Raw genomic sequence first — 57,671 nt, 5'->3', positions numbered from 1 at the left:
ATATCTTTTCTGATTTATGCTGTACCATAGCCCCTGTATAAACTCTGTTTCGCAAAATTACATTGATCGTAGGATATGCCCAGCCCTTTGCACCCACTTTTTCTAATGCATTGGCATATTTCAATCCCTGCACCTTTCTCTTATACTCTGACGGTGTCAGAATTCCTTCCTGATTCAGTTTCTTTGCAATACTATCCCTGGAATATCCTTCCAGACTCATATAAAAGATTCTCCGTACCACTTTAGCTGCTTCTTCATCTACAAGAAAATGATGCTTATCTGCCGGATCTTTTACATATCCATATGGGGCAAACCCAGACATAAACTGTCCCCGTTTCTTCTGGGCGGTCAATGCACCTCTGATTTTCTTAGATATATCACGACTATACATATCATTAAACAGCGTCTTAAACTGTGCCAGTTCTTCATTACTGTGATGAACAGAATCCACGCCATCCAAAATTGCAATATAACGCACACCCAAAGATGGAAAAACACGCTCGATATAATTACTGGTTTCAATATGTTCACGCCCAAGCCGGGAAATATCTTTCGTAATAACGCCTTGAATTTTCCCTTTGTAGATATCCTCCATCATCCGCTGAAATTCCGGTCTATTCGCAAAATAAAGCCCCGAATAACCGTCATCAATATAAATATCTGCGATTTCCAGATCCTCTGATTTACTCACATACTCCCGAATCAGTTTCATCTGATTTTCAATACTCTCACTAACTTTATTCTCTCCATCATCCTTCGACAGACGACAATATACACCCATCTGATACATCATATCACCCCATCTTTCTCAAGTATTCTATCTGGTGAACTCTCTACTGAAGCAAACTTAAAATATATATCTATTTTCTGCTCTGGATATACATAAATTTTATCAACTAACTCCACAAGCACTTCTCTGGTAAGCTGCTTTACCGTTATTTTCCTGCGATTAAAATGCCCTAACCACATCTTTGTCTCATTTACAGCTGATTGTTGACTTTGCGCCTCATGGTTCAGTTCTGATAATTCTTTTTGATATTTCTGATTCTCTGTTTCATACATCTGTTTTAATTCCAGATATTCCTCTTTGGAAAGTACTTCATCCATAAACTGTTCATATGCTCGTTTCCGGTATTCCAGATTTCTTTCTATTTTTGCCTGCAATTTTGCAATTTTACCATCCAGTTCCGGCTGTTTCTGTCTGATCTGAGTTTCCAGATTCTTCATATCCATCTTCATCTGTTTCAATTGCTGGTTGATTGCAAATACAACCAGTTCATCCAGCTTTTCAAATGTAATATGATTCAACTCACAGTAATTCTGCCCCTGCTTCTGGTGAAAACCACACATATATCCGTCATAGTCCTTATGAGATGCCAGATAACGTTTTCGCATGGCTGTTTTACATTTCCCACAAAAGAGCAGTCCCACATATTTATGTGGTTCGTTGTTTTTATCAAAATAGGGAACTCGGCGCCCCTTTCTTATTTGCTGAACCATGTCAAACTCTTCTTTAGAAATGATTGCCTCATGTGCATCCGGCACCAGCTCCATTTCTTCCAGGGGAATTGCCTTTTTGTATTTCAGCTTATAAGACGGTCTTTCATGTTTCCGAATCACAACCGCCCCAGTATAGACTGAATTCTTTAAAATTCCACTTACAGTAGACGATGTCCACAGACCTTTTCCCGAATCCCATACATAATTGGTTTTTAAAACTTCCTTTTTATATTTTGCGGGACAAGGGATTTCATCTTCATTCAAAGTCCTGCAAATAACCGTACAGCCAAATCCATTTTGATACATTCTGTAAATTCTTCGAACAACCTCGGCTGCATAAGGATCAACTTCCAGATGATTATGAATTGTTTTACTTTTCACATATCCAAAGGGGGGCTGTTTCGGAGTATATTCGCCCATACTTCTTTTGGTCTGAATGGTCATTTTAATCTTTCTGGACGTATCTCTCAGATACATATCATTCAGCAAAGTTTTGATTTCTAACATCTCATCGTAAGTTCCAATAACAGAATCATAATTGTCCAAAATAGAAACAACCCGAATCTGTTTCTCTGGAAAATATTTGCCCAGATAATAGTTCGTATCAATATGTTCTCTTCCAAGTCGTGATACATCCTTAAAAATCACCATATTGATAACACCAAGCTCGATATCTGCCAGCATCCGCCGAAATTCAGTTCTTTCAAAATTACTTCCGGAAGCCCCGTCATCTACATAAACTTGTTTCTCCGCAATATCATTCTGCTCTGCAATATAATCTCTTGCCATCTGAATCTGAGAGTGAATACTATTGCTGTATTCACCCTCTTTGTTTTGCTCTTCAATGGAAATTCGGCAATAAATTCCTGCCTGATACATTTTATCCCTCTTTTCATTGGTCTTGTATAGTCATTGTCTTTAATTGTCTTTATCTTACAACAAGAACTATAGAAAATCAACCTGCAATTTTTCGTTCCGTTAGATTCTGAATACACTGAGTCAATGTCTTTTCTCCATTAAAATGCACTCGAATCTGATATCCTGCATGTTCATAGCTTACATTCTCTTTTTGAGTTTCTTTTTTTGTATCCAGAACTTCTACAGAATCAAATAACGTATTCATGCTATATGCCTCCTTCAGCATACAGTTCTCTCTACATCCTATGCCGGCAGGATTGTACAAAAGTTCTGTATGAATTGAATTCGGCTTTCGAAAGCCTGATTACATTCTAAAATTCTTCTGCATAAATCACATTGAATGAAAATTGACCGCAGATTGAGCCTTTTTATTCATTTTCTTCATATATAGCACCACTTCCTATTGTTCAGAACATTTGTTCGTGCTATAATAAGGGAAATTTAGCACAACATATAAAACTTGAAAACCACAGGAGGGATTTCTATTGGAACGATGTGATTTTTCTTCCATCAGCACATGCTTAAAAAATCAAATCAGCGAAAGCAATCAGATGAACCAACCTGATTTTTTATACGAATTATTTGAAGATTTTATGAATGATCCAATAAATGAAGATTTTTCTATGGATAATGGTCTAATTTGCCGCTGGATAACCGGACAGGCAAAAATCAGTCCAAAAATATCTTCTTATTATGCCAAACCCAGTAATCAGAAAAAGCTGGCAGAAACCATTCAGCGGAACTTGCTTCCCTTAATGGCAGACTGCAACATGGTTATACAAGACATTTATACGTTATTCATGCAGGACGATACTATTTCAGATACAAAAAAACAGGAAATTGCCTCTCTATATAAGCCTTCCGATTCAAGACTGTTGTTTTTGGCAAAAGTGCTTTCTTTTGGTATGGAACGTCAATTTGTCAAACGTGATACAAGAAACCAAAAACTAATTGCAGGAGGTGCTCTTTCCCCGATTGTACTGGATTACATTATGGACAGTGAAGTCCCAAAACCATGTCGCCATTTTCTCGGAAGAGAAGAAGAACTGGAAGAACTACACACTATGTTTGAAGAGAACCGCCATATATTTCTTTACGGAATTGCAGGGATTGGAAAAAGCGAACTCGCTAAAGTCTATGCAAAGCAATACAGAAAACAGTACACCAATATTCTCTACACGGAATATACCGGTGATCTGCATCAAGATATCACAGACATGGACTTTATTGATGATCCACCAGAAATTAGTGAACAGGAGCGTTTTCAAAGACATAACCGTTTCTTACGTTCTCTGAAATCAGATACACTGCTCATCATAGATAATTTTAATGTTACATCCACGCAGGACAGTTGTCTGTCCGTGGTATTAAAATACCGTTGTCGGGTTTTATTTACAACCAGAAGCCGACTGACTGAATACTGTAGTTTGCAGCTAAAAGAAATAAAAGATATGTCCTCTCTTTTCCAGTTGACATCAATTTTTTATTCAGATGCAGAGGAACACCGACCAGTAGTAGAGAAAATCATAGAAACTGTGCACAACCATACTCTTGCTATCGAACTGGCAGCCAAACTTCTGGAAAATGGGATTTTAACTCCAAATCAATTACTAACAAAGCTTCAGGAGGAAAAAGCATCTCTTCATAACGAAGATAAGATTAAAATAATCAAAGACGGGCAAAGCAGTAAAGCCACTTATTACAACCATATCCATACCCTATTTTCGTTATACTCTTTATCTCAGAAACAGCAAGATATTATGTGTAACATGTGTTTTCTTCCTTCGTCCGGCATTTCTGCACGTATATTTGCAAAATGGCTGGAACTGCCTACTTTAAATGATGTAAATGATCTGATTGAGACAGGCTTCGTTCAAGAAAATATCCGACATAGCATTTCTCTGCATCCATTGATTCAGGAAATCGCTGTTTCAGAAAACAGACCTTCCATTACAACCTGTCGCACCTTATTGGCTTCTCTTCAAAAAATATGTTTAATGCACGGTGTAGAAATCAGCTATTATAAGAAATTATTTCAGACAGTAGAAAACATCATGCAGCTAATCGAAAAAGATGATATTTCTCAATACCTATTATTTTTAGAAAACATCTTTCCATATATGGAGAAATATCACTATCAAAAAGGCATGGCAGAAATCATTCAAGAATTAAAACAACTTATAAAAACAGATAATCATGGGACTGCTTCTGACCGTGCACTATTACTGGACTATCAGGCAGCTATGGAAGCCAAGACGCAGAAAGCCATCCAATTAGAAAAAGAAGCGCTTTCTCAAATAAAAGAAATCACAAAAGATAATGCCCACCTTGTATCCAACCTTCATGCAAACCTCGGAGGACTTTATCGGATGCAATGTCAAATAGAACCGGCAAGAGAACACATGGAAACGGGCATCTCGCTATTAGAAGAATACGGACTTCTTTATACCAATGACAGCATTCCGCAGATTAGTAATTACGCTACCCTATTAGCAGAAATACAAGAATCAGAATGTGCCATATCCTCTCTACAGAAATTAGCACGAATTATCAAAGAATACAATTCCGACCACTGCCTGGATTATGCCCAAGTACAGGAATCTCTAGGAAATATATGCCTGATAACAGCTAATATCTCACAGGCGAAAACACACTTCAAAAAAGCCCTGAAGATTTATGAGAATATCTGGTCAGACGAACCGGAATTGATAGAAGCAAAGTATCAGGAAATTCAGGAATTATATCCACAAGTTGGATTTTCTATTGGGAAAAGACTATCAGATTTTTAGCAAAATAAACATAATTTTACGGCGGACAAAATTGCCCGCCGTTGTTTTTCCAAGTCTTATCAAAATCCATCTTTATGCTATATGTTTTCCATTCATTAAATTCCGCAAGACGTTCTTTAATTTTATCATGGGTAATTCTTACTGTGTCACTTCTGCTTTAATGATTATAAGCTATTTTTCAGTATATTCAACACCTCATCATGATTCAGCACCTTATATCCACCCTCCATGATAAGTGTTCCGTTTGCGATTCCCTGCAACATTTCTTCTGTTGCTCCCAACTCATGGAGATTCATTGTAAGTCCCAGTTCTTTCATCCAAACTTCCATACAGGAAAGTCCTTCTATGGCAATCTGTTCATCAGATTTTCCGGCAGGATCGACCTCCCACACATTCACAGCAAAACGACAAAACTTGCTAAGTCCATAAGGCATAATATACTGATAGTAAGGAACAGCTCCTTTCCGTACACAAGCTTCGAGAGAATGATTTCCTCTGCCCGGTGGCGTACGCTGTTCATAGACTGTACCCAACAGAGCCGATTCCTGCACTTCAAGTCCTCGGTAATGTTTTCAGTTTCCTGCATCTGACTGACAATAGTATCAAGCCGTGACTGTGTCTGTTTGTCTAAATCAGCAAGATATGTCCACAGTTTTCCAAACAGAAGCAATTCATTGTACTGGCCGGGACAATGCTCTTGCAGATATTCCTTGTGCATCCGTCCCCACCGTCCGATAGGGCATTTTTCCTCTGGTAGCTGTAAGTCTGGTATGTAGTAGTCACCGATCAAAACATAGTCCAGACCATTACTGTCATCGTGAATACGTTTTTTCAAATTCATTATAGCGATCTCCTGTATCCGGTTGATACGAATCCAGTTGATTGTGTCCCTGTTCATCTGTTATTCAAGGCAACTGAACTCGTCACCATGAATTATGGCATATCACCCCGCGACCTCACATTTATGCGATAAATTTGTATCATGATTTGACTCTGCACTGCGTTTTTCTGCGACAAATGCTTTTTTCACTGATGTGAACAGCATAAATAGTGCAATCAATATAGCAAGATAATCTGATACTGCCTGTGTATAACTGATTCCATTAAGACCAAATACCTGATTCAGAATAAACAGAAGAGGAATAAAGAATAAGCCTTGCCTGCACAGAGAAAGTATCGTTGCCGGAAGTGGACGGTCAAGTGCCTGCATACTGTTGATAGACAGGAACATAAGCCCCAAAACAGGCCCCGGCAAAGAAGTCGCAATTAACATGGGAACACCGTATTGAACAACTTCAGAATCATCTATAAAGATGCCCATAATTTGTTTACTGAATACAATATATGCAATTGTCAGTATGCTCCCACATATAACGGTTAAAATGCCGCTGAATTTCAAAATTCCCATAAATCGTTTGCGATTTCCTGCTCCGTAGCAGTAGCCAAGCAAAGGCTGAATACCATTTGATATTCCCATATGGACGAAAACAATAAAAAGATAAACCTTTGTTACAATCCCCATAGCAGCCACGGCGGTATCTCCATATGGGACAAGTGCATTATTTAACAGTATTGTTGCAATACTCATTAGTGCAGAACTGATTCCTGCTGGAACACCAACTGATAATACACGCACAGCAATTTGACCGCATCTCTTGAAATATCTAAAATTCAAAGACATAGACTGGCTTCTCCTTGTTAAAAAGTAAAGGTAATACACGCAGCCAAATACATTCCCTAAAACTGTAGCAATTGCAGCTCCCGCTGTTCCCATATGAAATACCAAAATGAAAATAGGGTCTAAAATAATATTGACAATCGTTCCAATCATTCCACCAATCATGGATGCTTTAGAGGCACCCTCACCTCTTACTGCATGCCCAAAGGTATTTGCAAGCAGAATGAAAGGCGCACCAACTGCAATATAAAACAAATACTCTTTTGAATATTGATAGGTTTCACTTCGGCTTCCCAGTATCATAAGAAGCGGCTCCATAAACAAAATAATAACAATACCAGCAATAACTCCCAAAATCAAAGAGCCATAAAAGCAGAACGCAGACGCATTTTTTGCCTTTTCACATTCTCCCTTGCCCAAAAGAATGGATATGACGGCACTTCCGCCAATTCCCAGCAATTGGGCGATTGCCATATACATGACAAATACAGCATTCGTAAGAGATACGGCAGCAACCTGCAAAGGGTCATGAGTCTGCCCGATAAAAAAGGTATCTGCCATATTGTAAATGACTAAAACTAATGAAGAAATGACAGTTGGAACAGCCATTTGAAAAACTGATTTTGAAATGGGGGCATTTTGAAATAAATCTTCTTTACTATTCATAGATGTTAATTCCTCCTATTATTTATAATACAAATATGTTTGCAAGCAAACTATTTGAAGAAAAAAGTGCATTTCATTACATATTAGCAAGAATCCGCAAATAAATGGTTTTGAAGATTTTCACTTCTTCTTCGGTAAGGAACGCAGTAAGCTCCCTTTCAATTTCTTCTCTTATGTGATAGCACATTTTTTGAAGTTCTAAACCATACGGCTCTAACTCAATTTGCTTCAGACGGCTATCACTGGCATAATTTGTCCGTTTAATTAACTTTTTCTTTTCCATCAAAGTCAACATTTTGGATGCAGTAGCCCGATTGATAGAAAATTCCGCTTCTATATCTTTCTGAAATACAGTTGTTTGGCTTAATTCCATGTGGAACAGATAATCTACTACCCACATATTCATCAAGGAACATTCCTGAAATTCTTTCCGATTATACAAAGCGTGGATTTTTCGTTGAATGTGATTGTCTAATTTTTTATTAAGAAAGCTAATGTCTGTATTTTGAATGTAACTATCCTGCATAATTCACTCCTCCGAAATTTGTTTGCTTGCAAACCATTTTATAATTTTAAGCAATGTTTGTCAAGTCATAAATTCCTATTATGTATGCAGCGTTTTTCATTTATGACGGCGTAGACAGTGCAGGGGATAACAATGATTTTACGCCAAAAATACCAGAAAAAAGTGAAAGCAATCAAACAGACGCAGGCATAGTAGGAAAACATCTGACAAAGCTGTCCTAGCCTATGATTTGTAAAAAGTGTTAAATTATTTCTTACGCAAGAAAAATTACTTCCACATTACTAGTCTTTCTCTATTATATTATCGATATAAAAGCTCCTACTTAAATACTTACAGACTGTTCTTCAAAATCTCCAACACCTCATCATGATTCAACACCTTATATCCACCTTCCATGATGATGGTTCCATTTGCAATGCCATCCAGCATTTCTTCTGTCACTCCCAACTCATGGAGATTTATTGTAAGTCCCAGTTCTTTCATCCAAACTTCCATACAGGAAAGTCCTTCTATGGCAATCTGTTCATCAGATTTTCCGGCAGGATCGACCTCCCACACATTCACAGCAAAACGGCAAAACTTGCTAAGTCCATAAGGCATAATATAATGATAGTAGGGAAGTGACACCGCAGAAAGCGTCATTCCGTGAGTTGCATCTGTATATGCTCCTACTGCCTGACCAAGCATATGAACCATCCAGTCGGTACTTTTTCCTCTGGAGACAAGCGTATTCAGCGCCCAAGTTGCAGCCCACATGATATTCGACCTTGCCTCATAGTCCTCTGGATTCTGAATGGCAATTCTCGAACTGTGAATTACCGATTTCATCAGTGCCTCGCTGATATAATCGCTGGTATTGTCGTCCTCCCCAGAGAAATACTGCTCACAGATATGATTGAAGATATCATAAATGCCGGCCACCATCTGCTCTTTCGGCAATGTGAAAGTGAATTTCGGATTCAGGATTGCAAACTTCGGCATCACAGCATCTCCAAACACATGACCAATTTTCATCTTTTGATCATGATTCGTAATTACCGCACCTCCATTCATTTCGCTTCCGGTTCCCACCATAGTCAATACACAGCCAACAGGGACAATCTCACAATCCGGCTCCTCAAAGCGGATATAATATTTCTCCCACGGATCTTCATCACAGTGAACAGACACGGAAACCGCTTTTGCATAGTCGCAGCAAGAGCCGCCGCCTACAGCCAGCAGAAAATCTACGTGATTTTCTCTGGCAATCTGAACACCCTCCCTTAATTTTTCTATTGTAGGATTTGGCATCACGCCTCCATCTTCAATGACTACCTTTCCGTTATCTTTCAGCAATTTCATAACCTGATTGTAAATTCCATTTTTCTTAATAGAACCACCGCCATAAATCAACTGAACGATTTTTCCATATTTGGGAAGCTCCTCGTTCAAAAAACAAAGAGAATCCTCTCCAAAGTAAAGTTTTGTCGGATTTGAATACGAAAAATTTCCTAACATAATGTTTTTCCTCCTTAGTCCTGATAGATTTCTTTCGCCATGCGGAATGCTGCCCATGCCTTCGGCCAGCCAGCATAAAAGGCAGCGTGTGTCAAAATTTCTGCCATTTCTTCTTTTGTAACACCGTTCTTTTTTGCTTCTCCTATATGAAAGGCAAGAGAACTGTCCAGAACACCACTTGCCATAAGTGCTGTTACTGTGACAATGCTTCTGTCTCTTGCAGGCAGCTTATCTTCTCGTGACCACACTTCTCCAAACAGCACGTCATCATTCAGTTCCGCAAATTTTGGTGCAAAATCACCCAGGGCATCTCTGCCCGCTGTTACCTTTTTCATAATCTGTCTCCTTATTTTAGCTTACTGTATTCTTCTTCCTTCACCGGCTCCATCCATTCATTGGAACTTCCTTCTGCCGGAACTTCTACCGCCAAATGAGAAAACCAGCTATCAGGAGCAGCACCATGCCAATGCTTCACTTCCGGCGCAATATTGATGACATCACCGGGTTTCATCTCCTGAGCCGTTTTTCCCCACTCCTGATAATATCCACGTCCGGCAGTGCAGAGCAAAATCTGTCCGCCTTTGTGATGAATATGCCAGTTATTCCGGCATCCTGGCTCAAAGGTTACATTTGCAATTCCAACTCTTTCCGTTGTCAGCATGGACAGGTAACTCTGTCCAACAAAATATTGTGCATACGCATCATTTTTCTCACCCAATGGGAATATCTGTTTAAATCCTTTTTCTGTCATGAATTACTCTCCCTTCAAGAATTAAAATAGTCTAAAATCTCTTGCATCCTTGCAACCTGATCCACATGGAACGGGCAGCGTTTGTTACAATGCCCGCATCCAACACAGGCATCAGCCTTGACTGTAAGATTTTCATAATGACTTTTTGCCAATACATCGCCAGTTCTGGAAAGATCATAGTATTTGTTGATCAGCCCCACATCCAGCCCCATAGGACAAGGCTGACAATGATTGCAATAGACACATTTCCCCGATGCATCCTGTGGTGCAAAAGAGCCAATGACTGAATAATCTCTTTCTTCCGGTGCGGCATCTAAGAATCCAAGAATCCTCTTAAGATCATCCATATTACGAACACCGGGAAGCACAGTCAGAACACCCGGTTTATCCAAAGCATACTGAATACACTGATACTCCGTCAGCGCTTTCCCAAACGGCGAGGTTTCCGCTTTTAACAGCTGCCCTCCGCTAAATGCTTTCATCACGGAAATCCCTACCCCCTCTGCTTCGCAGCGGCGATACAGATTCATTCTTTCTGCCACACTGCCAACTGCATAACTGTCTTTCGCATAATTTGGTTCGGTGCCGCCCGCATAGTCATAAGCAGGATTGATACTAAACATCAGCATATCCAAAACCCCCATATCAAGCACTTCGTTCACAAGCAGCGGCGTATGGGAAGAAAGACCGATGTGCCTAATCACGCCAGCCTTTTTCAGTTCTTCCATATAGTGAATGATTCCACTTCTTTCCACTTCATGCAGATCCGCTGATTCATCAATGCAATGAAGGAAGCCAAAGTCAATATAATCGGTTTGCAGCGCTTTTAGCTGCCAGTCAATAGAACGTTTGATGGTATCCAGGTTCGTTGTCCAGCCATACATTCCTGTTTCATAATTTGCTCCAAAATGAATCTGGAAATATGCTTTATCTCGCATCCCTTTTATAGCCCGCCCATAGGCGGCAAAGGGTTTTGCTTCCGACGAAGCCATATCAAAATAGTTAATTCCATTTTCCATAGCGACAGTTATTATTTTTTCGATTTCTTTTTCACTTGATGCCTGAATGGAACTGGTACCGATTCCAAGAACGCTGATCTGTTCCGTTCCCCTCGGCAGTTTTCGGTATTGCATAAATAGTTCCTCCTTTTAATAGCCGATTTCATCCAACCAATTTTGTATTGTTTTCTGCGACTGTGATATATCATCACGGTACACACCCAGCACATTACTTTCAATCTGACTATTTGAAAGTACGTCAGAAATATCTTTCACGCTTGACGCAAGGCCTCCCGTTCCATGGGAGCAGAACAGCACAACCTTCTTTCCGCTAAGATTATTTTCTTCCAGGAAAGAAAAAACAGCCATCGGTGCGCTGTACCACCAGTTTGGGTAGCCTAAAAACACCGTATCGTACTCTGAAATATCAGAAACCTTTTCCGTCAGCTTTGGTCTTGCATTTTCCGCTTTTTCATCCGCCGCCCGTTCAAGACAAGCATCATAATCTGCCGGATATGGTTCTTCCACCTTGATTGAAAACAGTTCTCCTCCAACTTCCTGCTGAATCCATGCTGCCATCTGCGCAACATTTCCCGGAGGCTGTACACTGGCTGATGCAGTGGCATCAACTCCTGAAGTGTCTGCAACATTTTCTGACCATGTAAAATAAGCAATCAGTATTCTGTTTTCTTCCGAAATCTGCTGTCCATCTATGTTGTCAACAGATTTTGATTCTGTCGCATTTTCTGTTGAGTTTGTTTCCGACATTGAAAGATCGCTGGATTTTTGCGAACCACAAGCGGCAAAGAAACACATCATGAGAAGCAGAAAAAATCCGACATTCCACCTTCTCACAGACTTTTTACCCATGCTTTCAATTCTTCCTGAGACAACAAGCCATTCAGCATTTTTCCTTTCTTCAGGATAGCGCCAGGACAGCTCGGTGCAAGTTTTTCATTTGTGTTTCCCATGCCGCTGCCGCCAGAAGTAGCAAAAGGAACGATGGTTTTGCCTGAGAAATCATAACTCTCCAAAAAAGTGTTAATAATCGTCGGTGCAACATACCACCAGATAGGAAATCCGACAAACACCAGATCATACTGATCCATACCTTCCAGTTTCCCGGCAATTTCAGGACGGAATATCGGATCGTTCATCTCCACACTGCTGCGGCTTTTTTTATTTATCCAGTCCAGATCGGCACTGCTATATGGCACCTTTGGCTTAATCTCATACAGGTCTGCGCCTGCCGCTTCCGAAAGTTTCCACGCAGCCTTTGCAGTCACACCGCTTGCTGAAAAATAGGCTACCAAAATTTTCTTGCTCATAGTAATTTCCTCCGTAAATTATGTTATTGAACTTATTATAAATGAATCTATATCACCTGAAATGTTTTCCATTTTCCGGACTTCTGCCTCCAGAAGAAAATGACCGCCCGAATGCTCCAGTCACAAACCATTGCAATAGCAATCCCGATCACGCCCATTTTCAAAACAATTCCCAAGAGCCATGATAAAAGCAGACGCACTGCTATTGTAGATATAACCGAAACATACATGGTAAATTTCACATCACCCGCTGCACGCAGCCCATTACTAAGCGCACCGGAAAAGGGATATGCTGCTGCATTAAACACGTTATGGATTAAAACCAGCCAGATCACAAGCCGTTTGGTCTCCGGCTGCAAAGCATAAAATTTCATAAAGAATGGAGTCAGAAGAAAAATCAAAAGATTCCATGCCGATGAAATCAGCAATGTGATTCTTGTCAATCTCTTAAAATAATGCTCCGCAGCATCTGCATCCCCATTTCCCATACACTGTCCAATGACCGTTATAAATACGGGACCCACAGCGACTCCCGCCAGCGCAGCCAACGACCAGATACTTTGTGCAACACCATTTGCAGCAATCTGATATGTTCCAAAAAGTGCAACGATACCGCTTAATGCTACTTTGACTAACTGGAACACACCGTTTTCCATCCCATTTGGAATAGCAATTTTTAGAATTTGTTTCATGAAATCCACATTCCACCGAAAAATCCACTTGCAGCGATAGAACACTTCATTTTTTCTCTGAAAACAAAGTACTGTAATCATCACGGCTGAAAATGTCCGAGCGATCAGTGAAGGGTATGCAACACCTGCAACACCTGCACGCAAAACAAATACACCAATGAGATTTCCAATAACATTGATGATATTGGAAATTACCGACAAATACATGGTCACACTGGTTTTTCCAATACTGCGAAAAAGGGCAGCGCCAGCATTGTAAACCGCCAATGCCGGATAGGAATATGCAGAAATCCTAAGGTATGTAATACAAGAGTGCATCACAGAATCTTCCACTTTACCGAACATCAGACGAAGCATCCCTTCATTTCCAATCAGAACTATCACTGCAATCAGTATGGAAAAAATCGTAGAGAATGATAGAAGCTGGCTGGCGGATTCTCCAGCGTCATCATTTTTCTTTCTACCAATATACTGGCTGATCACAACCGCCCCTCCAGATGCCAATGCTGTAAACAGATAAATAAAAATAGTATTGAACTGATTTACCAGTGAAACACCGGATACTGCCGCTTCTCCTGCGTAGCTGACCACCAGTGTGTCCGCCATCCCTACAAGCATTATCAACAGCTGCTCTAAAAACAGGGGAATAATCATAGCCATCAACTTCTCGTTTGAAAACAGAGTTGTTTGCTGATTCATGCCTTTTCCTCCACTAAGATTTTACAATTTATTCTTTTCTTCTGCTCTGTGAGGTTATCTTTCTGAGTCCTTTCACTATGTAAAAGCCGATAAAGACCCATAGTCCCATCATGGTGATATACCCTGCAAATACAGAAACTGCACTCTGTTCAAAATCAAAAAACACAAACTCCTGTTTAAGGAACATATAGGAGAGAATATTTTCCTTATGGAAACAGTACGCTCCATACCCCGCAATAAAAATTGCTATAAAACACATCAGCCATACAAATGCAGCAGGGGTTTTCTTTCTGTTACAAAGTCTGCGGAACAGTCCAAGAACCATGCTCCAATGAAATCCTAAATGAATACTCATCAGCACAAATCCCCAATAAGATGCCGCCAGGTGCATGGTTCTCGCTGTTGCCATCGGTCCTTGAATGGGTAATCCCGCAAAAATGTGACGGGACAACACAATTCCACTGAACCCCAAACACAGCATAGAGATAAGGATACTGATATTGATGAGTGTCTGCATTGTCCGCAGCAGGGTATATTTCCCTTTGAACAGGCTACCATACCACCGGATGTTCCGAATGTTATGTAGCAAAAACAGTACAAGCATCCCTGTTCCAAACCACTCATGAAGTTCCTGCCCAGTAATTTGATAGGACATTAGAAGAAACAGCAGCACTGTCATCAGGAAGTCAATTCCCATTTTAATTTTCATTTTTGCCTTCAAATAGCATCTCCTCCTTCCTGTGTCCATATCTGATATTCTGGTTATTCTTCAAAATTCAAGCCAAGACCGTTTACCCATTCCATCACTTCATCTTGGGAATCACTTCCGCTTAGGCGTTCACCAGAAAGCCACTGTGCTCCGGTTGTAAGCTGTTCCAGGTTGGCTGCACTGGAGCCCATACCACTTCCTCCGGATGTACAGAAAGGTACGATGGTTTTACCGGAAAAATCATAGCTCTCCACGAAAGTACTGACAATTCTCGGCGCTTCTCCCCACCAGATGGGGTATCCGATGAATACAGTGTCATATTGTTCCATATTCTCCACACTGCCGGAGATAGCAGGACGGGCATCCTGATCATTCATCTCAATGGTAGTGCGGCTGTTATTATCATTGTAGTCAAGATCTGCATCGGTGTAAGGTTCTTCCGGAACAATCTCATAAATATCCGCATTCAGACCGTTTGCGATATGCTCTGCCACGCCCTTTGTAGTCCCCGTTGCAGAAAAGTAGGCAACCAAAGCTTTATGATTCTGTACATCCTGATTGTCCGTATTCTCCATATCTGTACCGTTTTCCGCAGATTCAGTATCAGCTTTGCTTTCCACAGAAGTATCTTCTGTAGACGGCTGCTCTGTCTGGCTTGCAGAGTTTCCACAAGCTGCAAGTCCCAAAATCATAACCAAAGAAAGTAAAATAGCGATTGTTTTTTTCATCATAAATACCTCCGTTTTTTATTCTGCAAGAGAGAAGATGACTTTCTCTTGACTGTCAAGATTGTTAAATACAGAAAGATCAGAAGTGACTCTGCCAATAGGGATAACATCTACCGAAAGAATCGGGTCGTCTGTCTGTGCATAGAAAATGGCCATATTATGGTGTGCCTCGCAATAGGTAATATCACCATTCTCAAAATTCTTCTGACCGCCTTCCAAATGCTCTGGATAGAACTCAACCCCTCCATAGTATTCTCTGCCACCGTAGCCCACCATGGAAATTGTCAACGGAAAATATGTTTTGATTTCTTCTGCCAGTTCTGTATCGTATAGGACTCCATCTAAACTAACTTCACCAACCGTAATCTTGATAGGAGTTCCTGTTTGTACTTCAGATTTAGATATTCCTATATCTGCAAGCCATGATGAAACGGTATCCTGTGCATTTGGAACATCTTTTGCTTCAATCGCAATACCCTCTAAAGAAACTGCTGCATGGCTTTCTTCTGCAATAGTCTGATAACTGTTACCTGCACCATAGCCATCATGGGTACAAAATGGGATAACTGTTTTCCCACTTAAATCATACTCCTTCAAAAAAGATAGCACTGCCTGCGGAACATCTGTTGCCCATACGGGATAGCCAATAAATACCGTATCGTAAGCGGAAATATCCAGATTGCTTTTTTTTAGTTCCGGAAGATAATTACGGCTCATCTCATCATGGTTTACATCCCGCAATTCATCAAAGTCTGCCGTATAAGGAGTAACCGTTTCAATCCGGTGCAGATCGCCACCCACTTTCTCCGCTATCATATTGGCAACATACTCCGTTGTTCCGTAACGGAGATCATTCTCTACCACAATGCTTGCAGAAGTTGTAGCATCCACATCGGAGGGGTATTCTGTATTACCCCAGCATGAGAAATAGACGATTAAAGTGTTGTTGGCCGATTGTTCGCTTTCTGTGCTTTCAGATTCTAAAACTGCATTAGACACTGAAACGCTATCTTGCTTAGAAGATGGACTTGTGGTTTGTCCACTGCTCTCCTGCGATGGATCTGCGCTACTGCTGCAAGCAGTCAGCATAAAAAGCAGAGAAAAAACAAACAGAATAGATAAATTTTTTTTCATAAACTACCTCCTCGCTTTCATTATTGCTCTTTTATTTTACAGATCATATAATCTATTGCATCAAGTGACTGCTGCTTTTCATGTACCTCATCAAGCAATTTGTACCGATATTTTCGCAACATCCTTATCTGCATTTCTTGATCTTCACACCCTGAGATTTTTGCGATTTCTTCTTTGCTTAATCCGGCGTTTATAAGGGAATCATAATCCGGTTTCATGAAATGGCTCTCCCTCCTAAATAAAAAATGTAGGTGTCGAAATTGAAACTACCTGCTTCATCTCTACACCTACATTATAATTTTTCGCTTATATTATATCAAATACCTAGTTTTTATGGCTTATCAATGCCTAAAAAGCATTGAATATGTTTGATGAATTTTGTGGTTGCTAAGCTGAACGGCTGACCACGTTTCCATGCTAATACACTTGTTGCTGTAAGTGGCGGATCAAGCGGTCTGAATGTAACCTTTGATTGATCCCAGAAGGGTACAGCCCCTTCAATCACCAATGAATATGCCAAGCCTCCATTCACCATAATTGCACTGTTCGTACTTAAATTGCTGGTAAAAACAATATTCAGTTTCTCATAGTAGTTGCCAAACCAACTTGCCAACTCACTCTGCACATTCATACGCCTTGGAAGAATCAAGGGCAGTACAGACAAATCTTTTGCGGTTACCGTTTCTTTCTTGGAGAGTGAATCATCCGATCTCATCAGAACCACCCATTTTTCCCTTATATTCAAGCGAATAAATTCATATTTTTCCATATCAATCGGCTCAAGAAGCAAACCAATATCCAGTAGCCCCTTCTCCATTTGTTCCTTTACCAAATCTGCTGTGGCTGTAAAAATGTCAAAAGTAACACGGGGATATTTCTGACGAAAGGACTCAATTATTTTAGGAAGAAGTTGTACAGCTGCAATTTCTCCACACCCAATGGAAATTTTACCTTCTACCTGTTCCTCTTGCTCCACTAATTCTTTTTCTGTCTTATCTACAAGCTGCAAAATTTCTTCCGCACGACGACGAAGAAGTATTCCTTCATTTGTCAATTTAATTTTCCGTGTTCCTCTATCAAACAGCTTTACACCAATATCTTCCTCCATCTGTGCAAGCTGACGTGAAAGTGTCGGCTGCGTGATATGTAAAACTTCTGAGGCTTTTGTGATACTTTCTTCCCTTACTACAGTCAGAAAATATCGAAGAACTCTAATTTCCATCAGTAATACCTCCTATATCTGTCATGCTTAATAAACATATTTTAACTTATATATACTTTAGAAGCAAGATAACTAACCATTATTCGTAATACTTCTTATTTTTACAGACTTAACATTTGATATTATACTTCACCGCAAAACATTGCATCTTTTTTCTCAATTCTGACTCAATTTTCCCTCAATGTCTTTTTCCTTCATTTTTCGTATGCTTATCCCACAGCAAGCAGTACCACTTTGGTACAGCCTACTGAAAAAATCAATACGAAAATGGAGGTATTTTTATGCGAGAACTCAGAAACACAAAAATCATTGCTGTAGATCATGGCTACGGCAATATCAAGACTGCTAACACAGTCACACCAACAGGCATCAAAGCCTATGAAACGGAACCGATCTTCACCGGAAACATTTTGGAATATAACGATATATTCTATCGAATCGGCGAAGGACACAAAGAATTTATTCCCGACAAAGCAATAGATGAAGAATATTATCTTCTGACTCTCATGGCAATTGCAAGGGAGCTGAATGTTTTTTCCATTCAGGAAGCAGAGGTGCATCTGGCGGCAGGCCTTCCTCTGACATGGATCAGAAACCAGAGGGAAGAATTCCGTTCCTATCTGCTCCAGAATCCAGAAGTCCATTACCGTTTTAACAGCAAAGAGTATCATCTCCGCTTTGTGGGATGCAGCCTTTACCCACAGGGATATCCGGCTATTGTAAACCAGCTTGGAGATTTCAAGGGGACCAATCTCCTTGCAGATATCGGAAACGGAACCATGAACATTCTGTATATCAACAATAAGAAAGCACAGGAAAGCCGATGCTGGACAGAAAAGCTTGGCGTAAATCAATGCATGATTGCTGCAAAAAACGCTGTTCTGGACAAATTTGGAGTGAAGATTGAGGAATCAACAGTAGAACAGGTTCTGCGGTTTGGAAAAACTGACATTTCAGCACCATATCTGGATTGTATTACATCGGTGGCTAAAGAATATGTAACAGATCTTTTTGCCACGCTCCGCAAATATGAATACAATCCTGACCTGATGCGCCTGTATGTAGTTGGCGGCGGTGGATGCCTGATCCGTAACTTTGGTACGTATGACAAATCACGAGTCACCATTCTTGATGATCTCTGTGCCACTGCCAAAGGTTATGAAGCTCTGGCTTATATGAGCCTGAAAAGGAGGGGATAAGCTATGCAGAACCATATCCGCAACACAAATCTGCGATTTAATCTGGACAAAGACCAGCAACGGAAAGCCTGGGAATATTTACAGACAATGGACAGACAGGATTTTAAATCTTACAGTCAGGTAATCTCCCTTGCACTGGTCGAGTATTTTGACCGCTACTACCGCACTCAGGCTGACCCCTATCTGGAAACAAGGGAACGGGAAGAACTTTTTGTGAAGCAGATTGTAGAAGCAGTGGAACACAGCCTGAAACAGTCATTGCCGATTTTTCTTTCCGGGTTGACTGCAGGCATGTTGGAAAGGGAGTCCCAAATCAGGCCATCCTTTCCAACACCTGAAAACACACAGCCGGATCGTGATGTAGACTGGGATTTTCTTGGAGAATAAACCATTGTAATTGGAGGTGAACACATGACGGACTTTCTGACAGCAGACACAAACCTGCCATCTTATATGATGTTTCCCCGTTTTCTCCTGGGCTTGGAAATAAATGAAACTGCCAAAATGCTTTATATGATCCTACTCGACCGTGCAAGGCTTTCCCAGAGAAATGAGGGCTGGTCAGATACAAATGGTCATGTGTTCATTTACTTTACGATTGAAGCACTGGCAGAAGTTCTCCACAAAAGCCAGATGACGGTGAAAACTGCTCTGGCAGTACTGGAAAAACAAGAGCTTATCTTCCGAAAACGGCAGGGACCCGGACACCCTAATCGGATTTATGTAAAAATCCCGAAAGAAACCCTCCGCAATAGAGACAGAATTCTTTCCTCAAGCCAGACAGAAAACTGTCCTATTGACAGACAGGATTCTTTCCCCGATACAGACAAAAAACTGTCCGGTAATAAGAAAGAGATAAAAAAGAACCATTTAGTAATAAGAGGGAGTAAAGAGCCACGCTCACCCTATGGAACATTTCAAAATGTTTTTCTGTCAGAGACGGAGCTGGAAGATATCCGTCAGACAATCCCTGACTGGCAGGACTATATGGAACGCTTATCCGGTTATATGGCTTCTACCGGAAAGCAATACCAAAACCATGCAGCTACCATCATCCGTTGGGCAAGACAGGATCATCCTGCTTCCCGGCAACGAAATTATGAAAGTGAGGAATACGAAACATTATGACAACATTTACAGAAAAACCAACAGCTATCACACCAAACAGAGAGCTTCAGTCTGATGAATATTTTAACGAAACAGACGGCCTGATCTACTGTTCCAAATGCAATACGCCAAGACAATGCAAGCATGAATTACAGGGAAAGGTTCTTATTCCTTCCATCCGCTGTAAGTGCCAGCAGGAGATCTTTGAACAGGAAGAAGCCCAGAGAAAACTTCATGAAAAGCAAATGGAAATAGAGCATCTCAAAACCAGCGGCTTACAGGACAAAGCACTCTATGACTACACCTTTGCCAAAGATAACGGCATCAATCCGGAAATGAAACTGGCACACAATTATGTAAGTAACTGGGAAGAGATGAAAGCAAACGCTTCCGGACTTCTCATCTGGGGCGATGTCGGTACTGGAAAATCTTTCTTTGCAGGTTGCATTGCCAATGCCCTTCTGGAAAAAGGCGTCCCTGTATTGATGACCAACTTTTCCCGGATTCTGAATACACTTACCGGGATGCATTTTGAAGACAGAAACCAGTTCATCCACAGCTTAAACCGCTACAGTCTTCTGATTATTGACGACCTCGGAATTGAGCGAAACTCTGACTTTGCACCGGAACAGGTATTCAATGTGATTGACAGTCGTTACCGCAGCAAAAAGCCCCTGATCATAACGACCAATCTCACTTTGTCAGAGCTGAATAACGTCGCTGATATCGTACACAAACGAATTTATGACCGGATTCTGGAGAGATGTGTTCCCATCCGTATCAATAACCGAAATATCCGTCAGGACAATGCAGTAGCTAATTTAAAGCAAGCGAAAAAAATCCTGTTGGATAATCATGCTCCAAACCAGAATGGAACCAAAGAAGTATAACACGATAATTATTTTTCACTGATAGTGGTACCACTTCCTTTCCTTATTTAACATCAGAGGCATGCTGCTGTCAGTTATCTAAAACTATAGTACCAAACCACAAAATTTTTAAACCAAAACCGCCCGGATACGGGCATGAAAAGGAGGTGCCAGATATGGCAAATAAAAGAATTATGACACCAGAAGAAAAAGCACTTTTACAAGCAAAACACCGTCTTGAAGAAGCTGAAGCAAGAAACCGCAAAAAAGAGCGTAATTCCAGAACACGCAGATTGATTCAAGAAGGAGCGATTCTGGAAAGCATTGCTCCACATATTAAAGAAATGGATTTAGATACCCTAAAGCGGGAGCTTATAATCCGGCTAAGAGGACTATAAACACACAAATTCTAATCCCGAAGGGCGCACTTACTCACCACCCGATAAATCGGGCAGTGGTATCCCCTGCGGGGCTCGTGCGCTCTGCCGAGGGCTTATCCGCTGTTGCAGGCAACATCGAAAGGAGGTGTCAGATATGGCAATTTATCATATGCAAGCCAAGGTCGTCAGCCGTGGTTCCGGGCGGTCTGCTGTCGCTGCATCTGCTTATATGAGCTGTAGTCGGATGTATAATGATTATGATGGCATCCAGCATGACTACACCCGAAAACATGGACTGATCTATCAGGAAGTAATGCTTCCCCCTATGGCTCCGCCTGAATGGAAAAACCGGGAGCAGCTCTGGAATGCTGTAGAAACTGCCGAGAAAACAAAAGACAGTCGACTGGCAAGAGAATTTGTTGTCGCACTCCCCGTTGAGCTAGATAAAAGCAGCAATATTTCTCTTCTTCAGAATTTTATTCAAAAGAACTTTGTAGATATGGGAATGTGTGCCGATTTTGCCATTCACGATACTGATGGTCACAATCCCCATGCACACATTCTTCTTACTGTCCGACCACTAAATGAAAATGGAACATGGCAGTATAAAACCGAAAAAGAATATCTCTGTATCAAAGATGGAGAGGAAAAAGGATTTACTGCTTCTGAATTTAAGGATGCTCAGAAAGAGGGCTGGGAGAAACAATACCGCTATAAGGCAGGAAAGAAAAAGCTCTATCTTACACCGTCCTCCGCACAAGAAAAAGGCTATGAACGCATTGATAAACACCCAAAAAGTACCCGTTATGGCAGACAAAACCCCATTTCCGAACAGTGGAATAGTGAGGAACAGCTCTGCATTTGGAGAGCCAACTGGGCAGAATTTACAAATAGAATTCTTGCCCAAAACAACATCAATGCTTCTATTGATCACCGCAGCTTTGCTGCACAGGGAATCACAGAGCAGCCTACCATTCATGAAGGATATATTGCTCAGGACATGGAAAAGAAAGGCATAATTGCAGAACGTTGTGAAATCAATCGTCAAATTCGTGCGGATAACAGAATACTACGGGAATTAAAAGCACAGGTGAAAAAATTAGCGCAAGCTGTCGAAAAATCTATTCCGGTAATTGCAGAAACATTAGAAGCAATCCGCAATCATATGATTTTTACACAATATCATTTACTTCATAATGAGATGCAAAAAGAAGTGATCCATGACTGGATGCAGCATTTTCGTCCTATCCTGAATCAATATGATACCATTAAGAAAAAGCTCAAAGCAAAAGTTGCTGAAAAGAAAAAACTACATGTGCAAAAAAATAAAACCAGTATTCTGAATCCTTTCCAGCATATCAAGTTAAATCAGCAGCTTACAACCATAACAGAAGAAATTGAGGAACTGAAATCTGCCAAAGAACAGCTGCTGTTTCAGGCTGAATGCTCCACAGAGAAAGATATGGCGAGCCTTTCCAGAAAATACGACCAGATGGATAAGAATCTGAATATTCTCGATTCTCAGGATATGACTCTCAAAGGGCAGCTTGAAAAAGACGCTGTAGCTTTCCAAGAGGAAAAATCCCTGTCTAAACAGGAGCAATACACAGAATTACTGGATACCAGAATCCAGATCCGACCAGATTTTCGAGAGAAACTGATTGAACAGCTCAAAGATACTTTTGGTAAATCTTATGACTATCACTATCGTGATATCGCAGCCCATGAGGTGGATGATCTCAATATGGAAGATCCCTATAGCTTCTCTCATCGTACCTGGGAACTTGAATATCAGAGGAAACAGGAATTGCAAAAAAAACATCCTGTTCAATCCAGGCAAAAATCGCACAACACAGAACTATAATGTTTAAACTACTAATATAAAAAATATCCCGTTTTCTCAAAACAGTTATATTGCTTCATCCCAATAATTCACAAACTGCTAACCACCGAGCAAAAGTGAGGCACAAAGTGCGTAAGCATAATTTGATTTCTTTCCGCTTACGCACTCTCTTTTTATCTTGAGCAAAAAATTCCTACTTTGTAAAGCCAACAAATGGGGTTTGGGGGGCTCCCAAAGTGCGTTTGGATATCCAAACGCTATGCTTGCAAAACCAGTTCCACTAATTTCCCTCGATACTCCCTTCTTCTAAAATCAATGATAATTATAACATTGCCAATTTTGTAAAGTAATAGTCAACTTGAAATATAGACGACAAACAATAAAACCATGATACTGTTATAAAAATCAGTCGCATGGTTTCTTTATATTTCATTATAGATTTTCTCTATCTATCATATTTTCTATTGTTTCTGAGAAACAACACTCTTTCAAATCAATACATTTATCCATTTTCACAAGATTTGTATATTTCTCGTCTGTATAATGTTTTGATATGACAGCAAACACTTTATATGTAGGCTGTGCTGTTACATCTCTGATATCCTTTTTCAGCAATGTATTCGGCACATTTAATTTCGTATTTTTATCTTTGACAAAACCAATACAACCACAGATATTTCCGGCAGCTTTTTCAGTAAACAATTTCGGTCCTCGGTCTGTAAATTCTCCTATCATTGTTACATTTTTCTTAATAAGCATCATCCGTTCCAATATATCTAACTTCTGTCCCGTAGAGCCATCTTTTGCAAAAGAAAAATCATTTTCCGTTAATCGTTTATCCAAGCATTTTTGATAAAAATGAATTGCGGAAGCTGTTTCTTTTTTATTCAATCGAACCCCTGTAAGATGCAGAAAATTGTATCTGTGGAAAGCGACTTCATATCCCTGTACAGATGACAAAATTTTTCCCTTATCCTGTAATTGTTTTTTTACCTCTTTCGGCAAACCATATAGAAACAAAATCTTCTGATCCTCCAGATGTTCTTTATATAATTGTGCCGCTTTTGTCATAATCTGTATCGCACGTCTTTTGTCCATAACCTAATCCTTATCCCTTAAGATTTAGAGAAGGGAATGTTCACGCCGCAGCACTAAACATTCCCTTCTCATGGTTGATTTTTCCGTTGTCTGCCAACCTCCAGCACCTTCGTCTGGAAAATATCAGGTTTTTCCGTTGCCTGCCAACCTCCGACACCTTCGTTCGGAAAACGTATCAGATTTTAGGTGTCAACCCACCGCTGATGCACAGCTTTTCTAATTACATTCTACACGAACTATGTGGAAAATGCAATTACAATTTTATCTTATGATGCCCTGTTACATTTTATACACTATTTATCTTACATTTCATTCTTGATAAATTATCTCTTTATCCACAATCTCCCTCGCACATACTTGTATATTGTTCATTCTTCCTATCCATTCCAAGGCATTTTCTACCTTTAACTGTTCTGTAATGCCTTGTGCCTGTTTCATCTGTTCTACCTTTCTTATCATTCTCTATTCTAAGATTTTCTTTGCCGACTGTTCAACCCTTTCAGTAACAACAATTCTTCAATTTTCAGTTCACATTGCCCCTCCCGAAGAAGTATGATAGAATAATTCTATTAAATTGAATCGGAGGTGCCACATGGCTATCAGTTCCAACAATATTCAGGTCTATACTACTTTGTCCAAAGAACTGGTTGCTGAGATTGATAAGGATGCGAAAGCGAACTATCGAACACGTTCCCAGCAGATTAACATGATCCTGACCGAGTATTATAAGACCCAAACGACAACCAAACATGAATCCGAGTAAAGCACTGAATCTCCCGAAAACACAGGAAATATCAGTGTTTTCTTATGTTTTCCCCTAATTATACGGTTCATGAGAACCATATGTATTCCCAAAACTTACATTCACTGCCACCGGACGACGGTATTCCAGTGCTTTTCGAATCACATAGTCAAGTCCCTGCATCAATTCTGTTGTTCTTGGAAATCCATTTTCCCGCGGCTGTCCCAGTTTCACAATTAACAGCTCGCTTTGCGGTGCAGCTCCCCGGTAAATCCCTTCACTGCTGCTTCCGTTTCCTGCTGCTATCCCCGCAACAGCTGTTCCATGACCGGAATTATCCACAGTCAACACACGATTTTCCCCACGAACCTCTTCATCAGCAGTCATTCTTTCACTATTTAATACGGCATCAATTTCTGTTTTCGTATATTCTGTTCCGATATGATATCCTGCCGGCGGACTTCCGGTTCCGGTTTGATCCCACAAATTCAAAATCCGTGTAGTCCCATCCTGATTTCTAAAATCTCTATGCCTGTAGTCAATTCCTGAATCCACAATTGCCACAAGCACTCCCTTTCCCGAAAGCGAAAAAGGAGCATCCTGCACCGTGTTGATGCAGGACACTCTTCGCCCTTCTTCCACTTCAAAATATAATGATTTCGGTTTTTCTGCATATTCAATTTCCGGAAGATTAAGCAATGCTTCAAGATTTGTCTTCTTTACCGTCACAACTGCAAATCCTCCCTGAAGTTCTACAACTGTTTCGGCCAGTTTTTTCGTTTCTTCCAGTGTTCCGGAATATTTTATAATAATCTCCCAGATTCCTTTTCCCTCATCATACCCAACGGATAATTCTTCTGCTTTTTTCAGCTCTTCCGTTGTCGCATCTGCTGCCAGATTTAAAAGCGCTTCTGCTTTCTGATTTTCCACAGATATCCCTCTTATTTCTCTTTAACACACTATATTCCCTTGAAACGGTGCAAATGACAGAGGAATAAAATATCCTTTCTCGTAATGACAGGATGGACAATTTTGCGGCACTTGTGTTCCGGTATGGATGTAACCGCAGTTTAAACACATCCACTTCTCTTCTTCTGTACTTTTATCAAATTGATTTGCTCTCAGAAGCTCTGCCAGCTTTCTGAACCGCTTTCCATGCATCTGTTCTACTTCACCGATCATTGTAAAGGCTGACGCTGCTTCCATAAATCCTTCTTCTTTCGCAATCTGTGCAAACTGCGGATATACATGTTCATACTCTTCAAATTCATTGTGTTCTGCCTTGTCAAGAAGCTCACAGATATCTTCTGCAATATCAACCGGATACGTTCCATCCACAGTAACGGTTTCTCCTGCAAGAGCATTTAACAGTTGATAATAACGTTCCCCATGTGCCCGCTCCTGCTCTGCTGTGAATTCAAATACCTGTGCAATGGATTCATATCCAAGTTCTCGTGCTTTTTTTGCCGCAAATGTATATCGATTGCGCGCCTGGCTTTCTCCCGCAAAAGCTTTCATTAAATTTTCTTTCGTCTTACTTTCACAAAATTGAACTGCCATCATACATACTCCTTTTTTCTTTTAGAGTATGTACAATGGCAGTTCTATTTATACATTCCTGTTTAATTAAATCCAAATAATCTGCGTGCCACCTTATAACCGAGCACAGAAATCTTCCGTCCTGATTTTCCCGGAAGGTTCATGGTCTGTCCTAAAATACCATAGCGAATTTTCCAGTATGTTCTGTATTCGCTCTTCTTCAAATATTCCCATAATTCTTTTTTCTTCTGAAGATTCTCTTCTTTCTTTGAGCGAATCAGCAAGATAGAAGAAACTGTCATCATAATCGCAAGATAATTGGTCATATAACTTCGAAGCTTCTTGTTCGGAACCATTTTCATCTTATACATATCAATCATTGTCTTTGTCACAAAAATCTGCTGATCCACACGCTGGATCATTACTTTTTCATTGACAGACTGGTCTTCCCGTCCAATATAATATCGATACAGATTCACATCCAGATAATAAAGTGTTGATACATGCGGTAATGGATAGTATACATAAATATTATCTACATAGAATGTATGTTTCGGTAATTCTAACTGGCACAGTTTCAGAAGCTCTGTCCGGTAAATTACCGAGTGCATTAAAATATATTGTCCAATATGAAAGTGTCCGGCCTCATTCCAGCCAATAATCTGTTCTTCCGGAAGGGCGTTGCGATAATGGATTACTTTTTTATGCTCTGCACCTTCCTTTTCATAGACATAGTTTGATATTATCATATCTACTTTTTTGTCTTCTGCCTCAAACTTATGAAGCGTCTCAAGAACTTTTTTCAGTGCTTCACCATCAATCCAGTCATCGCTGTCTACCACTTTAAAATATTTGCCTGAAGCACTTCGAAGCCCTGCATTAACAGCATCTCCATGTCCCCCATTTTCCTTATCGATCACTTTAACGATCGTTGGGTATTTTTCTTCATAGGATCTGGCAATCTTCAGCGTATCATCCTTTGAACCGTCATTCACAATAAGCACTTCCACATCCTCGCCGCCTTCCAATACAGAATCCACAGCACGAGCCATATAGTCCTGTGAATTATAGCACGGGATGGCAAATGATATATATTTCATAGTAATTCTCCTTCACTTTAATATCTAACAGTATAAAACATCCTTTGCATTTTTCCAACTATTATTGTTGTAAATTTTTACTTCTTCCTTTAATATGTAGTAAGAAACTTATTTTTAATATCTGGAGGATGAATACATATGAAGAAAAATATGATTGTCGGCCAGTCCGGCGGTCCTACTGCTGTCATCAACGGAAGCCTGTATGGTGTTGTTTCTGCAGGCCTTAACAAAACAGATGACATTGAACACGTTTACGGTATGATAAATGGAATCGAAGGATTTTTGCACGATACGATTATGGATATGCGCCCGCTTCTTGAAAGTAACGAACTGGAACTTTTGAAAACAACTCCCGGCTCTTATCTTGGTTCCTGCCGCTATAAACTTCCGGAAGATCTTTCCGATCCGGTATACCCGACATTGTTTCAGAAATTCGATGCACTTCAGATCGGATATTTCTTCTATATCGGAGGAAATGATTCTATGGATACGGTCAGCAAGCTTTCCCGCTATGCCGCTTCTATCGAAAGCCCGATCCGTTTTATTGGTGTTCCAAAAACAATTGACAACGACCTTGTAATGACAGATCATACACCTGGCTTCGGAAGCGCTGCTAAGTATGTCGCATCAACTGTTCGGGAAATTGCGGTCGATGCCTCTGTATACGATAATAAAAAATCTGTCACCATCGTAGAAATCATGGGACGTCATGCCGGCTGGTTGACTGCGGCAAGTATTTTGGCACGAAAATTCGAAGGTGATAATCCAGTTCTTGTTTATTTGCCGGAAGCTGATTTTGATCCGGAAGACTTTATCTCCAAAGTGGAAACTGCTTTACAGACAACTTCTAATCTTGTTGTTTGTATCTCCGAAGGAATTCACGATCAAACCGGTACATTCATCTGTGAATATGCAAGTAACGTAGGTACCGATACATTTGGTCACAAAATGCTGTCCGGTTCCGGAAAATATCTCGAAAACTTTGTAAAAGACCGTCTTGGTGTTAAGGTGCGCTCTATTGAACTCAATGTTTGTCAGCGCTGTTCTTCCGCAATGCTTTCAGAAACCGATCTTTCAGAAGCAGTTTCCTCTGGAGCATTTGCAGTAGATGCTGCCATTTCTGGCGAAACCGGAAAAATGATTGCATTTTCCCGTGTGTCCGATTCTCCTTATGAGCTTCGCTTTACAACTGAAGATGTAAATCATATTTGTAATCAGGAGAAAACCGTTCCCGCTGAATGGATCATCCGGGATGGTTCTGATCTTTCAGATGATTTTATTACCTATGCCCGTCCACTCATCGAAGGAGAGGTCAACATTCCAAAAGAAAACGGACTTCCGAAGTTTGCCTATCGCAAACACTAAGAATTTCAAGGGAATTTTGAGATGTTCATATTTTGTTCATCTTTTATTATAAAAAGCTTCATTTCTATATCACTGTTTTTTCACGTTTCAATTATATACTAAGTATATCAATAAAGAAGCAATAGACTTCATTATAGAGCAAACTTTTTCATAATACATGCCGGGAATCAAATCGATTGATTACCCGGCATCCTCCCTTTTTAGGCTATCATTTAACAAAAAGAGAAATCCGTCAGCAGATTTCTCTTTTTTATCGTCCTATTATAATATCTTCCTTAATTCTAAAAATATTAACATTTGAACGGTCTTCTCAAATGTCTTGGAATACCATCTACCATAACCGGAGAGACATCTCCCTGAATCAGCGGTCTGACATAACGCTTGAATTCCGCTGTCACATATGTTCCTTCTTCATTTACCCATTCTCTCGGAACAACCCGTTCATCATTGGCAATTTTATGCACATTCTTTACTTCTGTACGAACCTGATACGGATCATCGGACACCCTCTCAAATACAACCATAACGCCACTGTCACCTTCATCCGCCGCCATCACTGCCGCTCCTCCTGCCTGCTGTGCCTCTAGTACGTCTACTCTTGATGCAATATGAGAGCCGGCTCTTTGCAGTGTACTCAATTCAATAGAACGTGTCTTACAACCAATCTCACCAGCCACAAAACTTGCCAGATAGTTCGCTGTTCCTGACAGCTGCTTATGGCCAAATGCATCTACAAAGTCCACGCCGGAGCCAAGTTCACATACATATCTTCCATCTGCCAACTTGATTCCTTCCGAAACTGCAACAACAACAGAATGTTTCTTTTCTAACTGTTTTTTTACTTTTGCCAAAAATTCATTTAGATCAAATGGAATCTCCGGAAGGTAGATCATATCAGGCCCTTCACAGTCTTCCCCCTCTGAAAGACATGCAGAACCGGTCAGCCATCCTGCGTTTCTTCCCATAATTTCCACAATTGTTACAAGGCCCTTCGGATAGATTAAGCTCTCTCCGTCACGGATGATTTCTTTTACAGATGTGCCAATGTACTTGGCGGCGCTTCCAAACCCCGGTGTATGATCCGTCAGCGCCAGATCATTGTCAATTGTCTTTGGTGCACCAACAAATTTACACTGTTTTCCAGTCAATATTCCATAGTCCGATAACTTTTTGATCGTGTCCATAGAATCATTTCCGCCTATATAAATAAAAGCTTCTATTTCAAGCTTCTCAAGAATTCCAAAAATCTTCTCATACACTGACTGATCCTCATGGATCTCCGGCAATTTATATCGGCATGAACCAAGATAAGCCGCCGGTGTGCGCTTTAAAAGCTCCACATCCAGATCATTTGTAATATGCTCTGATAAGTCTACATATCGCTCTTCCAGCAGTCCCTGGATTCCATTTCTCATTCCATAAACTTTCTTGGCGCCGCGCTCGATTGCAGTTCGGTAAACACCTGCCAGACTGGAATTAATTGCCGCAGTAGGGCCTCCGGACTGTCCTACAATTACATTACCTTTCATATCGCATTACCTCCAATATTCCCATTTCTACTCCTGTGAATAGTTTTATTCTACGATATTTTGTCTATTTTGTAAAGTAAATGCTTATTTTATAGATTTTTTTTGTTGATTTTACTCATAATTCTTTTTTTCAATTACATTGACAACTTTTTTTATTTATGGTAATATCTTTATTAATTTATCACAGTAAAGTAGTCAATCGCTAATACACTAACGCATTTAAAGGAGGATTTATTTATGAAAAAGAAACTTTTCGTTACACTGACCGGAACTATACTAACTGCTTCACTGCTGATCGGATGCAGCGCCTCCGGTTCTGCACCAAAGGAAAATTCTGCATCTCCTGAATCAAAAGCTGCTGACTCACAACAGACTTTTACTGTTGGCTTTGATGCAGAGTATCCGCCATATGGATATCTGGATGATAATGGCGAATACACCGGTTTTGACTTAGAATTAGCAGAAGCAGTCTGTAAGCTGGAAGGGTGGGAACTGGTAAAAAAACCAATCAGCTGGGATTCCAAAGATATGGAACTGGACTCTGGTTCTATCGACTGCATTTGGAACGGTTTTACAATGAACGGTCGGGAAGATGATTATACCTTTTCCATTCCATATGTTGACAACAGTCAAGTCATCGTTGTTTCCGAAGCTTCCGGAATCACTTCTTTAGAAGATCTCTCCGGAAAGGTTGTAGGCGTTCAGGCCGCAAGCGCAGCCCTCAGTTTGCTGCAAAGCGAAGAAGACGGCGGTCAGAAGGCATTAGCTGATACCTTTCGTTCTCTGAATGAATTTGCTGATTACAATACTGCTTTTACAGAACTCCAGGCTGGCGCCCTTGACGCCCTTGCTATTGATATCGGTGTTGCCAATTATCAGATAAAATCCCGTGGAGAAGGCTTTAAAATCCTGGACGAGTCGCTCAACACGGAACAATATGCGATTGGATTTAAAAAAGGCAATCAGGAATTATGCGATATCGTAAATGCAGATTTAGAACAATTGACAGAAGACGGTACTGTTGCCGCATTAGCAGAAAAATATGACATTACAGATATGGTAACATTAAAATAAAATCTCTCTTTGGGAGGAATCTCTATGAGCTTTGATACAATCTTAAAACAAATGACTGCCGGGTTTGGACAGACGTGCCTGATTTTCTTTTTCACGCTGCTATTTTCTCTGCCTCTTGGAATGTTTGTCTATTTCGGAAAAGTAAGCAGACATAAACCTGTCCGCTGGATAATCAATAGCTATATTTCTATCATGCGAGGAACTCCGCTGATGTTACAGCTTCTCGTATGGTATTTTGCGCCTTATTACTTATGGCAAATGAATATCGGAGGCTATAAGCTAACTGCAATCCTGCTCGGTTTTTCCTTAAACTATGCTGCCTATTTCGCTGAAATTTACCGTTCCGGAATGGAAGCCATCCCAAAAGGTCAGTATGAAGCAGCTGCTCTGCTCGGGTATTCTAAAGTACAGACATTCCTGCATATCATTTTGCCACAGGTAGTGAAAGTTGTCCTTCCCTCTGTCACAAACGAAGTAATTACTCTTGTCAAAGATACATCGCTTGTCTATTCACTTTCTTACATTGAAATGTTTGGTGTGGCAAAACAAATCGCTGCCGCTCAGACTACTATCCTTCCATTCTTTATTGCGGGAATTTTTTATTTTATTTTTAACTATACGGTTGCCTTTTGTATGGAACAATTCGAAAAAAGATTAAACTATTATCGCTAGGAGGTACTGGAATGAAACTTTTAGAAATGAAACATATAAATAAAGAATTCGAAGGCATTCCCGTACTCCGGGATGTATCACTCTCTGTTGCAAAAGGTGAAATCGTTGCAATTATCGGCCCTTCCGGCTCCGGAAAATCAACATTACTCCGCTGCGCTGCAATGTTGGAATCCATTACCTCAGGAGAAGTATGCTATATGGGGCAAAAAGCATTTTGGACGGAACAGGACAGACTCCTTTTTCCGCCAAAACACACCTTAAAAGAACTCCAATCCTGCTTCGGCCTGGTCTTCCAGAATTTTAATCTGTTCCCACATTTTTCTGTTATGAGAAATATTACTGACGCCCCTATCCGGGTGCAGCACCGTCCAAAAGAGGAAGTGTATCAGGAAGCCCGGACACTTCTTGCTAAAATGGGTCTGGCAGACAAAGCGGATGCTTATCCATATCAGCTCTCCGGCGGACAACAGCAGCGTGTATCCATTGCCCGTGCCCTTGCTGTAAAACCTCAGATCCTTTTCTTTGATGAACCGACTTCTGCACTGGATCCGGAACTAACCGAAGAAATTCTAAAAATCATCAAAGATCTTGCCGCAGAGCATATGACAATGGTCATTGTCACACATGAAATGAATTTCGCCCGCAAAATTGCAGACAAAATGATCTTTATGGAACAAGGTCTTATTGCTTTAGAAGGAACTCCGCAAGAAGTCTTTTCTTCCGACAACACGAGGATACAGGAATTTCTTGGAAAATGCTCCTCTGAATAATATTTACTGTTCAGAGTGCGCCTGCCTGTCTGCAGAGAAGCACTCTGACTTTTCCACTCCCAACAGCGCAGATGTAAGTAACAGAATTGAATTTCCCCACAATTCAACAACAGAAAAATCTACAAAAATTCTGATTAAAAATAGTGCAAAATCGCCGAATAAAATTTTTTCAAAAAAAGTATTGACAAATACACAATCATGCCATATAATTATCAGTGTTGTGAGCGACACAACAAAACAAACATCCATGTGTGCTTAGCTCAGCTGGATAGAGCGTCTGGCTACGGACCAGAAGGTCGGGGGTTCGAATCCTCTAGCGCACGTACAGAGAAGTGTTACGATTGTAACACTTCTTTTTTGTTTTCCGATATATTTGTCACCATTACATATCTGCATAGAATTTTTAATCCATAAAAAACAGGTGCAGAAAAAGCATTCTAATGCTCTCTGCACCCTGCTATATTTTTCTAATCTTCTATACTCTTGCCACGCCGCTCTTGATTGCTGCCTCTGCTGTTGCTTTTGCAACGGCATCTTTTACTCTCTTATCAAATGCCATTGGAAGGATATAATCTGCATTTAATTCTTCATCACTAACAAGTCCTGCAATCGCATATGCCGCTGCGATCTTCATCTCATCATTAATCTCAGATGCTCTCACATCAAGCGCACCACGGAAAATTCCCGGGAAACAAAGTACATTGTTTACCTGATTCGGGAAATCAGATCGTCCCGTAGAAACAACTGCTGCACCTGCTGCTTTCGCTTCCTCAGGGAAAATCTCCGGTGTTGGGTTTGCACATGCAAATACAATCGGATCTTTTGCCATTGTGCGTACCATATCTCCTGTTAATGTACCCGGTGCTGAAACTCCGATAAATACATCTGCGCCTTTGATTACTTCTGCCAGTGTTCCTTTTTCCTGATTAAAATTCGTAATCTCTGCCATCTCTGCTTTGATTGCATTCAGATTCTCACGTCCCTTATAGATAGCACCCATCCGGTCTGTCATAATAACATTTTTCAGTCCCATCGCCATTAACAGTTTAATAATTGCAATTCCTGCTGCTCCGGCTCCTGATGTAACGATCTTCACGTCTTCCAATTTCTTTCCAACAAGCTTCAGCGCATTGATCACTCCTGCCAGTGTAATTACCGCTGTTCCATGCTGATCGTCATGGAAAATCGGAATATCGCAGCATTCTTTTAATTTCTGCTCAATCTCAAAACATCTCGGTGCAGAAATATCTTCCAGGTTTACTCCACCAAAACTTCCTGCCAGAAGACGTACCGCATTCACAATTTCATCCACATCTTTACTTCTTACACAAAGCGGAATTGCATCTACGCCGCCGAATTCTTTAAAAAGAACACATTTTCCTTCCATAACCGGCATTCCGGCTTCCGGGCCAATATCCCCAAGTCCGAGAACTGCCGTTCCGTCTGTCACGACTGCAACGGTATTCCATCTTCTTGTCAGTTCAAAGCTTTTATTGATATCTTTCTGAATTTCCAGACAAGGTGTTGCAACACCAGGTGTATATGCAAGACTCAGCGCTTCTTTTGAATCTACTGCTGCTCTTGACACCATCTCAATCTTTCCTTTTAAATCATAATGCATTTTCAAAGATTCTTTTCCGTAATCCATTTTAATTCCGCCTTTCAAATATTATTTCGCAAAATTATCATATTTTGTTCCTTATTTTAATAATAAAGGCTTGCAGCTATAAATGCAATTATATATTATTAATATAACCATTAATATTTTTTATAAAGTAATATTTATCAAAATAACTTGTTATAACAAATCAATAAAAATCACTGGAGAGAAGATTATGGAACAAGAATTAAAATATATCTATACCGTATATGAAAAAGGCAGTTTCTCAAAAGCCGCCCGCGCTCTGTATCTAACGCAGCCGGCTCTTAGCATCGCCGTTCAGAAAGCCGAAGAAAAGATCGGAATGCCTCTCTTTGATCGAAGTCAAAAACCGCTGAAGCTTACACCAGCCGGAGAAGTTTATATTGAAAAAATCCGTCAGATTCGCCAATTGGAAGACGAACTGCACCGCAAAATCGAAGATCTTGCAAAACTTAATACAGGACATGTGCGAATCGGCGCCACCAGTTTCTTCCTTTCTTACATCCTGCCTCCGATTCTGTTAGAGTATCATCGCCAATATCCGGATGTCACATTGGAAATTATTGAAACTGACTCATATGAATTAAAAGAAATGTTAAAAGACCGTAAATTGGATCTGACTTTTGTCAGCCGTCCCCTGGAAGAACCATTTTACAAAAATCATTTTTCCTTCCAGGATCCTATTTTACTCGCAGTCCCTTCCGCTTTTTCTGTCAATGAACAGCTTGCTGATCACGCCCTGACTGCACACGATGTCCTTCGCCGCCGCCATCTCACTGCTTCTTGTCCCTCTATCTGCCTCTCTGCATTTGAGCATGTGCCCTTCGTTCTGCTCAAATCCCGCTATGACCTTCGCAAGCGGACAGACAGTCTCTTTGCAGAAGCCGAAATCACACCGGATATCTTCATGGAAGCTTCTCAGATGTCCACTCTCTATACCCTTGCAGAAGCAGGACTTGGCGCTACCTTTATCAGCGACCGAATCATCCAGAAACCCGATGAACGTGTTTTATTCTATAAAATAGACTCTTTACTGGCAGTTCGGGAAATGAACATCGTCACAAATAAAAACTGTTATATTTCTCATGCAGCTAATTTGTTTATACAGCTCATGCGGCAATATTATTCCGTATAAATTTAACATAGAAAAGGCGACAGTTTTCATTCCTGCCGCCCTTTTCTTCTTATCATTATATGTTACACGGATCTTATTCTTACAATTAGAATCTATCTCGCGTAAATCTTCACAAGCTCTACAATCATATCTGTTGCTTTATCCATACCTTCTACTGTCGCATGTTCGTAAGGTCCGTGATAACCGTGTCCGCCTGTTCCGAGATTCGGACATGGAAGTCCTCTGTAAGATAACTGGCTTCCGTCAGTACCTCCGCGGATCGGGGAAATATCTTCTGCCACATTTGCATTTTTGCATGCTTCTCTTGCATTATCAATCAGATGCATACAATCAGCAATGATACTTGACATATTGCGGTATTCATCCCGGATTGTTAATTTAACAGTTCCTTCGCCCCATTTTTCATTCATAATCTTTTCAATATGGCACAGTGTCTTCTTTCTTGCTTCAAAAGAATTCAGATCATGATCGCGAACAATATACTGAGCCTTTGCATAGGCAACATCACCGCTCAAACTGCACAAATGATAAAATCCTTCATAACCGGATGTATCTCTAGGCGTTTCGCATCCCGGAAGCATTTGATTAATCTGTGTCGCAAGAAGCACTGCATTGATCATAACATCTTTGGAGCCGCCTGGATGCACATTAAACCCATTTACTTCAAAAGTTGCTTCACAGGCATTAAAGTTCTCATACTGGATTTCCCCTTCGCCATCTCCATCCAATGTATATGCATACTCTGCCCCAAATCTTTCAATATCAAAATGAGAAGCTCCTGTTCCTACTTCCTCATCCGGTGTAAATGCAACACTGATCTGACCATGAGGAATTTCTTCATCTCTCAGACGTTCAATCAAAGTCATAATCTCTGCAATTCCCGCCTTGTCATCTACACCGAGAATAGTTGTTCCGTCAGATGTAATCAGTGTTCTTCCTTTCAGCGATGGAAGATGCGGAAAATCTTTTACCGAGAGCACACGACCGCTATCCCCGAGTACGAGATCTTCTCCATTATAGTTTTCTGTCAGTACCGGTTTAATTTCATGATCACAGAAATCCGATACTGTATCCATATGGGCAATAAATCCGATCTTTGTTTTCTCTTCATACCCCGGAGTTGCCGGAATGATTCCGTATACAAAGCACTGCTCATCCACAGCAGCATTTTCCACACCCAATTCCTTTAACTCTTCTACGAGCATCTTTGCCAGGTCAAACTGACATACTGAACTTGGTGTTGTTCCACTCTCTCCGTCACTTGGTGTGCGCACAACAATGTATTTCAACATTCTCTCATATGCCTTCATGTTCCTTTTCCTCCCTTATAGTTCTTTTGCCTAATTTGCACTATAGCACACCTGACAAATGCTGTCAATCTTTCATCCGGAGTGTGATTTTTCATTTTTTACTATGCAAACTGACTATTATAGAGTGCTGCATATTTTCCCTCTTTTTCCATCAGTTCATCATGATTTCCGACTTCTTTAATATCTCCATCTTCCATGTATAAAATCATATCCGCATCCCGAATTGTCGAAAGCCGATGTGCAATTACAAAACTAGTACGCCCCTTCATAAGTTCTGCCATTGCTCGCTGAATCAGAACTTCTGTATGAGTATCTACATTACTTGTCGCTTCATCAAGAATCATAATTTCAGGATCTGACGCAATTGCTCTTGCAATTGTAAGAAGCTGTCGTTCTCCCTGTGAAATATTTTCTGCTCCTTTTGACAGCATCATATCGTATCCACCCGGGAGCGTTTTTATAAAGCTATGTGCACAGGCTGACTTCGCTGATGCGATAATTTTACTTCTATCCATATGTTCTTCTGCATAACCAAGATTATCTGCAATTGTTCCTTCAAAAAGCCATGTATCTTGTAAAACCATACCGAATCGGTCTCTCAGTTCTTCTCTTGGCATATCACATATATTGACGCCATCCACTGTAATCGCACCACCATTCAGTTCATAAAATCTCATCAAAAGATTGATCAGAGTTGTCTTTCCTGCCCCCGTCGGTCCTACAATTGCTACCTTTTGTCCCGGTTTCACAGTTAGATTCACTCCATTCATCAACATCCGATCAGGCGTATAGCCGAACTGAACATTTTCAAATGTCACACTGCCGGAACGATCTTCCGGAATGATTCCATTCTCTGCTTCCGGCAGCTCTTCTTCTGCATCCAATAGTGCAAAAATTCTGTCTCCGGCAGCCTTTGCTGCTCCAAAGCTTCCCGCCATTCCTGCCAGTGAAGAAAATGGTTCTGCAAACCGTCTTGTATATTCAAGCATCGCCTGTACATTTCCTACGGTAATAAAACCGCCTATGGCACGCAGACATCCAATCGCAGCACAGATTACATATCCCATATCATTTACAAAAGTTGTAATCGGACTGACTGCCCCCGCAATTGTCTCTGCCTTATAGGAACTGTTTTTCAAATTTTCATTCAGAGCATAAAACTGTTCTTTTGCTCTTTCTTGATAACTAAATGCCTGAACTACTTGCTGACCATTATACATTTCCTCTATATATCCATTTAATTCCCCCAGTAATTCCTGCTGTCTTTCATAATGTTTTCCGCCGGATTTCATAACCCCGGCTGCACTTAACAAAGATAGCGGAACCATAATCATGGGAATGAGCGTCAGTTTTGGACTAATCGTCAGCATCATAAGTAAAATGCCTATCGCAGTAATAATCTGTGTTACAATTGATGTAAGATTTTGACTTACAGTATTATTAATCGTATCTACATCATTTGTAATCACACTAAGGATATCACCATGCGTATGTGTATCATAGTAATTTAATTTCAATCTGTGCATTTTACTGTCGATATCACTACGAATCTCTCTCATAACATTTGCTGTAATCTTAGCCATGTGAAATCCCTGTAAAAATGCAAAAAATTGTGAAATGAGATATAATCCTACCAGCGCAGCAAGAAGCCAAAGGATTGTTTCCCAGTAAAATATACCATCTCGAATACTTTCAAATAAAGTTGTTGTCACTTTTCCGATTACAAATGGCGCCATTACAGTAAAAATTGTACTGACGGAAGCAAATAACAAAACAAAGAACAGCCTAAGCCGATAGGATTTTAAATACCCAAATAATCTCTTAAATGTATGCTTTTTCATATGAAACTGCCTCCTTTCCCAGTTGGATTTCCGCAATCTCCCGATAAAGCGGACATGTATTTAAAAGTTCTCTGTGCGTTCCCTGACCAACAATCATCCCATCATCAACGACTAAAATACGGTCTGCATCAAGAATCGTGCTAACTCTCTGTGCAACCATAATCACTGTTGCATTTCCCATCGCTGCTTTCAAATTTTTCCGAAGCACTTGATCTGTTTTCATATCCAATGCAGAAAAGCTATCATCAAAAACGTAGATTTCCGGCTCCTTCATAACAGCTCTTGCAATCGCCATTCTCTGCCTCTGTCCACCGGAAAGATTTGTTCCGCCCTGAGCAATTGCCTCATGATATCCGTTTTCTTTTTTTAAAATAAATTCCTCTGCACATGCAATTTTTGCTGCTGTCATCCATTCCTGCTCTGTTCCATGATTTTTGCCAAAGTTCAGGTTAGAAGCAATATCCCCTGAAAATAAAACATTCTTTTGAGGAACATAACCAATTAAAGAACGAAGTTCATCTACTGCATATTCTTTTACATTCACACCGTCAATAAGAACTTCTCCAAATAGGGGATCATACAGCCGTGGAACCAATTTCAAAATACTCGATTTTCCTCTTCCTGTTCCTCCTATAATTGCCGTAATCTCTCCTGGATGTGCTTCAAAGCTAATGTCTTTTAAAATTGGTTCCTCAGCTCCCGGATAGGCAAATGTCACATGGCGAAATTCTACCGTGGAGCGAAGCGGACGGTCTTTCATAGAAAACGAACCATCCTTGATACTTGTTTCTGTTTCCAGCACCTCTCCAATACGCTTAGAACAGGCATATGCTGTAGGAAACATCATAATAACAAGCGCCAGCATCATTGCTGACATAAGTACCATGCTGATATATTGACTGTTTGCCACTAAAGAACCAACTTCCATAGCTCCTGTCTCAACATAATGTGCTCCCAAACCTAATACCGCTGCTGTTGTTACCCCGAAAATCACATTAATCACCGGTAAAAGAAGACTTGTAATTCTTCCTGACAGCATTGCAGTAGCAGCATAATCCTTATTTGCTTCTCCAAATCGATAGCTTTCCGTTTTTTGCTTATTGAATGCCCTGATAACTCTGACACCTTCCAATGACTCCAAAAACAATTGATTAATTCTATCAAGCTTCTGTCGCAATTTGATTGAATACCGTGATGCAAATAAAATGATAATGCCGCATCCGATCAATAATACCGGAATTGCAACACTAAGTACAGAACTGACTTTTCCCCCAGTCGCAGCTGAAAAGACAAGTCCGGCAATCGCCATCATCGGCGCAAGAATTCCAATCCGTAAAAGCATCGTAAGGAAATTCTGAACATTCGTGATATCTGACGTACTTCTTGTAACAAGACTTGCAGTTCCGAAATGATCCAATTCTGCCGCTGAAAAACTCTGAACTTTTTCAAATACCTGTTCGCGGAGATTCGCTGAAAAATCTGTTGAAATGCGGGATGCAATTTTTACAGATAAAAAATTCACAACTCCTGCAAGTGCAGTAACTCCCGCCATAATAACCGCAAGTACCAAAATCATATTCTGAGAATTGTCTGTTACTCCACTGTTAATCATTTGTGCAAGTAAAGACGGCAGCATCATTTCTGCAATTGCTGCAAATAAAATCAAAATAGACAATAGTAAAATCTGCCGCCCTTTTAATTTGACTTTTGAAAATATTGTTTTCATATACTCTTCCTTTCTTAAACTGCCAATTTAATTCCCGACAATTGAAACATGAAGCTCCCTAGTGCATATTTCTGAAGTTTCATATATTCTTCTCGCGAAACCATTCCACCGTAATTCATAATCTCCATATTTCCACTATGCCCTGTAATGTAAAGCTTTGAAGAAGTAAAACCATTTTTGAGATAGAATTTTCTCCTGGCTATTCTCTGTTCTTTATTTGCAGCATGATCATCCAACTGTTCTATCAAAAGAACAATCTTCTTTCCTGAAAAGCGTCTGCATACTTCCTGCATAATTTTACTTCCGGTTCCCCGGCTTCGAATCCGTCCTGAAACAGCAAGATAATCTACCATGACCAGTTTTTCGTATGGAATTACCATAACAAATCCCAGCAAAATTCCGTCTTCTATCGCTGTTAATATCTGCTCTTTCCCTTTTTTCACCGAATGACGGATTGTAAAAAAAGGTTTTCTCTCTGCTTTTGGAAATGCTTCCAAATAGATTTCTCTAACTTCTTTCCATGACTTCTGATTTACATTCAAAAACTCCATCTCTCTACTCCTATCTTCTTGTAGTCTCCTTTGTCTTGTGATATTATAAAGTGTACAGTAACTGTAAAGTCAAGGGTGATTAAAATGAAAAATAAAAAATTTTTATATACAACAGGTCAGTTTGCAAAACTTAATGGGATTAACAAACGTACCTTACATTATTATGACGAGATTGGATTATTTTCTCCGGAAGTAAAAGCAGAAAATGGATATCGATACTATACCTGTTTCCAGACGGTACAATTAGAGCTGATTATGACACTTCGAAAGATTGGATTGTCTATAGAGGAAATTATACACTACCAACAAAGTCCTTCCGGAAGCTCTTTTGCCGAACTAATCGCTGAGAAAAAAGATTTCATTGATAGATCGATCCGGGAACTTTTAAATATAAAAACATTTTTAGAAGAAAAATCAAACAAGTTGTCATTGAGTCTTACTGCAAAAGAAGATGAAATAAATGTAATTTCACTCCCTGAACAACGTATTTTGCTCAGCAGTCCTATTACCGGAGCATATGATGATGATGATTTCATTGTCGCCAGTGAGTTTTCTCTTCGTTTAAAGTCTATTTTTGGATTGTATGATAATTTTGGAAGCCGCATTTCGGCAGAACAGATTTTACGCAGACAATATCACAAATATGACTGCTTCTTCGCCTATGGACGAACAGATATAGAAATCTACGATGTTCTCAGACCTGCAGGCACATATTTGCGAACCTACTGCATTGGCAGTTGGGATCGTCTTCACACTGTCTACGATAAAATCTGCAATTTTGCAGCAGAAAATGAGTTAGAATTATATGGATATGCCTATGAAGAAGGATTAAACGAGATGTCTTTACGAAATCGCCAAGATTATATCACAATGATTACGATTCCTTGCAAGAAAAAAGCGCTATAAGTGATTCCCGGAAGAATCCATGAATAGCGCAAGTCTTTTGTAAAAGAACAAAAAAAGTATCCTCTTTCGACGATACTTTTAATAATAAATGCCGCAGACCGGAATCGAACCGGTACGAAAGTATAAGTTTCGCAGGATTTTAAGTCCTGTGCGTCTGCCAGTTCCGCCACTGCGGCATATATCTTACAATATTTAATTTATCAGGTACTCTGCTATAATAGAAAAAATGCCGCAGACCGGAATCGAACCGGTACGGGAGTATAAGTCCCGCAGGATTTTAAGTCCTGTGCGTCTGCCAGTTCCGCCACTGCGGCATTATCTGCAGCAAATAATATTTGCTGCAAATGGGACCAATAGGGCTCGAACCTATGACCCTCTGCTTGTAAGGCAGATGCTCTCCCAGCTGAGCTATGATCCCGTATAACATTTTAAAGCTGAACGAATCAGCAACGACCCGGATGGGACTCGAACCCACGACCTCCGCCGTGACAGGGCGGCGCTCTAACCAACTGAGCCACCGGGCCAGATATGAATTTGTATAGTGGACCTTCGGGGACTCGAACCCAGGACCGATCGGTTATGAGCCGATTGCTCTAACCAACTGAGCTAAAGGTCCAAATCTTCTAAAATCACTATCCTGTCTAATGTAAATAAATGGGACCAATAGGGCTCGAACCTATGACCCTCTGCTTGTAAGGCAGATGCTCTCCCAGCTGAGCTATGATCCCATATTATTTATAAGCTGAATAAATCAGCAGCGACCCGGATGGGACTCGAACCCACGACCTCCGCCGTGACAGGGCGGCGCTCTAACCAACTGAGCCACCGGGCCAGGTCTTATGTACCTTCAAAACCACATACAAGAAATCTCATCCTTCGTTCACTTTCCTATCCTTTACCTCACTTGGTTATGCCCTCGACCGATTAGTAACAGTCAGCTACATGTGTTACCACACTTCCACCTCTGTCCTATCTACCTCGTCGTCTTCAAGGGGTCTTACAACTTTCGTTGGGATATCTCATCTTGAGGGGGGCTTCACGCTTAGATGCCTTCAGCGTTTATCCCGTCCCGGCTTGGCTACTCTGCTATGCATTTGGTAATACAACAGATACACCAGCGGCCAGTCCACCCCGGTCCTCTCGTACTAAGGGCAGCTCCTCTCAAATATCCTACGCCCACGCCGGATAGGGACCGAACTGTCTCACGACGTTCTGAACCCAGCTCGCGTACCGCTTTAATGGGCGAACAGCCCAACCCTTGGGACCTACTTCAGCCCCAGGATGCGATGAGCCGACATCGAGGTGCCAAACCACTCCGTCGATGTGAACTCTTGGGAGTGATAAGCCTGTTATCCCCAGGGTAGCTTTTATCCGTTGAGCGATGGCAATCCCACTTTATACCACCGGATCACTAAGTCCTACTTTCGTACCTGCTCCACCCGTCGGTGTCACAGTCAAGCTCCCTTCTGCCTTTGCACTCTTCGAATGGTTTCCAACCATTCTGAGGGAACCTTTGAGCGCCTCCGATACCCTTTCGGAGGCGACCGCCCCAGTCAAACTCCCCACCTGACATTGTCCCCCAGCCGGGTCACGGCTGCTGGTTAGAAATCCAGTACTGCAAGGGTGGTATCCCAACAGCGACTCCATGGCAACTGGCGTTACCATTTCTCCGTCTCCCACCTATCCTGTACATGCAATACCGAATCCCAGTATCAAGCTGGAGTAAAGCTCCATGGGGTCTTTCCGTCCTGGCGCAGGTAACCAGCATCTTCACTGGTATTTCAATTTCACCGGGTGCATTGTTGAGACAGTGCCCAAATCATTACGCCTTTCGTGCGGGTCGGAACTTACCCGACAAGGAATTTCGCTACCTTAGGACCGTTATAGTTACGGCCGCCGTTTACTGGGGCTTAAGTTCAAAGCTTCGCTTGCGCTAACCTCTCCCCTTAACCTTCCAGCACCGGGCAGGCGTCAGCCCATATACTTCACCTTTCGGTTTCGCATAGACCTGTGTTTTTGCTAAACAGTTGCTTGGGCCAATTCTCTGCGGCCACTTTTACATGGCACTCCTTCTCCCGAAGTTACGGAGTCATTTTGCCGAGTTCCTTAACAATGCTTCTCCCGTCGGCCTTAGGATTCTCTCCTCATCCACCTGTGTCGGTTTACGGTACGGGTACAGTACAAACAATAGCGGCTTTTCTTGACGCATGGCTCACATACTTCGTTACTTATAGTTCACTCCGCATCACGTCTTCGGCTTATCACACGGATTTTCCTATGTGACACCTACCTCGCTTGCGCCGGTCTTTCCACTCCCGGCTTATGCTCTCCACACGTGTCCCCACAGTTCTGTCATACTGCAGTACAGGAATTTCAACCTGTTGTCCATCGACTACGGCTTTCGCCCTCGCCTTAGGTCCCGACTTACCCAGAGCAGATCAGCTTTACTCTGGAAACCTTAGATATTCGGCCTGGAGGATTCCCACCTCCATCTCGCTACTCATTCCGGCATTCTCTCTTCTTAACGCTCCACAGCTCCTTCCGGTACTGCTTCGCCGCCCTAAGAATGCTCCTCTACCAATCCCTTATAGGATTCCTGAGCTTCGGTAGTGTGTTTCAGCCCCGGACATTTTCGGCGCAGGACCTCTCGACCAGTGAGCTATTACGCACTCTTTTAATGTATGGCTGCTTCTAAGCCAACATCCTGGTTGTCTTTGAAATCCCACATCCTTTTCCACTTAACACACATTTTGGGACCTTAGCTGCAGGTCTGGGCTCTTTCCCTTTCGACTACCCAACTTATCTCGTGTAGTCTGACTCCCGATAAGCATCACTACGGCATTCGGAGTTTGATATTCTTCGGTAAGCTTTGACGCCCCCTAGGAAATTCAGTGCTCTACCTCCGTGTGACTCTATCGAGGCTAGCCCTAAAGCTATTTCGAGGAGAACCAGCTATCTCCGGGTTCGATTGGAATTTCTCCCCTATCCACACCTCATCCCCACCCTTTTCAACGGATGTGGGTTCGGTCCTCCATTGCCTTTTACGGCAACTTCAACCTGGACATGGATAGATCACCCGGTTTCGGGTCTACTCCGGCTGACTTGGCGCCCTATTAAGACTTGGTTTCCCTTCGGCTCCGGACCTAAAGTCCTTAACCTCGCCAGCCGACGTAACTCGCCGGACCGTTCTACAAAAAGTACGCGGTTCCACTTTATAATGGTTCCACAGCTTGTAAACACAGGGTTTCAGGTTCTCTTTCACTCCCCTCCCGGGGTCCTTTTCACCTTTCCTTCACAGTACTATGCGCTATCGGTCACTAAGTAGTATTTAGCCTTACGGGGTGGTCCCCGCTCCTTCCCACAAGGTTTCTCGTGTCTCGTGGTACTCTGGATCCCGCTCGCTCTCTTCTATTTTCAGGTACGGGGCTTTCACCCTCTCTGGCTGGCTTTCCCAAAACCATTCTCCTAATATACGAGTCACTTGTTGCGGTCCTAACCCCCGGATGCACGCATCCAGGTTTGGGCTCTTTCCATTTCGCTCGCCGCTACTTTGGAAATCGATGTTTCTTTCTCTTCCTCCGGCTACTTAGATGTTTCAGTTCACCGGGTTCCCCTCCATACGTTATGGATTGGCGTATGGATACTTGAGGGCTTCTCAAGTAGGTTTCCCCATTCGGATATCTCCGGATCGTTGGATATTTGCTCCTCCCCGAAGCTTTTCGCAGCTTATCACGTCCTTCATCGGCTCTTAGTGCCAAGGCATCCACCCTGCGCTCTTTCTAGCATAACCAACTTGCCTTCGTCCACGGGAATGGACATTAGCTACACATGCATAGCGTTGCATGCGTTGGTAATTAGGTTTGATTCATTTGAATCAGTGTTTCGAATAATTATTATCTAATAACAATTACCTCGGATGTCTTGATATTTTCATCAATTTATTTCTTATATGCGGTTTTCAAGGTACATTCTATGTGTGTCTTCCGACACAGTGGAGATAACGAGATTCGAACTCGTGACCTCCTGCTTGCAAGGCAGGCGCTCTCCCAACTGAGCTATACCCCCATAGAGTGTTTATTCTTTTTTCAATAGATATGGGCTTAAGTGGACTCGAACCACCGACCTCACGCTTATCAGGCGTGCGCTCTAACCGGCTGAGCTATAAGCCCATATTCTTTTATAATCTGGCGGCCACCTACTCTCCCACACCGTCTCCAGTGCAGTACCATCGGCCGCTTAGGTCTTAACCATCGTGTTCGGGATGGGAACGGGTGTCTCCCCTAAGCGCATCGCCACCAGAAGCATTGAGTACTTAGCGAGGTCTTCTCGAGCTTAGTACGAAAGCTGTTCTTCGCACTCCGTGTGAAGAACTTCTTCTTTCACTCCTTCTCCGAAGACTCCCTTAATAACTCAACAATAGACAACAGCTCTTACTTCTTCTTCCTTAGAAAGGAGGTGATCCAGCCGCACCTTCCGATACGGCTACCTTGTTACGACTTCACCCCAGTTATCCGTCCCGCCTTCGGCAGCTCCTCCCCTAAGGTTAGGTCACTGACTTCGGGCGTTACTGACTCCCATGGTGTGACGGGCGGTGTGTACAAGACCCGGGAACGTATTCACCGCGACATGCTGATTCGCGATTACTAGCGATTCCAGCTTCATGTAGTCGAGTTGCAGACTACAATCCGAACTGAGACGTTATTTCTGAGATTTGCTCCAGGTCACCCTTTCGCTTCCCTTTGTTTACGCCATTGTAGCACGTGTGTAGCCCTGCTCATAAGGGGCATGATGATTTGACGTCATCCCCACCTTCCTCCAGGTTATCCCTGGCAGTCTCTCCAGAGTGCCCGGCCTTACCGCTGGCTACTGAAGATAGGGGTTGCGCTCGTTGCGGGACTTAACCCAACATCTCACGACACGAGCTGACGACAACCATGCACCACCTGTCTCCTCTGTCCCGAAGGAAAGGCAACATTACTTGCCGGTCAGAGGGATGTCAAGAGCAGGTAAGGTTCTTCGCGTTGCTTCGAATTAAACCACATGCTCCACCGCTTGTGCGGGTCCCCGTCAATTCCTTTGAGTTTCATTCTTGCGAACGTACTCCCCAGGTGGACTACTTATTGCGTTAGCTGCGGCACCGAACAGCTTTGCTGCCCGACACCTAGTAGTCATCGTTTACGGCGTGGACTACCAGGGTATCTAATCCTGTTTGCTCCCCACGCTTTCGAGCCTCAACGTCAGTTACCGTCCAGTAAGCCGCCTTCGCCACTGGTGTTCCTCCTAATATCTACGCATTTCACCGCTACACTAGGAATTCCGCTTACCTCTCCGGCACTCTAGAAGCACAGTTTCCAATGCAGTCCCGTGGTTGAGCCTCGGGTTTTCACATCAGACTTGCACTTCCGTCTACGCTCCCTTTACACCCAGTAAATCCGGATAACGCTTGCCCCCTACGTATTACCGCGGCTGCTGGCACGTAGTTAGCCGGGGCTTCTTACTCAGGTACCGTCATTTTCTTCCCTGCTGATAGAAGTTTACATACCGAAATACTTCATCCTTCACGCGGCGTCGCTGCATCAGGGTTTCCCCCATTGTGCAATATTCCCCACTGCTGCCTCCCGTAGGAGTTTGGGCCGTGTCTCAGTCCCAATGTGGCCGGTCGCCCTCTCAGGTCGGCTACTGATCGTTGGCTTGGTAGGCCGTTACCCCACCAACTACCTAATCAGACGCGGGTCCATCTCATACCACCGGAGTTTTTCACACCGTACCATGCGGTACTGTGCGCTTATGCGGTATTAGCAGTCATTTCTAACTGTTATCCCCCTGTATGAGGCAGGTTACCCACGCGTTACTCACCCGTCCGCCGCTCAGTCGCAATCACTTCAATCCGAAGAAATCCGCAAAAGCGCTTCGCTCGACTTGCATGTGTTAAGCACGCCGCCAGCGTTCATCCTGAGCCAGGATCAAACTCTCGTTAAAAGTGTTTGTTCTTGGCGAATCAACTGCTAGCTAATTCATCCATAATTACTGTTTTTAGGTCGTTAGACTTTTGTGTCCAACTCGTTCTGAAATCTCTTTAAAGAAATTTTCAGGGTTGTTGTCTATTGTTTAGTTATCAAGGTTCTCTGTCGTTTGACAGCTCATCTAGTTTATCATAACTGTTTTGCTTTGTCAAGAACTTTTTTATTTTATTTTTTCAAGTTCTTGTTGTCTTTGCGACAGCTCGTTTAGATTATCACATCTGTTCGACTTTGTCAACAACTTTTTTATTTTTTACAAATTGTTTCCTCAGTGAACTATTATATTCTATCATTATAATTGCCACTCTGTCAAGACTTTTCTCGTCTTATTTCGACATCATTTCACATAATGATAGTAAACGGAGAAAGAGGGATTTGAACCCTCGCGACGCTATTAACGACCTACTCCCTTTCCAGGGGAGCCCCTTCAGCCACTTGGGTATTTCTCCAAACGCTAAACATTTTCTTTATTCTGTTACAGCAGAAATTACTATATCATACTTCTTCTTTAATGTCTAGTATCTTTTTCATTTTTTCTTCACAATTTTTTCTTCACAAATTTTCTTTGGCCAGACTTTCTTTAATTTGTCCTAATTCCACTTAAGATTTTTCAATTTGATTTTTCATGCTTTCGAAGCAATCTATTTCAACTAAAAAAAGTGCCATACCCAATATAGACATTGGAATTATGGCACTTTTTTACTTTACATAATAAAATCCCCCAAATATAACCACTTATACAATTATAAATATGTATTCCGATAAATTTCCTGTGTCTCTTCCGGCACCAAACTTCCTCCGGTAGCCCATACAATATGTACCGCATCCTGCAAATGCTTCGTAAGCTTGTGCGAGTCCAAATACTCTCTTGTTTCTCCATACTGCAATAATTTTACAGGACCTTCAAAACCTGCGCAGGCACTTGGTTCTAAAAATATCTTTTCCGTCTCTAACATTTTACGCATATATTCATACAATGCTGCATCTTGTACAGTAAAAATACCGCTGAGCCGCGACTGCATTACCTGTCCCACAAAACCAGATGGTCTTCCTACAGCCAGCCCATCAGCATGAGTCATGCCTGAAAGTCCAATATCCTTTACCGCTATTTTATTTTGCAGCCCGGTCGCCATACCAAGCAGCATACACGGAGCCTGTGTTGGTTCAATAAAAAAACAATGAACATTTTCTCCAAATATTTCTTTTAAGCCAAATGCAATCCCGCCCGGAGCACCTCCGACTCCACATGGAATATACACAAACAGCGGGTGTGTACTGTCTACCTGAACTTTCTGCTCAGCCAATTGTTTTGCAAGTCTGCCGGCGGCTACTGCATATCCAAGAAATAGTGTTTTGGAATTCTCATCATCTATAAAATAGCTCTTTGGATCAGCATCCGAGCACGCCCGGCCATTCTTAACCGCTTCACTATAATCATCTGCATATTCTCTGACATCCACTCCATGCTCACGGAGCAGATCTTTTTTCCACTGCTTTGCATCCGCAGACATATGTACAATTACACGATACCCCAGCGCAGCGCTAATAATGCCAATACTGAGTCCTAAATTCCCCGTTGATCCAACTTGAATCGTATACTGTCCAAAAAACTTTCGAAATTCCGGTTCAGCCAATTTCCTGTAACTCTCTTCCCTGCGCAATATGCCATGGCTTTCTGCCAATTCCTCTGTGTGTTTTAGTACTTCATAAATTCCTCCTCTGGCTTTAATGGATCCCGCTATCGGTAAGTGACTGTCTTTCTTTAAAAATAATCTGCCTGGGATCATTTGTTCTTCTCGTTGCCCCATAGTTCTGCAAACATTCTGCATTGCGGCGATTTCAACCAACTCCGATTCAATCAATCCATTTCGCTTAGCTGTCTCCGGGAAACAATATTCGATTAGTGGCGCAAATCGTTCCAGACGTTTTTCCGCATCCAGAATATCCGCTGCCCCAAGTTCTGTTGCTTCTGATATTTTTACCTCTTCTTTTTGAAATTCTTCCTGCTCCATCTTATTTTTCTTCGGCATAAGTTCTTGATTAATCCAAACCAGTTCCTTCCCTTCCATAAGACGCTTTACAATGTCCTGGCGCATTGCTTCTTCATTCATTCTCATTTCCTCACTCTGTCCTAAAATCTCGTATTCTTTCATAAGATCAACCATAAATTCTATTTTCCACGTTTGAAATTCTTCACGCTCTTTTTTTATTTTACTGAATTCCCGAGAAAAAATCTATTGTTTCCGCATAAATTTCGTTTTTTCTAAGCGCATTCCAAAGGCACTGTTTATACACGCAAAAAAAGAAATCCATTCGGATTTCTTTTTTCAACGGAGAGGGTGGGATTCGAACCCACGCGCCCTCTCGGACAAACGGTTTTCAAGACCGCCTCGTTATGACCACTTCGATACCTCTCCACAATATGTTGTTGTCTGTCTTAAGTGTTCCGCTCAAGACAAGATGTATCTTATCACAGTATAACTATAATGTCAATAACTTTTTTACATTTTTTTATTTTACTATAATTATCAGGATGTCATTCTGCCATAAATGCTGTTGCTGTCTTTAAATCTTCAGGTGTTGTAATCTTGATATTCTCATAAGATCCCTTCGCCATTTTGACCGGATGCCCCAGAATCACCTCTACAACCATAGCATCATCTGTCACCTGCACGGTCAGATCCCCTTCCCGTTCCAGAAGCTTTTGATACGCCTCCATAACGAGCTGATACGAAAATACCTGTGGAGTCTGTACGAGCCACACGTCTTTGCGCGGCGGAGTTTCCCTTGCATATAATTGTTCATCCACAATTTTAATCGTATCTTTTACCGGCATTCCTACAACGCAGGCTCCTTCCACGCAGACCATCTCATACGCTCTCTCGATCATTTCTTCATTCACAAACGGGCGCGCTCCATCGTGAATAAATACATAGTCTGTCGCTTTATTCACACTGCAAAGTCCATGATAGACAGAATGATATCGTTCTGCTCCACCTTCTACAATCTGCTTTACTTTCTGAAAACCGTATCTGTCTACAATCTCCCGGCGACAATATGTTTCTTGATCCTTGCCAACCACAAGGATAATTTCATCAATCAAAGGTGACTTTTCAAACACCGCCAGTGAATAATACACTACCGGCTTTCCATTCAATTCAAGATATTGTTTTTGAATCTTGGTACCCATTCGTTTACCCTGACCGGCAGCAAGAACAATTGCTGCACACCTGTTTTTTCCCATCTGAATCTCCTCCGCTATCGATACGTTTATCTTTCTCCAAGTTTCAGATTCGGAACTGCATTCAAATCCCATCCATGACGTGTTCCCTTGATAAATTCATAATAAGCTGCCGCTCCAATCATGGCAGCATTATCTGTACAGAGAATCGGAGACGGATAATAAAACGCTATTCCCCGGCTTTCGCATGCTTCTTTCATTGCCGCGCGAAGTGTGCTATTGGATGCCACCCCTCCTGCGATTGCAAATTTCTTTAAGCCATACTGTTCTACTGCATGCATCGCATTTGCCACAAGCACATCCACAACTGCCTTCTGAAAAGAAGCTGCGATATCTGCACGATTATATTCCTGTCCTTTCATAGCACAGCCGTTAATATAATTCAGCACTGCGGATTTCACTCCGCTAAAGCTAAAGTCATACTCTGCTCCGTCAATATGTGCTCTCGGAAATGCAATTGCATCCGGATTTCCTTCTTTTGATAATTTATCAATCTTTGGCCCTCCCGGATACCCAAGCCCAATGGCTCTGGCTACTTTATCAAAAGCCTCTCCTGCCGCATCATCTCGTGTACGTCCGAGAATCTCATATTCCCCATAGTCCTTTACGCATACAAGGTGTGTATGCCCTCCGGATACTACAAGGCAGACAAATGGTGGTTCCAACTCTTTATTCTCAATAAAATTAGCCGAAATATGCCCTTCTATATGATGTACGCCCACTAACGGAAGTTTCTTTGCATAAGCAATCGCCTTTGCTTCCGCAACCCCGACAAGGAGCGCTCCCACAAGCCCCGGACCATATGTCACACCAATGGCATCCAGATCATCCAACGTCACTCCGGCAACAGAAAGCGCTTCCTCAATCACCTGGTTAATCTTCTCTATATGCTTTCTTGATGCAATTTCAGGCACAACCCCACCATATAATTTATGAAGTTCAATCTGGGATGAAATAACATTTGAGAGTACTTCACGTCCATTTTTTACAACTGCTGCCGCAGTCTCATCACACGAACTCTCAATCGCCAATATTAAAATATCTTTTGTATTGTTCATAATCCACGCCTTCCTACTTCTCTTCAAATCCAAGTTCTGCTGACATACGATCTCTTCCTGCTTTCGCCTCCGGGAATATCTTTCGTACTTCTTCCATATAATCTTCCGGATATGCCAGCGACGGACTATAATGTGTTAGCCACATTTCTTTTACCTGAGCCTCTTTAGCAAGCTGAGCAGCTTCATAAAATGTCATATGTTTATATTCCACTGCTTTATGAGCCTTCTCTTTCTCTCCGTACATGCCTTCGCATATAAAAAGATCCGAGTCCACCGCATTCTCACGTATAGAATTCGTTGGCCGTGTATCGGTTGTATATGTAAGCTTAATTCCTTTTCGTGCAGGTCCCAGAACCATATCCGGTGTATAAACTTTCCCTGCATCTTCTACTGTCTCACCCTTCTGCAGATGCTTCCAGAACATCTTTGGAATGGCATTTGCCTCAGCCCGCGCCACATCAAACTTGCCGGCACGGTCAATCTCCAATGTATAACCATAGCAAATCACATTATGGTTCACTCGAAATGCTTTCAGACGATAACCATTCATCTCAAATATCTGCTCCGGTTCTGTGATCTCTTTATAAATAATCGGGAAAGGAAGTTCCGGCGCAATCACTCTCAATGAATTCACAACCCGTTCCAGTCCTCTTGGACCAATTAAAGTCAACGGTTCCTTCCTGTCCGCATTCCCCATCGTTAAGAGCAGGCCCGGAAGCCCACTGATATGATCTCCGTGATAATGCGTAAAACAGATTACATCAATCGGTTTAAAACTCCATCCTTTTTCTTTAATAGCAATCTGTGTTCCCTCGCCACAGTCAATCAGAAGGCTGCTGCCATTAAATCTCATCATCAGCGCAGTCAGCCAGCGGTATGGGAGGGGCATCATCCCTCCCGTACCTAATAAACAAACATCCAGCATGTTTTCTATTTCCTCTCTATCGGTATCCGAAATCCCGAAACCAGTTCATCATAGCACTTCTCACACAGATCAAATGCATGTTCTTCATTGTCTTTGTTTGAGAAGTAATTCCAACGCTTCTCCACTGAAAGTACGTCTTCTGCCGGAATCCCATTGCTGACCGGAATTTCTTTCCCACATCTGTTACATATAATTTTCGTAAGTTCTTTTGTCTCTTTCACTGTATAATTACGCATATGATTCCTCCTGAAAAACTGTATTCTTTCGTTACAGCTTCATTATATAAGAATAAAAACAAAATTCCCACTGGGAACTAATGCATAATCTGGCAGTCTGTTTCCATACTCATTAAAACGGCATCTTCCTTCGGATGCTCATAAAAACATTTACGAATCCCATCTTCCGCAAACCCCTGCCTTCGATAAAACGCAATGGCCGCTTGATTGCTCTGTCTTACGTCAAGCAGAATCTTTGCGATCTGCTTTTCCTTACATATTCTCAAAATTTCTGAAAAGAGATATGTCCCTGCACCGCATCTTCTCGTCTCACTTCGGACAGCGATTCTTGCAATCTCTGCCTCGTCAAGCACATAATAGAGAATTGCATATCCGATTACGCGTTTCTCTGCACCTTCGCGCAATGTCAGCAGTATTGTCTGATTCTGTATCCACGATTCCTTCACTGCCCTTTCACTCCAGGCATCAGGAAAAATTTCTTTTTCCAATTGCGCGATTGCTGCAATCTCACGCTCCTCTGTAGGTTCTACATACCACCTTTGCATCTGTACGCCTCTTACTTTCTCTACGATTCTCTGAAAACAGACCTTTCTTTATCTTCTTATAGATTTTTCCCTTCTCGTTCTGCCCGTTCCCGTTCAGCCTGAGATACTCGAAGATAATCCGGCTCATGCTCTGCCGCTGTTTCAGTTCTTCCCTCTCTCAGATATCTCATTGCCAGAGTTCCGACTGCTGCCGCTCTCTGCCGATTCAAATGCGGCGGTGCAAAACGATACGCTACCTTCAATCCTTCTCTCAACATCTCTTCGTAAACAGGTACTCCATCTCCAAGAAATGTTACCGGCTCTCCAAGCTGATTCAGCTGTTCTACAAGTTCAGATACTGCAACTGCTTCCTGCGGTACTACCGTCTCAAATTCCTCCTCAAAGCGATAGATTCCTGTATAGACTTGATTTCTTCTCGCATCCATCATAGGGCAGATGACACCTTTGCATCCATAAAGATTATAGGCTAAACCATCCACCGTCGGAATATGAATCAGCGGTTTCCCAAGAGCAAGCCCAAGCCCTTTCGCCGTGGCAGAACCGATTCTAAGTCCGGTAAAAGATCCCGGACCTCCGGAAACAGCAATTGCATCAATGGTATCCAGATCAAGTTCGATCATCTTCGCTACTTCATCAAGCATTGGCAAAAGCGTCTGCGAATGAGTTTTCTTATAATTCACTGTATATTCTGCAACAGTCTGAGTCTCTTCCATAACTGCAATCGTTGCCGTCAGCCCAGAACTGTCCAACGCTAAAATACGCATGTTCTTCACTTCTTTCTATCATATTTATTGTTATTTTATGCGCATATTATATCCCAGGAAGAAAGTCTGCGTCAACGTCATCCTTCGTCACATGACTTCAACCGTAATCTTCCGGTAATCAAATCCATTTGACAGATCTTTTTCAATCACAATTTCCGTGCGCTGTTTCGGAAGTATTTCTTCAATCAGGTTCGACCACTCAATCAGCGTTACACCTTCTCCATAAAAGTAGTCTTCATAACCGATTTCTTCCATCTCTTCCACATCTCCGATTCGATATACGTCGAAGTGGTAAAAAGGAAGACGCCCGTCCTCATAAACCTGCACAATTGTAAATGTCGGGCTGCTGATCGGTTCTTCTATTCCAAGTCCTTTTGCAAGTCCCTGTGTAAATACGGTTTTCCCCACACCAAGATCTCCGATCAACGTAAACACTTGTCCGGCGTTTGCCTCTTCTCCTATTTTTCTTCCTACTTCAAATGTTTCTTCGGCACTTCTCGTCTCTATTATCATTCTGCCACCAACCTAAATTCCTTTCATCGTAAGCTGAATTCGCTTTTTCTCCAGATCTACGCTCATTACTTTCACTTCTACAATATCTCCTACGCTCACAACTTCCATTGGATGTTTGATAAATTTCTTATCAGTAATTTGTGAAATATGCACAAGTCCATCCTGGTGTACCCCAATATCCACAAATACACCAAAGTCAATTACATTTCTGACAGTGCCTTTCAAAACCATTCCAGGCGTCAGATCTTTCATTTCTAACACATCTGTGCGAAGAATCGGTTTCGGCATCTCATCTCGCGGATCTCTTGCCGGTTTCTCCAGTTCTTTTACAATATCTCTAAGCGTAATCTCTCCAACACCAAGCTCTTCAGACAATTTCCTGTAATCTTTGATCGTGCGGGATAATCCCACAAGCTTTCCTGCTGCGATATCTTCCGCTGCAAATCCTTGCTTCTCCAGCAATTTTTCTGCTGCCCCATAAGATTCCGGATGTACACTTGTTCCATCAAGTGGATTCTTGCCCCCTTGAATCCGCATAAATCCGGCGCACTGTTCAAATGCCTTCGGGCCAAGCTTTGCTACTTTTAAAAGCTGTTTTCGGTCAGTAAAGCTTCCATTTTCCTCCCGATATGCAACAATGTTTTTAGCAATTGTACCGCTGATGCCGGAAATATATGACAGCAATGGTGCAGAAGCTGTATTTAAGTCTACTCCCACCCGGTTTACACAATCTTCCACAACACCGGAAAGCGCTTCGCTTAACTTCTTCTGGTTCATATCATGCTGATATTGTCCAACGCCAATAGACTTCGGATCGATCTTCACAAGCTCTGCCAGCGGATCCTGAAGCCGTCTTGCGATTGATGCCGCACTTCTTTGTCCCACATCAAAATTCGGGAATTCTTCTGTTGCAAGTTTACTTGCAGAATAGACGGAAGCCCCTGCTTCATTTACAATAACATACTGCACTTTCTCAGGAATCTCTTTTAAAAGTTCCACAATAATCTGTTCAGATTCTCTGGACGCCGTTCCATTTCCAACCGAAATCAATGTTACATGATATGTTTTAATTAGTTTTTTCAACGTATCTTTTGCTGCTGCGATCTTTGCAGGCGTCGTCGGCGCAGTCGGATAAATAACTGTCGTATCCAGCACTTTTCCTGTAGCATCTACAACAGCCAGTTTACATCCGGTACGAAACGCCGGATCCCATCCGAGCACCACCTGTCCAACAATCGGCGGCTGCATTAAAAGCTGCTGAAGATTCTTTCCAAACACACTGATCGCACCGTCTTCTGCTTTTTCTGTTAACTCGTTTCGGATTTCCCTTTCGATCGCAGGTCCGATCAGACGTTTATAACTGTCTTCGATCACCTCTTTTAGCACAGGTGTCGTATATGGATTTGAAGAAGAAATAACTTTTTTCTCAAGATACTGTAAAATCTTCTCCTCCGGTGCTTCAATTTTGACAGTCAGCACTTTCTCTTTTTCCCCTCTGTTCAGCGCCAGTATACGGTGACCGGCCAGACGACTTACCGGTTCTTCAAATTCATAGTACATTTCATACACAGAAGTCTCTTCCGGATTTTTAGCCGTCGAAATAAGTTTCCCCTGTTTCATTGTAAGATCACGAATGTAAATGCGGTAATCCGCTTCATCAGAAATATATTCTGCAAGAATATCCATTGCTCCATGGATAGCATCTGCCTGAGTCTTTACTTCCTTTTCTTCTGAAAGATACGCCTTTGCCGCTTCTTCCAATGGTACTTTTGTATTTTGCAGCATAATCAGTGCCGCTAATGGTTCCAACCCTTTTTCTTTTGCAATCGTCGCTCTCGTTCTCCTCTTTGGACGATACGGCCGATATAAATCTTCTACAACAACAAGTGTCTCCGCTTCAAGAATCTGTCTCTTCAGCTCATCCGTAAGTTTTCCCTGCTCCTTTATACTTCCGATGACCTGTTCCTTTTTCTCTTCCAGATTTCGAAGATAGGTAAGCCGCTCAAAGAGATTTCGAAGCTGCTCATCATTCAGTGCGCCGGTTGCCTCCTTACGATATCTGGAGATAAACGGAATCGTATTTCCTTCATCAATGAGTTTTACTGCTGCATCTATCTGCCATTGCTTTACCTGCAA

The 57,671-nt window shown here is 41.7% G+C and carries 52 protein-coding genes, 12 tRNA genes, 3 rRNA genes and 1 pseudogene (2 of these 68 only partly in view); 15 read left to right on the top strand and 53 right to left on the bottom strand.

The features are described 5' to 3' along the window. The 3 genes from KFE17_13250 to KFE17_13240 form a co-directional block, all read right to left on the bottom strand. Positions 1-793: the start of a recombinase family protein gene (locus KFE17_13250; GenBank protein ID QUO31774.1), read on the bottom strand. The gene continues 800 nt to the left of window position 1, outside the view; 793 of the gene's 1,593 nt are visible here — the first part of the coding sequence; the start codon lies at positions 791-793; its stop codon lies beyond the left edge, outside the window. Further along, positions 790-2,379, bottom strand: a complete 1,590-nt coding sequence (locus KFE17_13245; protein ID QUO31773.1) for a recombinase family protein — start codon at positions 2,377-2,379, stop codon at positions 790-792. Before KFE17_13245 ends, KFE17_13250 begins: the two co-directional genes overlap by 4 nt. A gap of 76 nt (positions 2,380-2,455) precedes the next feature. Beyond that, on the bottom strand, positions 2,456-2,644 hold the full coding sequence (locus KFE17_13240) for a hypothetical protein (GenBank protein ID QUO31772.1): 189 nt from the start codon (positions 2,642-2,644) through the stop codon (positions 2,456-2,458). A gap of 325 nt (positions 2,645-2,969) precedes the next feature. On the opposite strand from KFE17_13240, the gene KFE17_13235 reads away from it, so the two are divergent. Beyond that, entirely contained in the window at positions 2,970-5,207 is a 2,238-nt protein-coding gene (locus KFE17_13235; protein ID QUO33719.1) for an Archaeal ATPase, read from the top strand. Between the two features lie 164 nt (positions 5,208-5,371). On the opposite strand, the gene KFE17_13230 is transcribed toward KFE17_13235, so the two are convergent. The 16 genes from KFE17_13230 to KFE17_13155 all read right to left on the bottom strand — a co-directional run bounded on the left by KFE17_13230 (position 5,372) and on the right by KFE17_13155 (position 17,835). Beyond that, positions 5,372-5,536 (bottom strand): hypothetical protein, encoded by a 165-nt coding sequence (locus tag KFE17_13230; GenBank protein ID QUO31771.1) that lies wholly within the window; start codon positions 5,534-5,536, stop codon positions 5,372-5,374. Between the two features lie 65 nt (positions 5,537-5,601). Beyond that, positions 5,602-6,051, bottom strand: a complete 450-nt coding sequence (locus tag KFE17_13225; GenBank protein QUO33718.1) for a TnpV protein — start codon at positions 6,049-6,051, stop codon at positions 5,602-5,604. 99 nt (positions 6,052-6,150) lie between these two features. After that, positions 6,151-7,551: an MATE family efflux transporter gene (locus KFE17_13220; protein QUO31770.1), complete on the bottom strand. Its 1,401-nt coding sequence runs from the start codon at positions 7,549-7,551 to the stop codon at positions 6,151-6,153. Between the two features lie 76 nt (positions 7,552-7,627). After that, positions 7,628-8,077, bottom strand: a complete 450-nt coding sequence (locus tag KFE17_13215; GenBank protein QUO31769.1) for a winged helix-turn-helix transcriptional regulator — start codon at positions 8,075-8,077, stop codon at positions 7,628-7,630. A gap of 330 nt (positions 8,078-8,407) precedes the next feature. After that, complete coding sequence (locus KFE17_13210) at positions 8,408-9,574, bottom strand: iron-containing alcohol dehydrogenase (protein ID QUO31768.1); 1,167 nt, start codon at positions 9,572-9,574, stop codon at positions 8,408-8,410. Between the two features lie 14 nt (positions 9,575-9,588). Then, positions 9,589-9,909 carry a carboxymuconolactone decarboxylase family protein gene (locus KFE17_13205; GenBank protein QUO31767.1) on the bottom strand — a complete coding sequence of 107 codons (321 nt, stop codon included), beginning with the start codon at positions 9,907-9,909 and terminating at the stop codon, positions 9,589-9,591. A gap of 11 nt (positions 9,910-9,920) precedes the next feature. Further along, positions 9,921-10,325, bottom strand: coding sequence for a cupin domain-containing protein (locus tag KFE17_13200; protein QUO31766.1), 405 nt, complete (start codon positions 10,323-10,325; stop codon positions 9,921-9,923). Positions 10,326-10,339: 14 nt separating this feature from the next. Further along, positions 10,340-11,458: an aldo/keto reductase gene (locus KFE17_13195; GenBank protein QUO31765.1), complete on the bottom strand. Its 1,119-nt coding sequence runs from the start codon at positions 11,456-11,458 to the stop codon at positions 10,340-10,342. A gap of 15 nt (positions 11,459-11,473) precedes the next feature. Then, on the bottom strand, positions 11,474-12,193 hold the full coding sequence (locus KFE17_13190; GenBank protein ID QUO31764.1) for a flavodoxin: 720 nt from the start codon (positions 12,191-12,193) through the stop codon (positions 11,474-11,476). Further along, positions 12,175-12,651, bottom strand: coding sequence for a flavodoxin (locus tag KFE17_13185; GenBank protein QUO31763.1), 477 nt, complete (start codon positions 12,649-12,651; stop codon positions 12,175-12,177). Before KFE17_13185 ends, KFE17_13190 begins: the two co-directional genes overlap by 19 nt. A 47-nt stretch (positions 12,652-12,698) precedes the next feature. Next, a complete protein-coding gene (locus KFE17_13180) occupies positions 12,699-14,042 on the bottom strand; it encodes an MATE family efflux transporter (GenBank protein QUO31762.1) in 1,344 nt (447 codons plus the stop codon). Between the two features lie 28 nt (positions 14,043-14,070). Next, entirely contained in the window at positions 14,071-14,790 is a 720-nt protein-coding gene (locus KFE17_13175; GenBank protein QUO31761.1) for a DUF4405 domain-containing protein, read from the bottom strand. 14 nt (positions 14,791-14,804) lie between these two features. After that, positions 14,805-15,479 carry a flavodoxin gene (locus KFE17_13170; GenBank protein ID QUO33717.1) on the bottom strand — a complete coding sequence of 225 codons (675 nt, stop codon included), beginning with the start codon at positions 15,477-15,479 and terminating at the stop codon, positions 14,805-14,807. A gap of 18 nt (positions 15,480-15,497) precedes the next feature. After that, on the bottom strand, positions 15,498-16,613 hold the full coding sequence (locus tag KFE17_13165; protein ID QUO31760.1) for a hypothetical protein: 1,116 nt from the start codon (positions 16,611-16,613) through the stop codon (positions 15,498-15,500). Positions 16,614-16,633: 20 nt separating this feature from the next. After that, positions 16,634-16,831 (bottom strand): DUF4224 domain-containing protein, encoded by a 198-nt coding sequence (locus KFE17_13160; GenBank protein QUO31759.1) that lies wholly within the window; start codon positions 16,829-16,831, stop codon positions 16,634-16,636. 113 nt (positions 16,832-16,944) lie between these two features. After that, positions 16,945-17,835 carry a LysR family transcriptional regulator gene (locus KFE17_13155; GenBank protein QUO31758.1) on the bottom strand — a complete coding sequence of 297 codons (891 nt, stop codon included), beginning with the start codon at positions 17,833-17,835 and terminating at the stop codon, positions 16,945-16,947. Between the two features lie 281 nt (positions 17,836-18,116). Here KFE17_13155 and KFE17_13150 point away from each other — a divergent pair, with 281 nt between their 5' ends. The 6 genes from KFE17_13150 to KFE17_13125 all read left to right on the top strand — a co-directional run bounded on the left by KFE17_13150 (position 18,117) and on the right by KFE17_13125 (position 23,254). After that, complete coding sequence (locus KFE17_13150) at positions 18,117-19,034, top strand: ParM/StbA family protein (GenBank protein QUO31757.1); 918 nt, start codon at positions 18,117-18,119, stop codon at positions 19,032-19,034. Positions 19,035-19,037: 3 nt separating this feature from the next. Next, positions 19,038-19,421, top strand: a complete 384-nt coding sequence (locus KFE17_13145) for an adenylate cyclase (GenBank protein QUO31756.1) — start codon at positions 19,038-19,040, stop codon at positions 19,419-19,421. A gap of 24 nt (positions 19,422-19,445) precedes the next feature. After that, positions 19,446-20,162 carry a replication initiator protein A gene (locus tag KFE17_13140; protein ID QUO31755.1) on the top strand — a complete coding sequence of 239 codons (717 nt, stop codon included), beginning with the start codon at positions 19,446-19,448 and terminating at the stop codon, positions 20,160-20,162. Further along, entirely contained in the window at positions 20,159-21,031 is an 873-nt protein-coding gene (locus KFE17_13135) for an ATP-binding protein (protein QUO31754.1), read from the top strand. Before KFE17_13140 ends, KFE17_13135 begins: the two co-directional genes overlap by 4 nt. A gap of 155 nt (positions 21,032-21,186) precedes the next feature. After that, entirely contained in the window at positions 21,187-21,408 is a 222-nt protein-coding gene (locus KFE17_13130; protein ID QUO31753.1) for a DUF3847 domain-containing protein, read from the top strand. 136 nt (positions 21,409-21,544) lie between these two features. Next, positions 21,545-23,254: a MobA/MobL family protein gene (locus KFE17_13125; GenBank protein QUO31752.1), complete on the top strand. Its 1,710-nt coding sequence runs from the start codon at positions 21,545-21,547 to the stop codon at positions 23,252-23,254. 411 nt (positions 23,255-23,665) lie between these two features. Here the strand turns inward: KFE17_13125 and KFE17_13120 are convergent, their stop codons facing one another. Continuing rightward, positions 23,666-24,331 (bottom strand): hypothetical protein, encoded by a 666-nt coding sequence (locus KFE17_13120; protein QUO31751.1) that lies wholly within the window; start codon positions 24,329-24,331, stop codon positions 23,666-23,668. A gap of 309 nt (positions 24,332-24,640) precedes the next feature. Beyond that, positions 24,641-24,826: pseudogene (locus KFE17_13115) on the bottom strand (TnpV protein). A 97-nt stretch (positions 24,827-24,923) separates the two neighbouring features. Between KFE17_13115 and KFE17_13110 the strand changes: the two are divergent. After that, positions 24,924-25,094 carry a hypothetical protein gene (locus KFE17_13110; protein QUO31750.1) on the top strand — a complete coding sequence of 57 codons (171 nt, stop codon included), beginning with the start codon at positions 24,924-24,926 and terminating at the stop codon, positions 25,092-25,094. A 54-nt stretch (positions 25,095-25,148) separates the two neighbouring features. On the opposite strand, the gene KFE17_13105 is transcribed toward KFE17_13110, so the two are convergent. The 3 genes from KFE17_13105 to KFE17_13095 all read right to left on the bottom strand — a co-directional run bounded on the left by KFE17_13105 (position 25,149) and on the right by KFE17_13095 (position 27,712). After that, positions 25,149-26,003 (bottom strand): S8 family serine peptidase, encoded by an 855-nt coding sequence (locus KFE17_13105; protein ID QUO31749.1) that lies wholly within the window; start codon positions 26,001-26,003, stop codon positions 25,149-25,151. Positions 26,004-26,024: 21 nt separating this feature from the next. Further along, complete coding sequence (locus KFE17_13100) at positions 26,025-26,633, bottom strand: rubrerythrin family protein (GenBank protein QUO31748.1); 609 nt, start codon at positions 26,631-26,633, stop codon at positions 26,025-26,027. A 62-nt stretch (positions 26,634-26,695) separates the two neighbouring features. Beyond that, complete coding sequence (locus KFE17_13095) at positions 26,696-27,712, bottom strand: glycosyltransferase family 2 protein (protein ID QUO31747.1); 1,017 nt, start codon at positions 27,710-27,712, stop codon at positions 26,696-26,698. A gap of 138 nt (positions 27,713-27,850) precedes the next feature. Here KFE17_13095 and KFE17_13090 point away from each other — a divergent pair, with 138 nt between their 5' ends. Next, positions 27,851-29,077 carry a 6-phosphofructokinase gene (locus KFE17_13090; protein ID QUO31746.1) on the top strand — a complete coding sequence of 409 codons (1,227 nt, stop codon included), beginning with the start codon at positions 27,851-27,853 and terminating at the stop codon, positions 29,075-29,077. 290 nt (positions 29,078-29,367) lie between these two features. Here KFE17_13090 and KFE17_13085 read toward each other — a convergent pair whose 3' ends face one another. Continuing rightward, positions 29,368-30,606, bottom strand: coding sequence for a 6-phosphofructokinase (locus KFE17_13085; GenBank protein QUO31745.1), 1,239 nt, complete (start codon positions 30,604-30,606; stop codon positions 29,368-29,370). Positions 30,607-30,843: 237 nt separating this feature from the next. Between KFE17_13085 and KFE17_13080 the strand changes: the two genes are divergently transcribed. The 4 genes from KFE17_13080 to KFE17_13065 all read left to right on the top strand — a co-directional run bounded on the left by KFE17_13080 (position 30,844) and on the right by KFE17_13065 (position 33,445). After that, positions 30,844-31,680 (top strand): amino acid ABC transporter substrate-binding protein, encoded by an 837-nt coding sequence (locus KFE17_13080; protein ID QUO31744.1) that lies wholly within the window; start codon positions 30,844-30,846, stop codon positions 31,678-31,680. Positions 31,681-31,704: 24 nt separating this feature from the next. Next, positions 31,705-32,352, top strand: a complete 648-nt coding sequence (locus KFE17_13075; protein ID QUO31743.1) for an amino acid ABC transporter permease — start codon at positions 31,705-31,707, stop codon at positions 32,350-32,352. 11 nt (positions 32,353-32,363) lie between these two features. Continuing rightward, entirely contained in the window at positions 32,364-33,122 is a 759-nt protein-coding gene (locus KFE17_13070; protein QUO31742.1) for an amino acid ABC transporter ATP-binding protein, read from the top strand. Between the two features lie 249 nt (positions 33,123-33,371). Further along, positions 33,372-33,445: transfer RNA gene (locus KFE17_13065), tRNA-Arg, on the top strand. 152 nt (positions 33,446-33,597) lie between these two features. Here the strand turns inward: KFE17_13065 and KFE17_13060 are convergent. Further along, positions 33,598-34,770 carry an NAD-dependent malic enzyme gene (locus KFE17_13060; protein QUO31741.1) on the bottom strand — a complete coding sequence of 391 codons (1,173 nt, stop codon included), beginning with the start codon at positions 34,768-34,770 and terminating at the stop codon, positions 33,598-33,600. A 187-nt stretch (positions 34,771-34,957) separates the two neighbouring features. On the opposite strand from KFE17_13060, the gene KFE17_13055 reads away from it, so the two are divergent. Then, positions 34,958-35,899 (top strand): LysR family transcriptional regulator, encoded by a 942-nt coding sequence (locus KFE17_13055; GenBank protein QUO31740.1) that lies wholly within the window; start codon positions 34,958-34,960, stop codon positions 35,897-35,899. Positions 35,900-35,991: 92 nt separating this feature from the next. On the opposite strand, the gene pepT is transcribed toward KFE17_13055, so the two are convergent. The 4 genes from pepT to KFE17_13035 form a co-directional block, all read right to left on the bottom strand. Then, a complete protein-coding gene (gene pepT / locus KFE17_13050; GenBank protein QUO31739.1) occupies positions 35,992-37,209 on the bottom strand; it encodes a peptidase T in 1,218 nt (405 codons plus the stop codon). Positions 37,210-37,310: 101 nt separating this feature from the next. After that, a complete protein-coding gene (locus tag KFE17_13045) occupies positions 37,311-39,050 on the bottom strand; it encodes an ABC transporter ATP-binding protein (GenBank protein ID QUO31738.1) in 1,740 nt (579 codons plus the stop codon). Beyond that, complete coding sequence (locus tag KFE17_13040) at positions 39,031-40,776, bottom strand: ABC transporter ATP-binding protein (GenBank protein QUO31737.1); 1,746 nt, start codon at positions 40,774-40,776, stop codon at positions 39,031-39,033. Before KFE17_13040 ends, KFE17_13045 begins: the two co-directional genes overlap by 20 nt. A 14-nt stretch (positions 40,777-40,790) precedes the next feature. Then, complete coding sequence (locus tag KFE17_13035; GenBank protein ID QUO31736.1) at positions 40,791-41,327, bottom strand: GNAT family N-acetyltransferase; 537 nt, start codon at positions 41,325-41,327, stop codon at positions 40,791-40,793. Positions 41,328-41,411: 84 nt separating this feature from the next. Between KFE17_13035 and KFE17_13030 the strand changes: the two genes are divergently transcribed. Further along, positions 41,412-42,233, top strand: a complete 822-nt coding sequence (locus KFE17_13030) for a MerR family transcriptional regulator (protein ID QUO31735.1) — start codon at positions 41,412-41,414, stop codon at positions 42,231-42,233. An 89-nt stretch (positions 42,234-42,322) separates the two neighbouring features. Here the strand turns inward: KFE17_13030 and KFE17_13025 are convergent. The 23 genes from KFE17_13025 to KFE17_12915 form a co-directional block, all read right to left on the bottom strand. After that, positions 42,323-42,409: transfer RNA gene (locus tag KFE17_13025), tRNA-Leu, on the bottom strand. A 51-nt stretch (positions 42,410-42,460) separates the two neighbouring features. Then, a tRNA-Leu gene (locus KFE17_13020) sits at positions 42,461-42,547 on the bottom strand. 31 nt (positions 42,548-42,578) lie between these two features. Continuing rightward, positions 42,579-42,651, bottom strand: a tRNA-Val gene (locus KFE17_13015). Between the two features lie 32 nt (positions 42,652-42,683). Then, positions 42,684-42,757 (bottom strand) — tRNA-Asp (locus KFE17_13010). 18 nt (positions 42,758-42,775) lie between these two features. After that, positions 42,776-42,849 (bottom strand) — tRNA-Ile (locus KFE17_13005). A 39-nt stretch (positions 42,850-42,888) separates the two neighbouring features. Further along, positions 42,889-42,961 (bottom strand) — tRNA-Val (locus KFE17_13000). Between the two features lie 30 nt (positions 42,962-42,991). Continuing rightward, positions 42,992-43,065 (bottom strand) — tRNA-Asp (locus KFE17_12995). A gap of 72 nt (positions 43,066-43,137) precedes the next feature. Beyond that, positions 43,138-46,023: ribosomal RNA gene (locus tag KFE17_12990) — 23S ribosomal RNA — on the bottom strand. A gap of 202 nt (positions 46,024-46,225) precedes the next feature. Beyond that, positions 46,226-46,298: transfer RNA gene (locus tag KFE17_12985), tRNA-Ala, on the bottom strand. 30 nt (positions 46,299-46,328) lie between these two features. Next, a tRNA-Ile gene (locus KFE17_12980) sits at positions 46,329-46,402 on the bottom strand. 13 nt (positions 46,403-46,415) lie between these two features. Continuing rightward, positions 46,416-46,533, bottom strand: a 5S ribosomal RNA gene (rrf, locus tag KFE17_12975). A 148-nt stretch (positions 46,534-46,681) separates the two neighbouring features. Then, a 16S ribosomal RNA gene (locus KFE17_12970) occupies positions 46,682-48,212 on the bottom strand. Together the 16S, 23S and 5S rRNA genes with 10 tRNA genes alongside form the textbook arrangement of a ribosomal RNA operon. A gap of 401 nt (positions 48,213-48,613) precedes the next feature. Further along, a tRNA-Ser gene (locus tag KFE17_12965) sits at positions 48,614-48,702 on the bottom strand. A gap of 294 nt (positions 48,703-48,996) precedes the next feature. Beyond that, positions 48,997-50,406 (bottom strand): D-serine ammonia-lyase, encoded by a 1,410-nt coding sequence (locus KFE17_12960; GenBank protein QUO33716.1) that lies wholly within the window; start codon positions 50,404-50,406, stop codon positions 48,997-48,999. A gap of 178 nt (positions 50,407-50,584) precedes the next feature. Then, positions 50,585-50,670, bottom strand: a tRNA-Ser gene (locus KFE17_12955). A 119-nt stretch (positions 50,671-50,789) separates the two neighbouring features. Then, the gene (gene ispD / locus KFE17_12950; protein ID QUO31734.1) at positions 50,790-51,497 is read right to left on the bottom strand and encodes a 2-C-methyl-D-erythritol 4-phosphate cytidylyltransferase; all 708 of its coding nucleotides are present in this window, start codon (positions 51,495-51,497) and stop codon (positions 50,790-50,792) included. 26 nt (positions 51,498-51,523) lie between these two features. After that, on the bottom strand, positions 51,524-52,552 hold the full coding sequence (gene tsaD / locus KFE17_12945; protein ID QUO31733.1) for a tRNA (adenosine(37)-N6)-threonylcarbamoyltransferase complex transferase subunit TsaD: 1,029 nt from the start codon (positions 52,550-52,552) through the stop codon (positions 51,524-51,526). A 13-nt stretch (positions 52,553-52,565) separates the two neighbouring features. Continuing rightward, the gene (locus KFE17_12940) at positions 52,566-53,477 is read right to left on the bottom strand and encodes a ribonuclease Z (protein ID QUO31732.1); all 912 of its coding nucleotides are present in this window, start codon (positions 53,475-53,477) and stop codon (positions 52,566-52,568) included. A gap of 5 nt (positions 53,478-53,482) precedes the next feature. Further along, entirely contained in the window at positions 53,483-53,713 is a 231-nt protein-coding gene (locus KFE17_12935) for a hypothetical protein (protein ID QUO31731.1), read from the bottom strand. Between the two features lie 77 nt (positions 53,714-53,790). Further along, positions 53,791-54,258, bottom strand: a complete 468-nt coding sequence (gene rimI / locus KFE17_12930; GenBank protein QUO31730.1) for a ribosomal protein S18-alanine N-acetyltransferase — start codon at positions 54,256-54,258, stop codon at positions 53,791-53,793. Between the two features lie 56 nt (positions 54,259-54,314). Further along, positions 54,315-55,022, bottom strand: a complete 708-nt coding sequence (gene tsaB, locus KFE17_12925) for a tRNA (adenosine(37)-N6)-threonylcarbamoyltransferase complex dimerization subunit type 1 TsaB (protein ID QUO31729.1) — start codon at positions 55,020-55,022, stop codon at positions 54,315-54,317. A gap of 87 nt (positions 55,023-55,109) precedes the next feature. Beyond that, positions 55,110-55,535, bottom strand: a complete 426-nt coding sequence (gene tsaE / locus KFE17_12920; protein ID QUO31728.1) for a tRNA (adenosine(37)-N6)-threonylcarbamoyltransferase complex ATPase subunit type 1 TsaE — start codon at positions 55,533-55,535, stop codon at positions 55,110-55,112. Between the two features lie 12 nt (positions 55,536-55,547). Next, positions 55,548-57,671, bottom strand: partial view of an RNA-binding transcriptional accessory protein gene (locus KFE17_12915; protein QUO31727.1) — the 3' portion only. Its footprint extends 30 nt past the window's final position; only the last 2,124 of its 2,154 coding nucleotides appear in the window; its start codon lies off the right edge, out of view; the stop codon is at positions 55,548-55,550.

The organism is Faecalicatena sp. Marseille-Q4148, assembly GCA_018228665.1.
In the GTDB taxonomy this organism is placed as follows: domain Bacteria; phylum Bacillota; class Clostridia; order Lachnospirales; family Lachnospiraceae; genus UBA9414.
The sequence above is the reverse complement of the archived record's forward strand: the minus strand, read 5'-3'. Positions and strand labels throughout refer to the sequence as shown.

What these genes read in the sequence shown, in the direction of transcription:
- KFE17_13130 (QUO31753.1), top strand. Translation starts at nt 21,187, where the DNA reads ATGGCAAATAAAAGAATTATGACACCAGAAGAAAAAGCACTTTTACAA.
- tsaD (QUO31733.1), bottom strand. Translation starts at nt 52,552, where the DNA reads ATGAACAATACAAAAGATATTTTAATATTGGCGATTGAGAGTTCGTGT.
- tsaB (QUO31729.1), bottom strand. Translation starts at nt 55,022, where the DNA reads ATGCGTATTTTAGCGTTGGACAGTTCTGGGCTGACGGCAACGATTGCA.
- KFE17_13090 (QUO31746.1), top strand. Translation starts at nt 27,851, where the DNA reads ATGAAGAAAAATATGATTGTCGGCCAGTCCGGCGGTCCTACTGCTGTC.
- KFE17_13055 (QUO31740.1), top strand. Translation starts at nt 34,958, where the DNA reads ATGGAACAAGAATTAAAATATATCTATACCGTATATGAAAAAGGCAGT.
- KFE17_13060 (QUO31741.1), bottom strand. Translation starts at nt 34,770, where the DNA reads ATGGATTACGGAAAAGAATCTTTGAAAATGCATTATGATTTAAAAGGA.
- KFE17_13120 (QUO31751.1), bottom strand. Translation starts at nt 24,331, where the DNA reads ATGGACAAAAGACGTGCGATACAGATTATGACAAAAGCGGCACAATTA.
- KFE17_13030 (QUO31735.1), top strand. Translation starts at nt 41,412, where the DNA reads ATGAAAAATAAAAAATTTTTATATACAACAGGTCAGTTTGCAAAACTT.
- KFE17_13190 (QUO31764.1), bottom strand. Translation starts at nt 12,193, where the DNA reads ATGGGTAAAAAGTCTGTGAGAAGGTGGAATGTCGGATTTTTTCTGCTT.
- rimI (QUO31730.1), bottom strand. Translation starts at nt 54,258, where the DNA reads ATGCAAAGGTGGTATGTAGAACCTACAGAGGAGCGTGAGATTGCAGCA.
- KFE17_13200 (QUO31766.1), bottom strand. Translation starts at nt 10,325, where the DNA reads ATGACAGAAAAAGGATTTAAACAGATATTCCCATTGGGTGAGAAAAAT.
- KFE17_12935 (QUO31731.1), bottom strand. Translation starts at nt 53,713, where the DNA reads ATGCGTAATTATACAGTGAAAGAGACAAAAGAACTTACGAAAATTATA.
- KFE17_13085 (QUO31745.1), bottom strand. Translation starts at nt 30,606, where the DNA reads ATGAAAGGTAATGTAATTGTAGGACAGTCCGGAGGCCCTACTGCGGCA.
- KFE17_12960 (QUO33716.1), bottom strand. Translation starts at nt 50,406, where the DNA reads ATGAAAGAATACGAGATTTTAGGACAGAGTGAGGAAATGAGAATGAAT.
- KFE17_13245 (QUO31773.1), bottom strand. Translation starts at nt 2,379, where the DNA reads ATGTATCAGGCAGGAATTTATTGCCGAATTTCCATTGAAGAGCAAAAC.
- KFE17_13145 (QUO31756.1), top strand. Translation starts at nt 19,038, where the DNA reads ATGCAGAACCATATCCGCAACACAAATCTGCGATTTAATCTGGACAAA.
- KFE17_13045 (QUO31738.1), bottom strand. Translation starts at nt 39,050, where the DNA reads ATGAAAAAGCATACATTTAAGAGATTATTTGGGTATTTAAAATCCTAT.
- KFE17_13070 (QUO31742.1), top strand. Translation starts at nt 32,364, where the DNA reads ATGAAACTTTTAGAAATGAAACATATAAATAAAGAATTCGAAGGCATT.
- KFE17_13035 (QUO31736.1), bottom strand. Translation starts at nt 41,327, where the DNA reads ATGGAGTTTTTGAATGTAAATCAGAAGTCATGGAAAGAAGTTAGAGAA.
- KFE17_13155 (QUO31758.1), bottom strand. Translation starts at nt 17,835, where the DNA reads ATGGAAATTAGAGTTCTTCGATATTTTCTGACTGTAGTAAGGGAAGAA.
- KFE17_13195 (QUO31765.1), bottom strand. Translation starts at nt 11,458, where the DNA reads ATGCAATACCGAAAACTGCCGAGGGGAACGGAACAGATCAGCGTTCTT.
- KFE17_13170 (QUO33717.1), bottom strand. Translation starts at nt 15,479, where the DNA reads ATGAAAAAAACAATCGCTATTTTACTTTCTTTGGTTATGATTTTGGGA.
- KFE17_13095 (QUO31747.1), bottom strand. Translation starts at nt 27,712, where the DNA reads ATGAAATATATATCATTTGCCATCCCGTGCTATAATTCACAGGACTAT.
- KFE17_13165 (QUO31760.1), bottom strand. Translation starts at nt 16,613, where the DNA reads ATGAAAAAAAATTTATCTATTCTGTTTGTTTTTTCTCTGCTTTTTATG.
- KFE17_13175 (QUO31761.1), bottom strand. Translation starts at nt 14,790, where the DNA reads ATGGACACAGGAAGGAGGAGATGCTATTTGAAGGCAAAAATGAAAATT.
- tsaE (QUO31728.1), bottom strand. Translation starts at nt 55,535, where the DNA reads ATGATAATAGAGACGAGAAGTGCCGAAGAAACATTTGAAGTAGGAAGA.
- KFE17_13220 (QUO31770.1), bottom strand. Translation starts at nt 7,551, where the DNA reads ATGAATAGTAAAGAAGATTTATTTCAAAATGCCCCCATTTCAAAATCA.
- KFE17_12940 (QUO31732.1), bottom strand. Translation starts at nt 53,477, where the DNA reads ATGCTGGATGTTTGTTTATTAGGTACGGGAGGGATGATGCCCCTCCCA.
- KFE17_13080 (QUO31744.1), top strand. Translation starts at nt 30,844, where the DNA reads ATGAAAAAGAAACTTTTCGTTACACTGACCGGAACTATACTAACTGCT.
- KFE17_13205 (QUO31767.1), bottom strand. Translation starts at nt 9,909, where the DNA reads ATGAAAAAGGTAACAGCGGGCAGAGATGCCCTGGGTGATTTTGCACCA.
- KFE17_13235 (QUO33719.1), top strand. Translation starts at nt 2,970, where the DNA reads ATGAACCAACCTGATTTTTTATACGAATTATTTGAAGATTTTATGAAT.
- KFE17_13230 (QUO31771.1), bottom strand. Translation starts at nt 5,536, where the DNA reads ATGGAAGTTTGGATGAAAGAACTGGGACTTACAATGAATCTCCATGAG.
- KFE17_13215 (QUO31769.1), bottom strand. Translation starts at nt 8,077, where the DNA reads ATGCAGGATAGTTACATTCAAAATACAGACATTAGCTTTCTTAATAAA.
- pepT (QUO31739.1), bottom strand. Translation starts at nt 37,209, where the DNA reads ATGAAGGCATATGAGAGAATGTTGAAATACATTGTTGTGCGCACACCA.
- KFE17_13240 (QUO31772.1), bottom strand. Translation starts at nt 2,644, where the DNA reads ATGCTGAAGGAGGCATATAGCATGAATACGTTATTTGATTCTGTAGAA.
- KFE17_13160 (QUO31759.1), bottom strand. Translation starts at nt 16,831, where the DNA reads ATGAAACCGGATTATGATTCCCTTATAAACGCCGGATTAAGCAAAGAA.
- KFE17_13150 (QUO31757.1), top strand. Translation starts at nt 18,117, where the DNA reads ATGCGAGAACTCAGAAACACAAAAATCATTGCTGTAGATCATGGCTAC.
- KFE17_13135 (QUO31754.1), top strand. Translation starts at nt 20,159, where the DNA reads ATGACAACATTTACAGAAAAACCAACAGCTATCACACCAAACAGAGAG.
- ispD (QUO31734.1), bottom strand. Translation starts at nt 51,497, where the DNA reads ATGGGAAAAAACAGGTGTGCAGCAATTGTTCTTGCTGCCGGTCAGGGT.
- KFE17_13185 (QUO31763.1), bottom strand. Translation starts at nt 12,651, where the DNA reads ATGAGCAAGAAAATTTTGGTAGCCTATTTTTCAGCAAGCGGTGTGACT.
- KFE17_13040 (QUO31737.1), bottom strand. Translation starts at nt 40,776, where the DNA reads ATGAAAACAATATTTTCAAAAGTCAAATTAAAAGGGCGGCAGATTTTA.
- KFE17_13180 (QUO31762.1), bottom strand. Translation starts at nt 14,042, where the DNA reads ATGAATCAGCAAACAACTCTGTTTTCAAACGAGAAGTTGATGGCTATG.
- KFE17_13210 (QUO31768.1), bottom strand. Translation starts at nt 9,574, where the DNA reads ATGTTAGGAAATTTTTCGTATTCAAATCCGACAAAACTTTACTTTGGA.
- KFE17_13100 (QUO31748.1), bottom strand. Translation starts at nt 26,633, where the DNA reads ATGGCAGTTCAATTTTGTGAAAGTAAGACGAAAGAAAATTTAATGAAA.
- KFE17_13125 (QUO31752.1), top strand. Translation starts at nt 21,545, where the DNA reads ATGGCAATTTATCATATGCAAGCCAAGGTCGTCAGCCGTGGTTCCGGG.
- KFE17_13140 (QUO31755.1), top strand. Translation starts at nt 19,446, where the DNA reads ATGACGGACTTTCTGACAGCAGACACAAACCTGCCATCTTATATGATG.
- KFE17_13075 (QUO31743.1), top strand. Translation starts at nt 31,705, where the DNA reads ATGAGCTTTGATACAATCTTAAAACAAATGACTGCCGGGTTTGGACAG.
- KFE17_13110 (QUO31750.1), top strand. Translation starts at nt 24,924, where the DNA reads ATGGCTATCAGTTCCAACAATATTCAGGTCTATACTACTTTGTCCAAA.